Annotated in this window: 61 protein-coding genes and 2 tRNA genes (1 of these 63 only partly in view); 58 read left to right on the top strand and 5 right to left on the bottom strand. The window is 59.3% G+C overall.

Annotated elements, in window-relative coordinates; translation table 11 throughout:
* From tuf (HU737_RS20125) to bfr, 44 genes are all read left to right on the top strand, one after another.
* Positions 1-344 carry the end of an elongation factor Tu gene (tuf, locus tag HU737_RS20125; protein WP_105642145.1) on the top strand. Its footprint begins 850 nt before the window's first position, so the window shows 344 of its 1,194 coding nt (coding positions 851-1,194); its start codon lies off the left edge, out of view; the stop codon is at positions 342-344.
* A 55-nt stretch (positions 345-399) separates the two neighbouring features.
* Positions 400-475: transfer RNA gene (locus tag HU737_RS20120), tRNA-Trp, on the top strand.
* Positions 476-519: 44 nt separating this feature from the next.
* On the top strand, positions 520-888 hold the full coding sequence (gene secE, locus HU737_RS20115; RefSeq protein WP_186557305.1) for a preprotein translocase subunit SecE: 369 nt from the start codon (positions 520-522) through the stop codon (positions 886-888).
* A 9-nt stretch (positions 889-897) separates the two neighbouring features.
* Entirely contained in the window at positions 898-1,431 is a 534-nt protein-coding gene (gene nusG / locus HU737_RS20110) for a transcription termination/antitermination protein NusG (RefSeq protein ID WP_186557306.1), read from the top strand.
* A gap of 119 nt (positions 1,432-1,550) precedes the next feature.
* Complete coding sequence (rplK, locus tag HU737_RS20105) at positions 1,551-1,982, top strand: 50S ribosomal protein L11 (RefSeq protein WP_115085065.1); 432 nt, start codon at positions 1,551-1,553, stop codon at positions 1,980-1,982.
* On the top strand, positions 1,982-2,677 hold the full coding sequence (rplA, locus tag HU737_RS20100; RefSeq protein WP_186557307.1) for a 50S ribosomal protein L1: 696 nt from the start codon (positions 1,982-1,984) through the stop codon (positions 2,675-2,677). Before rplK ends, rplA begins: the two co-directional genes overlap by 1 nt.
* Positions 2,678-2,874: 197 nt before the next feature.
* Positions 2,875-3,375, top strand: a complete 501-nt coding sequence (gene rplJ, locus HU737_RS20095; protein ID WP_186557308.1) for a 50S ribosomal protein L10 — start codon at positions 2,875-2,877, stop codon at positions 3,373-3,375.
* 77 nt (positions 3,376-3,452) lie between these two features.
* Positions 3,453-3,818, top strand: a complete 366-nt coding sequence (gene rplL, locus HU737_RS20090) for a 50S ribosomal protein L7/L12 (protein WP_007957596.1) — start codon at positions 3,453-3,455, stop codon at positions 3,816-3,818.
* Between the two features lie 219 nt (positions 3,819-4,037).
* A complete protein-coding gene (rpoB, locus tag HU737_RS20085) occupies positions 4,038-8,111 on the top strand; it encodes a DNA-directed RNA polymerase subunit beta (protein WP_186557309.1) in 4,074 nt (1,357 codons plus the stop codon).
* Positions 8,112-8,175: 64 nt separating this feature from the next.
* Entirely contained in the window at positions 8,176-12,375 is a 4,200-nt protein-coding gene (gene rpoC / locus HU737_RS20080) for a DNA-directed RNA polymerase subunit beta' (RefSeq protein WP_186557310.1), read from the top strand.
* 210 nt (positions 12,376-12,585) lie between these two features.
* On the top strand, positions 12,586-12,957 hold the full coding sequence (gene rpsL, locus HU737_RS20075) for a 30S ribosomal protein S12 (protein WP_003257088.1): 372 nt from the start codon (positions 12,586-12,588) through the stop codon (positions 12,955-12,957).
* A 106-nt stretch (positions 12,958-13,063) separates the two neighbouring features.
* Positions 13,064-13,534, top strand: a complete 471-nt coding sequence (rpsG, locus tag HU737_RS20070; RefSeq protein ID WP_008089143.1) for a 30S ribosomal protein S7 — start codon at positions 13,064-13,066, stop codon at positions 13,532-13,534.
* A gap of 30 nt (positions 13,535-13,564) precedes the next feature.
* Positions 13,565-15,709: an elongation factor G gene (gene fusA / locus HU737_RS20065; RefSeq protein WP_186557311.1), complete on the top strand. Its 2,145-nt coding sequence runs from the start codon at positions 13,565-13,567 to the stop codon at positions 15,707-15,709.
* Between the two features lie 31 nt (positions 15,710-15,740).
* Positions 15,741-16,934: an elongation factor Tu gene (tuf, locus tag HU737_RS20060; protein WP_105642145.1), complete on the top strand. Its 1,194-nt coding sequence runs from the start codon at positions 15,741-15,743 to the stop codon at positions 16,932-16,934.
* 141 nt (positions 16,935-17,075) lie between these two features.
* Entirely contained in the window at positions 17,076-17,387 is a 312-nt protein-coding gene (rpsJ, locus tag HU737_RS20055; RefSeq protein ID WP_003186070.1) for a 30S ribosomal protein S10, read from the top strand.
* Between the two features lie 80 nt (positions 17,388-17,467).
* Positions 17,468-18,103 (top strand): 50S ribosomal protein L3, encoded by a 636-nt coding sequence (gene rplC, locus HU737_RS20050; RefSeq protein WP_054893562.1) that lies wholly within the window; start codon positions 17,468-17,470, stop codon positions 18,101-18,103.
* Between the two features lie 12 nt (positions 18,104-18,115).
* Positions 18,116-18,718: a 50S ribosomal protein L4 gene (rplD, locus tag HU737_RS20045; RefSeq protein ID WP_186557312.1), complete on the top strand. Its 603-nt coding sequence runs from the start codon at positions 18,116-18,118 to the stop codon at positions 18,716-18,718.
* Positions 18,715-19,014 (top strand): 50S ribosomal protein L23, encoded by a 300-nt coding sequence (gene rplW, locus HU737_RS20040; RefSeq protein WP_010220306.1) that lies wholly within the window; start codon positions 18,715-18,717, stop codon positions 19,012-19,014. The genes rplD and rplW overlap by 4 nt, the downstream gene beginning before the upstream one ends.
* A 14-nt stretch (positions 19,015-19,028) precedes the next feature.
* Complete coding sequence (gene rplB / locus HU737_RS20035) at positions 19,029-19,853, top strand: 50S ribosomal protein L2 (RefSeq protein WP_027915105.1); 825 nt, start codon at positions 19,029-19,031, stop codon at positions 19,851-19,853.
* A 16-nt stretch (positions 19,854-19,869) separates the two neighbouring features.
* Positions 19,870-20,145 carry a 30S ribosomal protein S19 gene (gene rpsS / locus HU737_RS20030; RefSeq protein ID WP_119138201.1) on the top strand — a complete coding sequence of 92 codons (276 nt, stop codon included), beginning with the start codon at positions 19,870-19,872 and terminating at the stop codon, positions 20,143-20,145.
* A gap of 11 nt (positions 20,146-20,156) precedes the next feature.
* On the top strand, positions 20,157-20,489 hold the full coding sequence (gene rplV, locus HU737_RS20025) for a 50S ribosomal protein L22 (protein ID WP_003103908.1): 333 nt from the start codon (positions 20,157-20,159) through the stop codon (positions 20,487-20,489).
* Between the two features lie 13 nt (positions 20,490-20,502).
* The gene (rpsC, locus tag HU737_RS20020; RefSeq protein WP_003255481.1) at positions 20,503-21,189 is read left to right on the top strand and encodes a 30S ribosomal protein S3; all 687 of its coding nucleotides are present in this window, start codon (positions 20,503-20,505) and stop codon (positions 21,187-21,189) included.
* 12 nt (positions 21,190-21,201) lie between these two features.
* Positions 21,202-21,615: a 50S ribosomal protein L16 gene (rplP, locus tag HU737_RS20015; protein ID WP_009397508.1), complete on the top strand. Its 414-nt coding sequence runs from the start codon at positions 21,202-21,204 to the stop codon at positions 21,613-21,615.
* Complete coding sequence (gene rpmC / locus HU737_RS20010; RefSeq protein ID WP_002555481.1) at positions 21,615-21,806, top strand: 50S ribosomal protein L29; 192 nt, start codon at positions 21,615-21,617, stop codon at positions 21,804-21,806. The genes rplP and rpmC overlap by 1 nt, the downstream gene beginning before the upstream one ends.
* Positions 21,807-21,808: 2 nt before the next feature.
* Complete coding sequence (rpsQ, locus tag HU737_RS20005; RefSeq protein ID WP_003255478.1) at positions 21,809-22,075, top strand: 30S ribosomal protein S17; 267 nt, start codon at positions 21,809-21,811, stop codon at positions 22,073-22,075.
* Positions 22,076-22,098: 23 nt separating this feature from the next.
* On the top strand, positions 22,099-22,467 hold the full coding sequence (gene rplN / locus HU737_RS20000) for a 50S ribosomal protein L14 (RefSeq protein ID WP_008089810.1): 369 nt from the start codon (positions 22,099-22,101) through the stop codon (positions 22,465-22,467).
* A gap of 11 nt (positions 22,468-22,478) precedes the next feature.
* Positions 22,479-22,793: a 50S ribosomal protein L24 gene (gene rplX, locus HU737_RS19995; RefSeq protein ID WP_003255476.1), complete on the top strand. Its 315-nt coding sequence runs from the start codon at positions 22,479-22,481 to the stop codon at positions 22,791-22,793.
* Positions 22,794-22,813: 20 nt separating this feature from the next.
* On the top strand, positions 22,814-23,353 hold the full coding sequence (rplE, locus tag HU737_RS19990; protein WP_186557313.1) for a 50S ribosomal protein L5: 540 nt from the start codon (positions 22,814-22,816) through the stop codon (positions 23,351-23,353).
* A gap of 13 nt (positions 23,354-23,366) precedes the next feature.
* The gene (gene rpsN / locus HU737_RS19985; protein ID WP_009397499.1) at positions 23,367-23,672 is read left to right on the top strand and encodes a 30S ribosomal protein S14; all 306 of its coding nucleotides are present in this window, start codon (positions 23,367-23,369) and stop codon (positions 23,670-23,672) included.
* Positions 23,673-23,881: 209 nt separating this feature from the next.
* Positions 23,882-24,274, top strand: a complete 393-nt coding sequence (gene rpsH / locus HU737_RS19980; protein WP_119138195.1) for a 30S ribosomal protein S8 — start codon at positions 23,882-23,884, stop codon at positions 24,272-24,274.
* A gap of 12 nt (positions 24,275-24,286) precedes the next feature.
* The gene (gene rplF / locus HU737_RS19975; RefSeq protein ID WP_003255469.1) at positions 24,287-24,820 is read left to right on the top strand and encodes a 50S ribosomal protein L6; all 534 of its coding nucleotides are present in this window, start codon (positions 24,287-24,289) and stop codon (positions 24,818-24,820) included.
* A gap of 10 nt (positions 24,821-24,830) precedes the next feature.
* Positions 24,831-25,181, top strand: coding sequence for a 50S ribosomal protein L18 (rplR, locus tag HU737_RS19970; RefSeq protein WP_011531893.1), 351 nt, complete (start codon positions 24,831-24,833; stop codon positions 25,179-25,181).
* Positions 25,182-25,184: 3 nt separating this feature from the next.
* Positions 25,185-25,685 (top strand): 30S ribosomal protein S5, encoded by a 501-nt coding sequence (gene rpsE / locus HU737_RS19965; RefSeq protein ID WP_003255465.1) that lies wholly within the window; start codon positions 25,185-25,187, stop codon positions 25,683-25,685.
* 2 nt (positions 25,686-25,687) lie between these two features.
* Entirely contained in the window at positions 25,688-25,864 is a 177-nt protein-coding gene (gene rpmD, locus HU737_RS19960; protein WP_009397493.1) for a 50S ribosomal protein L30, read from the top strand.
* A gap of 3 nt (positions 25,865-25,867) precedes the next feature.
* Positions 25,868-26,302 (top strand): 50S ribosomal protein L15, encoded by a 435-nt coding sequence (gene rplO, locus HU737_RS19955; RefSeq protein WP_010220318.1) that lies wholly within the window; start codon positions 25,868-25,870, stop codon positions 26,300-26,302.
* Positions 26,303-27,634, top strand: a complete 1,332-nt coding sequence (gene secY / locus HU737_RS19950; RefSeq protein WP_186557314.1) for a preprotein translocase subunit SecY — start codon at positions 26,303-26,305, stop codon at positions 27,632-27,634.
* A 28-nt stretch (positions 27,635-27,662) separates the two neighbouring features.
* On the top strand, positions 27,663-27,779 hold the full coding sequence (gene rpmJ / locus HU737_RS19945; protein WP_011531897.1) for a 50S ribosomal protein L36: 117 nt from the start codon (positions 27,663-27,665) through the stop codon (positions 27,777-27,779).
* Positions 27,780-27,910: 131 nt separating this feature from the next.
* A complete protein-coding gene (rpsM, locus tag HU737_RS19940; RefSeq protein WP_012316515.1) occupies positions 27,911-28,267 on the top strand; it encodes a 30S ribosomal protein S13 in 357 nt (118 codons plus the stop codon).
* Between the two features lie 18 nt (positions 28,268-28,285).
* Positions 28,286-28,675, top strand: coding sequence for a 30S ribosomal protein S11 (gene rpsK, locus HU737_RS19935; RefSeq protein ID WP_003255454.1), 390 nt, complete (start codon positions 28,286-28,288; stop codon positions 28,673-28,675).
* 15 nt (positions 28,676-28,690) lie between these two features.
* The gene (gene rpsD, locus HU737_RS19930; protein WP_101322335.1) at positions 28,691-29,311 is read left to right on the top strand and encodes a 30S ribosomal protein S4; all 621 of its coding nucleotides are present in this window, start codon (positions 28,691-28,693) and stop codon (positions 29,309-29,311) included.
* Positions 29,312-29,333: 22 nt separating this feature from the next.
* Complete coding sequence (locus tag HU737_RS19925) at positions 29,334-30,335, top strand: DNA-directed RNA polymerase subunit alpha (protein ID WP_003255452.1); 1,002 nt, start codon at positions 29,334-29,336, stop codon at positions 30,333-30,335.
* 42 nt (positions 30,336-30,377) lie between these two features.
* Entirely contained in the window at positions 30,378-30,764 is a 387-nt protein-coding gene (gene rplQ / locus HU737_RS19920; RefSeq protein WP_003255451.1) for a 50S ribosomal protein L17, read from the top strand.
* 172 nt (positions 30,765-30,936) lie between these two features.
* Complete coding sequence (locus HU737_RS19915) at positions 30,937-32,376, top strand: catalase (RefSeq protein ID WP_186557315.1); 1,440 nt, start codon at positions 30,937-30,939, stop codon at positions 32,374-32,376.
* Between the two features lie 162 nt (positions 32,377-32,538).
* Entirely contained in the window at positions 32,539-33,003 is a 465-nt protein-coding gene (gene bfr, locus HU737_RS19910; RefSeq protein WP_186557316.1) for a bacterioferritin, read from the top strand.
* Positions 33,004-33,063: 60 nt separating this feature from the next.
* Here the strand turns inward: bfr and uvrA are convergent, their stop codons facing one another.
* Positions 33,064-35,898, bottom strand: coding sequence for an excinuclease ABC subunit UvrA (uvrA, locus tag HU737_RS19905; RefSeq protein WP_186557317.1), 2,835 nt, complete (start codon positions 35,896-35,898; stop codon positions 33,064-33,066).
* A gap of 129 nt (positions 35,899-36,027) precedes the next feature.
* Between uvrA and HU737_RS19900 the strand changes: the two genes are divergently transcribed.
* The 11 genes from HU737_RS19900 (at position 36,028) to HU737_RS19850 (ending at position 49,261) form a co-directional block, all read left to right on the top strand.
* Positions 36,028-37,422, top strand: coding sequence for an MFS transporter (locus HU737_RS19900; RefSeq protein WP_186557318.1), 1,395 nt, complete (start codon positions 36,028-36,030; stop codon positions 37,420-37,422).
* 9 nt (positions 37,423-37,431) lie between these two features.
* Entirely contained in the window at positions 37,432-37,986 is a 555-nt protein-coding gene (locus tag HU737_RS19895) for a single-stranded DNA-binding protein (RefSeq protein WP_186557319.1), read from the top strand.
* A 406-nt stretch (positions 37,987-38,392) separates the two neighbouring features.
* Complete coding sequence (locus HU737_RS19890) at positions 38,393-39,262, top strand: DMT family transporter (protein ID WP_367616047.1); 870 nt, start codon at positions 38,393-38,395, stop codon at positions 39,260-39,262.
* Positions 39,263-39,542: 280 nt separating this feature from the next.
* Entirely contained in the window at positions 39,543-39,851 is a 309-nt protein-coding gene (locus tag HU737_RS26660; protein ID WP_437182242.1) for a rubredoxin, read from the top strand.
* Positions 39,852-40,015: 164 nt separating this feature from the next.
* The gene (fdnG, locus tag HU737_RS19880) at positions 40,016-43,084 is read left to right on the top strand and encodes a formate dehydrogenase-N subunit alpha (protein WP_186557320.1); all 3,069 of its coding nucleotides are present in this window, start codon (positions 40,016-40,018) and stop codon (positions 43,082-43,084) included.
* Complete coding sequence (gene fdxH, locus HU737_RS19875; protein WP_186557321.1) at positions 43,084-44,034, top strand: formate dehydrogenase subunit beta; 951 nt, start codon at positions 43,084-43,086, stop codon at positions 44,032-44,034. Before fdnG ends, fdxH begins: the two co-directional genes overlap by 1 nt.
* Complete coding sequence (locus HU737_RS19870) at positions 44,031-44,693, top strand: formate dehydrogenase subunit gamma (protein ID WP_186557322.1); 663 nt, start codon at positions 44,031-44,033, stop codon at positions 44,691-44,693. The genes fdxH and HU737_RS19870 overlap by 4 nt, the downstream gene beginning before the upstream one ends.
* Positions 44,694-44,697: 4 nt before the next feature.
* On the top strand, positions 44,698-45,618 hold the full coding sequence (fdhE, locus tag HU737_RS19865; protein WP_186557323.1) for a formate dehydrogenase accessory protein FdhE: 921 nt from the start codon (positions 44,698-44,700) through the stop codon (positions 45,616-45,618).
* Positions 45,619-45,812: 194 nt separating this feature from the next.
* Positions 45,813-47,240, top strand: a complete 1,428-nt coding sequence (selA, locus tag HU737_RS19860) for an L-seryl-tRNA(Sec) selenium transferase (protein WP_186557324.1) — start codon at positions 45,813-45,815, stop codon at positions 47,238-47,240.
* Positions 47,237-49,159, top strand: a complete 1,923-nt coding sequence (selB, locus tag HU737_RS19855) for a selenocysteine-specific translation elongation factor (protein WP_186557325.1) — start codon at positions 47,237-47,239, stop codon at positions 49,157-49,159. Before selA ends, selB begins: the two co-directional genes overlap by 4 nt.
* A 6-nt stretch (positions 49,160-49,165) precedes the next feature.
* Positions 49,166-49,261, top strand: a tRNA-Sec gene (locus HU737_RS19850).
* 195 nt (positions 49,262-49,456) lie between these two features.
* Here HU737_RS19850 and HU737_RS19845 read toward each other — a convergent pair.
* Both HU737_RS19845 and HU737_RS19840 read right to left on the bottom strand, forming a co-directional pair.
* A complete protein-coding gene (locus tag HU737_RS19845; protein WP_186557326.1) occupies positions 49,457-50,446 on the bottom strand; it encodes an asparaginase in 990 nt (329 codons plus the stop codon).
* Positions 50,447-50,517: 71 nt separating this feature from the next.
* Positions 50,518-51,960, bottom strand: coding sequence for an alanine/glycine:cation symporter family protein (locus HU737_RS19840; protein WP_186557327.1), 1,443 nt, complete (start codon positions 51,958-51,960; stop codon positions 50,518-50,520).
* A 179-nt stretch (positions 51,961-52,139) separates the two neighbouring features.
* On the opposite strand from HU737_RS19840, the gene HU737_RS19835 reads away from it, so the two are divergent.
* Positions 52,140-52,949, top strand: a complete 810-nt coding sequence (locus HU737_RS19835) for a helix-turn-helix domain-containing protein (RefSeq protein WP_186557328.1) — start codon at positions 52,140-52,142, stop codon at positions 52,947-52,949.
* A gap of 6 nt (positions 52,950-52,955) precedes the next feature.
* Here the strand turns inward: HU737_RS19835 and HU737_RS19830 are convergent, their stop codons facing one another.
* Both HU737_RS19830 and HU737_RS19825 read right to left on the bottom strand, forming a co-directional pair.
* Positions 52,956-53,795, bottom strand: coding sequence for an alpha/beta hydrolase (locus HU737_RS19830; RefSeq protein ID WP_186557329.1), 840 nt, complete (start codon positions 53,793-53,795; stop codon positions 52,956-52,958).
* Positions 53,796-53,813: 18 nt separating this feature from the next.
* A complete protein-coding gene (locus HU737_RS19825; RefSeq protein WP_186557330.1) occupies positions 53,814-54,860 on the bottom strand; it encodes a hypothetical protein in 1,047 nt (348 codons plus the stop codon).
* 298 nt (positions 54,861-55,158) lie between these two features.
* Between HU737_RS19825 and HU737_RS19820 the strand changes: the two genes are divergently transcribed.
* Positions 55,159-56,043 (top strand): sugar nucleotide-binding protein, encoded by an 885-nt coding sequence (locus tag HU737_RS19820; RefSeq protein WP_186557331.1) that lies wholly within the window; start codon positions 55,159-55,161, stop codon positions 56,041-56,043.
* A complete protein-coding gene (locus HU737_RS19815; RefSeq protein ID WP_186557332.1) occupies positions 56,036-56,968 on the top strand; it encodes an NAD-dependent epimerase/dehydratase family protein in 933 nt (310 codons plus the stop codon). Before HU737_RS19820 ends, HU737_RS19815 begins: the two co-directional genes overlap by 8 nt.
* Positions 56,969-56,979 lie beyond the last annotated feature (11 nt).

Here is a 56,979-nt window from a genome sequence, read left to right as displayed (position 1 = left end):
GTACCAAGCGTGACGACGTTGAGCGTGGCCAGGTTCTGGTCAAGCCAGGTTCGGTCAAGCCGCACACCAAGTTCACCGCAGAAGTCTACGTTCTGTCGAAAGAAGAAGGCGGTCGTCACACTCCGTTCTTCAAAGGCTACCGTCCTCAGTTCTACTTCCGTACCACTGACGTGACCGGTAACTGCGAACTGCCGGAAGGCGTTGAAATGGTAATGCCAGGTGACAACATTCAGATGACTGTTACCCTGATCAAGACCATCGCAATGGAAGACGGTCTGCGCTTCGCTATCCGTGAAGGCGGTCGTACCGTCGGCGCCGGCGTCGTAGCAAAAATTATTGAATAAGTAGTTGATTTCATAAGACCATGCCGGCATAATGGCCGGCCTGGTACAGTGTTAAAGGTCAGTAGCTCAATTGGCAGAGCGACGGTCTCCAAAACCGTAGGTTGGGGGTTCGATTCCCTCCTGACCTGCCATTCACCTCGGTGTGATTGGCTTTCTTCTCACAGGATCCTCCTCGATGACTCCCAAAACTGAAGCCCAAGATTCGCGTTTTGATCTTTTCAAGTGGCTCGCTGTTGTTGCTCTGGTAGTCGTTGGCGTCGTAGGTAATCAATACTACTCCGCTTCTCCGATTCTGTACCGCGTGCTCGCTCTCCTTGCTCTGGCTGCTGTTGCAGGCTTCGTTGCCCTGCAGACCGCGAAGGGTAAGTCGTTCTTTGCGCTGGCGAAGGAAGCTCGTACCGAGATCCGTAAAGTCGTGTGGCCGACCCGCCAAGAAACCATGCAAACCACGCTTATCGTTGTGGTTGTCGTGCTGGTTATGGCGTTGCTGCTGTGGGGTCTTGATTCCCTGCTCGGCTGGGCGGTCTCCTTGATTGTTGGCTAAGGGTGTCCCGTGGCTAAGCGTTGGTACGTTGTGCATGCTTACTCGGGTTACGAGAAGCATGTAATGCGCTCTTTGATCGAGCGTGTGAAGCTGGCTGGCATGGAAGATGAATTCGGCGAGATCCTGGTCCCGACCGAAGAAGTCGTAGAAATGCGCAATGGCCAGAAGCGCAAAAGCGAGCGTAAGTTCTTCCCTGGCTATGTATTGGTCCAGATGGATATGAACGAAGGGACTTGGCACCTTGTCAAGGATACCCCTCGCGTAATGGGCTTCATTGGTGGTACTGCAGACAAGCCTGCGCCTATCACCGATAAAGAAGCCGAGGCTATTCTGCGTCGCGTTGCCGATGGTAGCGACAAGCCGAAGCCAAAAACGCTCTTTGAGCCAGGTGAAGTGGTTCGTGTTGTTGACGGTCCCTTTGCTGATTTCAACGGTACCGTTGAAGAAGTTAACTACGAAAAGAGCCGGCTCCAAGTGGCGGTGCTCATTTTCGGTCGCTCTACTCCGGTAGAGCTCGAGTTCGGCCAGGTCGAGAAGGTCTAGGCGAACGACGCATCCCATACCCCGCAGCCCTATGTGCTGCGGGGTTTTGTCGTCACTGGGATAAAACGCAAGTAATCCGGGGAGCCATTTGGCGTTCGTACCCGATATTGGAGTAGCTCATGGCTAAGAAGATTCAGGCTTACATCAAGCTGCAAGTAAAGGCCGGCCAGGCCAACCCAAGCCCACCCGTTGGTCCAGCACTGGGTCAACACGGTGTGAACATCATGGAATTCTGCAAGGCCTTCAACGCCCGTACTCAGGGTCAAGAAGCCGGCCTGCCGACTCCTGTGATCATCACTGTCTACAGTGACCGTAGCTTCACCTTCGAAACCAAAAGCACCCCAGCTTCGGTTCTGCTGAAGAAAGCTGCTGGCCTGACCAGCGGTTCTGCACGTCCGAACACCGTTAAAGTCGGTACCGTGACCCGTGCTCAGCTGGAAGAGATCGCCAAGACCAAACAGGCTGATCTGACTGCCGCTGACATGGATGCAGCCGTGCGTACCATCGCCGGTTCTGCTCGCAGCATGGGCCTCAACGTGGAGGGTGTGTAATGGCTAAGCTGACCAAGCGCCAAAAGGCCATTGCTTCGAAACTCGAAGCTGGCAAAGTTTACAACTTCGAAGAAGCAGCCGCGCTGCTGGCCGAACTGTCCACCGTGAAGTTCAGCGAATCCTTCGACGTTGCCGTCAACCTCGGCGTTGACCCACGTAAATCCGACCAGGTCGTTCGTAGCGCTACTGTGCTGCCACACGGCACTGGCAAGACCGTACGTGTTGCTGTCTTCACCCAGGGTCCAGCTGCTGAGGCCGCTCTGGCTGCCGGCGCTGATCGCGTTGGTATGGACGACCTGGCTGCCGAGATGAAAGCTGGCGACCTGAACTACGACGTAGTCATCGCATCCCCGGATGCCATGCGCGTTGTTGGTCAGCTGGGTCAGGTTCTGGGTCCTCGCGGCCTGATGCCTAACCCGAAAGTCGGTACCGTGACTCCAGACGTAGCCACCGCGGTTAAAAACGCCAAGGCTGGTCAAGTTCGCTACCGTACCGACAAAAACGGTATCATCCACACCTCCGTTGGCAAGGTTGGCTTCGAAGCCGGCAAGCTGAAGGAAAACGTTGAAGCCCTGATCGCTGATCTGAAGCGTATCAAGCCGGCTTCCTCGAAAGGTATCTACGTCAAGCGCGTTACCCTGAGCACCACTATGGGCCCAGGTCTGGTCATCGACCAGAGCTCGCTGAGCGCGTAAGACCTTGCCGGCGCGTGAAAGCGCGCCGGCAACAAAATTGGGGTCCCTGCCTGGCGGGGGCTATCCAAGACCGTAGGCGGCGCAAGCCTTAAACAACCAGCCTACGCAGATGGTGCTCCCGGTTCCTTACCGAATCAGACACCAAAACGACATCCGGCTTCGGCCAGATGAAACGGTAACAAGCAGGAGTTTTACCCGTGGCAATTAAACTCGAAGACAAGAAGGCCATCGTCGCTGAAGTCAACGAGGCTGCCAAAGTCGCTCTGTCCGCTGTCGTGGCTGATGCCCGTGGTGTGACTGTAGGCGCAATGACCGGACTCCGTAAAGAGGCTCGTGAAGCTGGCGTATACGTACGTGTCGTACGTAACACCCTGCTCAAGCGCGCTGTTGCTGACACTGAATTCAGTGTCCTCAACGACGCCTTCACTGGCCCGACCCTGATCGCGTTCTCCAACGAACACCCGGGCGCTGCTGCTCGTCTGTTCAAGGAATTCGCCAAGGGTCAGGACAAGTTCGAGATCAAGGCAGCTGCGTTTGACGGCAAGTTCATTGCAGCGAACCAGATCGACGTGTTGGCTACCCTGCCGACCCGCGACGAAGCCATCGCAAGGCTGATGAGCGTCATCCAAGGCGCTACCAGCAAGCTGGCTCGTACCCTGGCAGCCATTCGCGACCAGAAAGAAGCTACCGCAGCCTAAGGCAGCGAAGCACTTTCAAAATCATACGTTTAATTTGATGGCTGCGTAGGCCTTCACCCCAATACAGGATTTAAGTCATGTCCCTGACTAACGAGCAAATCATCGAAGCAATCGGCCAGAAAACCGTTCTGGAAGTTGTTGAGCTGATCAAAGCAATGGAAGAAACCTTCGGCGTTACCGCTGCTGTTGCCGCTGCTGGCCCAGCTGCTGCTGCTGCCGTTGTTGAAGAGCAAACCGAGTTCAACGTTGTTCTGGTTGAAGCCGGCGAGAAGAAAGTCAACGTGATCAAGGCCGTTCGTGAACTGACCGGTCTGGGCCTGAAAGAAGCCAAAGAGAAAGTTGACGGCGCTCCTCAAGTCGTAGCTGAAGGCGTTTCGAAAGAAGCCGCTGAAGACGCTAAGAAGAAGCTGGAAGAAGCAGGCGCTAAAGTCGAGCTGAAGTAATTTCGACTTTGCGACTCCAGCCGGAGCGTTGAGCTTAGGCTGATGGCTGGTGGCTTATGCCACCGGCCTTTTTCCGTTATTGGTGGCCGATCAGGTCGGCCCCGATAACAAGCTGCAAGACACCCACGTGGGTGGCGCAAACCAAGGGGTTTGCACGATTTTCTGGCTGCTCCCGCCGGGAGAAGCCAAACAAGCAGGTGACCAAGCTGGGGAACGCTGATGGCTTACTCATACACTGAGAAAAAACGTATCCGCAAGGACTTTAGCAAGTTGCCGGACGTGATGGATGTGCCTTACCTCCTGGCCATCCAGCTGGATTCGTATCGCGAATTCCTGCAAGCGGGAGCATCCAAGGATCAGTTCCGCGACGTCGGCCTGCACGCGGCCTTCAAATCGGTCTTCCCGATCATCAGCTACTCCGGCAACGCTGCCCTGGAGTACGTTGGCTATCGTCTGGGCGAGCCGGCTTTCGACGTCAAGGAATGCGTCCTGCGCGGCGTGACCTTCGCCGTGCCGCTGCGGGTGAAAGTCCGTCTGATCATCTTCGACAAAGAGTCGTCGAACAAAGCGATCAAGGACATCAAAGAGCAAGAAGTCTACATGGGTGAAATCCCCCTGATGACTGAGAACGGTACCTTCGTTATCAACGGTACCGAGCGTGTGATCGTTTCCCAGCTGCACCGTTCGCCGGGTGTGTTCTTCGACCACGATCGTGGCAAGACCCACAGCTCCGGCAAGCTGCTGTATTCGGCTCGCATCATTCCTTACCGCGGTTCCTGGTTGGACTTCGAGTTCGATCCTAAGGACTGCGTATTCGTCCGTATCGACCGTCGCCGCAAACTGCCGGCCTCGGTACTGCTGCGCGCCCTGGGTTACAGCACTGAAGAAGTGCTGAACACCTTCTACACCACCAACGTGTTCCATGTTTCTGGTGAGAAGCTGAGCCTGGAGCTGGTGCCTCAGCGTCTGCGTGGCGAAGTTGCGGTCATGGACATCCATGACGAGACCGGCAAGGTCATCGTCGAGCAGGGTCGTCGTATCACCGCGCGCCACATCAATCAGCTCGAGAAGGCTGGCGTCAAGCAGCTGGACGTGCCGATGGAGTACGTGCTGGGCCGCACTACCGCCAAGGCGATCGTGCATCCGGCTACCGGCGAGATCCTGGCCGAGTGCAACACCGAGCTGACCACCGAGCTGCTGATCAAGGTCGCCAAGGCTCAGGTCGTTCGCATCGAAACCCTGTACACCAACGACATCGATTGCGGTCCGTTCATTTCGGATACCCTGAAGATCGACACCACCAGCAACCAACTGGAAGCGCTGGTCGAGATCTACCGCATGATGCGTCCAGGCGAGCCGCCAACCAAGGATGCCGCCGAAACCCTGTTCAACAACCTGTTCTTCAGTGCCGAGCGTTACGACCTGTCCGCCGTAGGCCGCATGAAGTTCAACCGTCGTATCGGTCGTACCGAGATCGAAGGTTCGGGCGTGCTGAGCAAGGAAGACATCGTTGACGTGCTGAAGACCCTGGTCGACATCCGTAACGGTAAAGGCATCGTCGATGACATCGACCACCTGGGTAACCGTCGCGTACGTTGCGTCGGCGAGATGGCCGAGAACCAGTTCCGCGTTGGCCTGGTGCGCGTTGAGCGTGCGGTCAAAGAGCGTCTGTCGATGGCTGAAAGCGAAGGCCTGATGCCGCAAGACCTGATCAACGCCAAGCCGGTAGCGGCGGCGGTGAAAGAGTTCTTCGGTTCCAGCCAGCTCTCGCAGTTCATGGACCAGAACAACCCGCTCTCCGAGATCACCCACAAGCGTCGTGTCTCCGCACTCGGCCCTGGCGGTCTGACCCGTGAGCGTGCTGGCTTTGAAGTCCGTGACGTACACCCGACCCATTACGGTCGTGTGTGCCCGATCGAGACCCCTGAAGGTCCGAACATCGGTCTGATCAACTCCCTGGCAGCCTATGCCCGCACCAACCAGTACGGCTTCCTGGAAAGCCCGTACCGCGTGGTGAAAGAGGGTGTGGTTTCCGACGACATCGTGTTCCTGTCGGCGATCGAAGAAGCTGATCACGTCATCGCTCAGGCTTCGGCCACGATGAACGAGAAGAAGCAACTGGTCGACGAGCTGGTAGCTGTTCGTCACTTGAACGAATTCACCGTCAAGGCGCCGGAAGACGTCACCCTGATGGACGTTTCGCCCAAGCAGGTTGTTTCCGTCGCTGCCTCGCTGATCCCGTTCCTCGAGCACGACGACGCCAACCGTGCATTGATGGGTTCGAACATGCAGCGTCAGGCTGTACCTACCCTGCGTGCCGACAAGCCGCTGGTTGGTACCGGCATGGAGCGCAACGTTGCCCGTGACTCCGGCGTCTGCGTCGTGGCGCGTCGTGGCGGCGTGATCGACTCCGTCGACGCCAGCCGTATCGTGGTACGTGTTGCCGATGACGAAGTAGAAACCGGTGAAGCCGGTGTCGACATCTACAACCTGACCAAATACACCCGTTCCAACCAGAACACTTGCATCAACCAGCGTCCGCTGGTCAGCAAAGGTGATGTGGTCAAGCGTAGCGACATCATGGCCGATGGCCCGTCCACCGACATGGGTGAACTGGCACTGGGTCAGAACATGCGCATCGCGTTCATGGCCTGGAACGGTTTCAACTTCGAAGACTCCATCTGTCTGTCGGAGCGCGTCGTTCAGGAAGACCGTTTCACCACGATCCACATCCAGGAACTGACCTGTGTGGCCCGTGACACCAAGCTTGGCCCAGAGGAAATCACCGCAGACATCCCGAACGTGGGTGAAGCTGCGCTGAACAAGCTGGACGAAGCCGGTATCGTCTACGTAGGTGCTGAAGTCGGCGCTGGCGACATTCTGGTGGGTAAGGTCACTCCGAAAGGCGAGACCCAGCTGACTCCAGAAGAGAAGCTGCTGCGCGCGATCTTCGGTGAGAAAGCCAGCGACGTTAAAGACACCTCCCTGCGCGTGCCAACCGGCACCAAAGGTACTGTCATTGACGTTCAGGTCTTCACCCGTGACGGCGTCGAGCGCGACAGCCGCGCCCTGGCCATCGAGAAGATGCAGCTGGACGAGATCCGCAAGGACCTCAACGAAGAGTTCCGCATTGTTGAAGGCGCGACCTTCGAGCGTCTGCGTTCCGCCCTGAACGGCCAAGTGGTCGACGGTGGTGCGGGCCTGAAGAAAGGCACCGTGATCAGCGACGAAGTACTGGACGGTCTGGAGCACGGCCAGTGGTTCAAACTGCGCATGGCCGAAGACGCGCTGAACGAACAGCTGGAAAAGGCTCAAGCCTACATCGTCGATCGCCGTCGTCTGCTGGACGACAAGTTCGAAGACAAGAAGCGCAAGCTGCAGCAGGGCGATGACCTGGCACCGGGCGTACTGAAGATCGTCAAGGTCTACCTGGCTATCCGCCGCCGCATTCAGCCGGGCGACAAGATGGCCGGCCGTCACGGTAACAAAGGTGTGGTCTCGGTGATCATGCCGGTCGAAGACATGCCGCACGACGCCAACGGTACTCCGGTCGACGTCGTACTGAACCCGCTGGGCGTACCTTCGCGTATGAACGTTGGTCAGATCCTTGAAACCCACCTGGGCCTCGCGGCCAAAGGTCTGGGCGAGAAGATCGACCGGATGATCGAAGAGCAGCGCAAAGCCGCTGAGCTGCGTGGCTTCCTGACCGAGATCTACAACGAGATCGGCGGTCGCCAGGAAAGCCTGGAAGAGTTCACCGACGCAGAGATCCTCGCTCTGGCGCACAACCTGAAGAAGGGCGTGCCGATGGCTACCCCGGTCTTCGACGGTGCCAAGGAAAGCGAGATCAAGGCCATGCTGAAACTGGCAGACATGCCAGAAAGCGGCCAGATGGTGCTGTTCGACGGCCGTACCGGCAACAAGTTCGAGCGTCCTGTGACCGTTGGTTACATGTACATGCTCAAGCTGAACCACTTGGTGGACGACAAGATGCACGCGCGTTCCACTGGTTCCTATAGCCTGGTTACCCAGCAGCCGCTGGGTGGTAAGGCGCAGTTCGGTGGTCAGCGTTTCGGGGAGATGGAGGTGTGGGCGCTGGAAGCATACGGCGCGGCATACACCCTGCAAGAAATGCTCACAGTGAAGTCGGACGACGTGAACGGCCGTACCAAGATGTACAAAAACATCGTGGATGGCGATCACCGTATGGAGCCGGGCATGCCCGAGTCCTTCAACGTGTTGATCAAAGAGATCCGTTCGCTCGGTATCGATATCGATCTGGAAACCGAATAACACGTGACGCGAAGGGGGGCGGGGCTGTAATAGCCCGCTCCCTGCTCCGCCAGGAGGAAAGGCCTTGAAAGACCTACTGAATTTGCTGAAAAACCAGGGTCAAGTCGAAGAGTTCGACGCCATCCGTATCGGTCTGGCGTCACCTGAGATGATCCGTTCGTGGTCGTTCGGTGAAGTTAAAAAGCCGGAAACCATCAACTACCGTACGTTCAAGCCTGAGCGTGACGGCCTGTTCTGCGCCAAGATCTTTGGCCCAGTCAAGGACTACGAGTGCCTGTGCGGTAAGTACAAGCGCCTGAAACACCGCGGTGTGATCTGCGAGAAGTGCGGCGTCGAAGTCGCGCTGGCCAAGGTTCGTCGTGAGCGCATGGCGCACATCGAACTGGCTTCGCCGGTCGCCCACATCTGGTTCCTGAAGTCGCTGCCGTCCCGTATCGGCTTGCTGATGGACATGACCCTGCGTGATATCGAGCGTGTTCTCTACTTCGAGAGCTACGTCGTTATCGATCCAGGCATGACCACCCTCGAGAAGGGTCAGCTGCTCAACGACGAGCAGTACTTCGAAGCGCTGGAAGAGTTCGGTGACGACTTCGACGCCCGCATGGGTGCCGAGGCTGTCCGTGAGCTGCTGCACGCTATCGACCTGGAGCACGAGATCGGTCGCCTGCGCGAAGAGATTCCGCAGACCAACTCGGAAACCAAGATCAAGAAGCTGTCCAAGCGCCTGAAGCTGATGGAAGCTTTCCAGGGCTCGGGCAACCTGCCTGAGTGGATGGTCCTGACCGTTCTGCCAGTACTGCCGCCGGACCTGCGTCCGCTGGTGCCGCTGGATGGCGGCCGCTTCGCGACCTCCGACCTGAACGACCTGTATCGTCGGGTGATCAACCGTAACAACCGTCTCAAGCGCCTGCTCGATCTGTCGGCGCCGGACATCATTGTGCGCAACGAAAAGCGCATGCTGCAGGAAGCGGTCGACGCCCTGCTCGACAACGGCCGTCGCGGTCGCGCCATCACTGGCTCGAACAAGCGTCCGCTGAAGTCCCTGGCTGACATGATCAAAGGTAAGCAAGGTCGTTTCCGTCAGAACTTGCTCGGTAAGCGCGTGGACTACTCCGGTCGTTCGGTAATTACCGTAGGCCCGACCCTGCGTCTGCACCAGTGCGGTCTGCCGAAGAAGATGGCCCTCGAGCTGTTCAAGCCGTTCATTTTCGGCAAGCTGGAAATGCGTGGTCTGGCGACCACCATCAAGGCTGCCAAGAAGATGGTCGAGCGCGAGCTGCCAGAGGTGTGGGACGTTCTCGCCGAAGTGATTCGCGAACACCCCGTACTGCTCAACCGTGCACCGACCCTTCACCGTTTGGGTATCCAGGCCTTTGAACCGGTACTGATCGAAGGTAAGGCTATCCAGCTGCACCCGCTGGTCTGTGCTGCGTACAACGCCGACTTCGACGGTGACCAAATGGCCGTTCACGTGCCGCTGACGCTGGAAGCCCAGCTCGAAGCGCGCGCGCTGATGATGTCGACCAACAACATCCTGTCGCCAGCCAACGGTGAGCCAATCATCGTTCCGTCGCAGGACGTTGTACTGGGTCTGTACTACATGACCCGTGAAGCCATCAACGCCAAGGGCGAAGGTCGCGTGTTCGCTGACCTGCAGGAAGTCGACCGGGTATTCCGCGCCGGCGAAGCTGCCCTGCACGCGAAGATCAAGGTTCGTATCAACGAAACCGTGAACGATCGTGATGGCGGCAGCGTCAAGAACACCCGTATCGTCGACACCACTGTCGGCCGTGCGCTGCTGTTCCAGGTTGTGCCACCAGGTCTGTCGTACGACGTGGTCAACCAGCCGATGAAGAAGAAGGCGATCTCCAAGCTGATCAACCAGTGCTACCGCGTGGTTGGTCTGAAAGAGACCGTGATCTTCGCTGACCAGCTGATGTACACCGGCTTTGCCTATTCGACCATTTCCGGCGTTTCGATCGGTGTTAACGACTTCGTTATCCCGGACGAGAAAGCCCGCATCATCGGTGCTGCCACCGACGAAGTGAAGGAAATCGAGAGCCAGTACGCCTCTGGCCTGGTAACCCAGGGCGAGAAGTACAACAAGGTCATCGACTTGTGGTCCAAGGCGAACGACGAAGTATCCAAGGCGATGATGGCCAACCTCTCGAAAGAGAAAGTCATCGACCGCAATGGCGACGAAGTCGACCAAGAGTCCTTCAACTCGATGTACATGATGGCTGACTCCGGTGCCCGGGGTTCGGCAGCTCAGATTCGTCAGTTGGCCGGTATGCGTGGCCTGATGGCCAAGCCGGACGGCTCGATCATCGAGACGCCGATCACCGCGAACTTCCGTGAAGGTTTGAGCGTACTTCAGTACTTCATCTCGACTCACGGTGCTCGTAAGGGTCTGGCGGATACCGCACTGAAGACCGCGAACTCGGGTTACCTGACTCGTCGTCTGGTCGACGTTGCGCAAGATCTGGTAGTGACCGAGATCGATTGCGGCACCGATCATGGCCTGCTGATGACTCCGCACATCGAAGGCGGCGACGTGGTCGAGCCGCTGGGTGAGCGCGTACTGGGTCGAGTGATCGCCCGTGACGTATTCAAGCCTGGCACCGAAGACGTCATCGTTCCGGCCGGTACCCTGGTCGACGAGAAGTGGGTTGAGTTCATCGAGCTGAACAGCATCGACGAAGTTATCGTGCGTTCGCCGATCAGCTGCGAAACTCGCTTCGGCATCTGCGCCAAGTGCTACGGTCGTGACCTGGCTCGCGGTCATCAGGTGAACATCGGTGAAGCGGTCGGCGTTATCGCTGCCCAGTCCATCGGTGAGCCGGGTACCCAGCTGACCATGCGTACGTTCCACATCGGTGGTGCTGCAAGCCGGACCTCGGCTGCCGACAGCGTCCAGGTGAAGAACGGCGGTATGGTGCGTCTGCATAACCTGAAGCAGGTTGAGCGTGCTGACGGCAACCTGGTTGCTGTATCGCGTTCCGGCGAGTTGGCCATTGCCGACGAATTCGGTCGTGAGCGTGAGCGCTACAAGCTGCCTTACGGTGCGGTGATTTCGGTCAAGGAAGGTGACAAGGTCGAAGCTGGCGCAATCGTCGCCAAGTGGGACCCGCACACCCACCCGATCGTTACCGAGCTGAAAGGTACCGTGACCTTCGTGGGCATGGAAGAAAACATCACCATCAAGCGTCAGACAGACGAGTTGACTGGTTTGACCAACATTGAAGTCCTGGACGTCAAGGATCGCCCTGCCGCTGGCAAGGAAATCCGTCCGGCAATCAAGATGGTCGACGCCAATGGCAAGGATCTGATGCTGCCAGGTACCGACGTACCTGCTCAGTACTTCCTGCCAGCCAACGCCTTGGTAGGTGTGGCCGACGGTGCACAGATCGGTGTTGGTGACGTTATCGCGCGTATTCCGCAAGAAACGTCGAAGACCCGTGACATCACCGGTGGTCTGCCGCGCGTTGCCGACCTGTTCGAAGCCCGTCGTCCGAAGGAAGCTTCGATTCTGGCGGAAGTCAGCGGCACCATCGCATTCGGTAAAGAGACCAAAGGCAAGCGCCGTCTGGTCATTACCCCGACCGATGGCAGCGATCCGTACGAAGAGCTGATTCCGAAGTGGCGCCACCTGAACGTCTTCGAAGGCGAACAGGTAAACCGCGGCGAAGTTATCTCCGACGGTCCTAGCGATCCGCACGACATCCTGCGTCTGCTGGGTGTCAGCGCGCTGGCCAAGTACATCGTCAACGAGATCCAGGACGTTTACCGCCTGCAAGGCGTTAAGATCAACGATAAGCACATCGAGACCATCCTGCGTCAGATGCTGCGTAAAGTTGAGATCGCCGAATCGGGTGACTCCAGCTTCATCAAGGGCGACCAGATGGAACTGACTCAGGTGCTGGTCGAGAACGAGCGTCTCGCTGCCGAAGACAAGTTCGTCTCGAAGTTCACCCGCGTGCTGCTGGGTATCACCAAGGCGTCGTTGTCGACCGAATCGTTCATCTCGGCGGCTTCCTTCCAGGAAACCACTCGAGTCCTGACCGAGGCGGCGGTAACCGGCAAGCGCGACTACCTGCGCGGCCTGAAAGAGAACGTGGTCGTGGGTCGTCTGATCCCGGCTGGTACTGGTCTGGCCTACCACAGCGAGCGTAAGCGTCGCCGTGATGCCGACAAGCCGCTGCGCGTAAGTGCCAGTGAGGTGGAAGCCGCACTGACCGAAGCGCTGAATTCCAGCGGTAACTAAGTACAGGGTGGGGCCCCGGCCCCTCTCCGTGGTGACCGGTGACATGCAATGTTACCGATTACCGGGCGGGGAGGGCCGGGGCCTCGTCTTGACTGGGTGCAAGAACCTCTTTAGACTTTTGTACCCTTAAATTTGGTGAGGCTCCGTCTCGCCAATTTTTGGCTTTCTTGCAAGACAATAGCGTCGCAAGACAATCAGTGGAGCTAGTAGATGGCAACTATCAACCAGCTGGTACGTCAGCCGCGTAAGCGTACCGTCGAGAAATCCGACGTACCTGCGCTGCAGAACTGCCCGCAACGTCGTGGCGTGTGCACCCGTGTGTACACCACCACGCCGAAAAAACCTAACTCGGCACTGCGTAAAGTATGCCGTGTGCGTCTGACCAACGGTTTCGAGGTTTCCTCGTACATCGGCGGTGAAGGCCACAACCTGCAAGAGCACAGCGTCGTCCTGATTCGCGGCGGCCGTGTAAAAGACTTGCCAGGTGTTCGTTACCACACCGTTCGCGGCTCTCTGGATACTTCCGGCGTTAAAGGCCGTAACCAGGGTCGTTCGAAGTACGGTACCAAGCGTCCGAAGTAATCGGCCGTTTGCAGACAATCAATTTTTTCAGTCGATAAGAGTAAGGTCGGGCAGGGGTCGAAGACCCACGTCCCGGGCTAACCTGAAGACCGTTTGAGGGCTTATCATGCCAAGACGTCGTGTAGCAGCAAAACGTGAGATTCTGGACGATCCAAAATACGGATCCCAGATCCTCGCCAAGTTCATGAACCACGTGATGGAAAGCGGCAAGAAGGCCGTTGCCGAGCGTATCGTTTACGGTGCGCTGGACAAGGTCAAAGAACGCAAGAACAGCGATCCCCTGGAAATCTTCGAGAAAGCTCTCGACGCCATCGCTCCGCTGGTCGAAGTAAAGTCCCGCCGTGTTGGCGGTGCCACTTACCAGGTCCCGGTCGAAGTTCGCCCATCCCGTCGTAACGCGCTGGCAATGCGCTGGCTTGTAGACTACGCCCGCAAGCGCGGCGAGAAGTCCATGGCCCTGCGTTTGGCTGGTGAGCTGCTGGATGCTGCTGAAGGCAAAGGTGCTGCAGTCAAGAAGCGTGAAGACGTGCACCGTATGGCTGAAGCCAACAAGGCATTCTCGCACTACCGCTTCTAATTCAAGCATCAATCTATTCGCGAGGGCTTTATGGCTCGTACTACAGCAATCAACCGCTACCGTAACATTGGTATTTGCGCGCACGTTGACGCGGGCAAAACTACCACTACCGAGCGGATCCTGTTCTACACAGGTCTGAGCCACAAAATGGGCGAGGTGCATGACGGCGCCGCGACCACCGACTGGATGGTGCAGGAGCAGGAGCGGGGTATCACCATTACCTCCGCTGCCGTTACCACCTTCTGGAAAGGTTCTGTTGGTCAGTATGACAACTACCGTGTAAACGTTATCGATACCCCCGGCCACGTTGACTTCACCATTGAAGTTGAGCGTTCGCTGCGCGTACTCGACGGCGCGGTCGTTGTGTTCTGCGGTACCTCCGGCGTTGAGCCTCAGTCTGAAACCGTATGGCGTCAGGCCAACAAGTACGGCGTTCCACGTGTTGTCTACGTGAACAAGATGGACCGTGCCGGTGCAAACTTCCTGCGCGTCGTAGGTCAGATCAAGAACCGTCTGGGTCACACCCCGGTTCCTGTTCAGCTGGCCATCGGTTCGGAAGATAACTTCCAGGGTCAGGTTGACCTGATCAAAATGAAGGCTATCTACTGGAACGACGACGACAAAGGCACCACTTATCGCGAGGAAGAAATTCCTGCCGATATGCTGGAGCTGGCTGAAGAGTGGCGCGCCAACATGGTTGAGGCTGCCGCCGAGTCCAGCGAAGAGCTGATGAACAAGTACCTGGAAGGCGAAGAGCTGACCGTCGAAGAGATCAAAGCCGGTCTGCGCGCGCGCACCCTGGCCAGCGAAATCGTACCGGCTGTCTGCGGTTCGTCGTTCAAGAACAAGGGTGTTCCCCTGGTTCTCGATGCCGTCATCGACTACCTGCCTGCTCCGACCGAGATCCCTGCAATCCAGGGTATCAACCCGGACGACAAGGAGCTGGACAAAGAAGATCCGGCTGTTCGTAAAGACGTGCGTCACGCCGACGACGACGAGCCGTTCTCGGCTCTGGCGTTCAAGATCGCGACTGACCCGTTCGTAGGTACTCTGACCTTCGTTCGCGTCTACTCGGGCGTTCTGACCTCCGGTGACTCCGTCATCAACTCGGTCAAAGGCAAGAAAGAGCGCGTTGGTCGTATGGTGCAGATGCACGCCAACCAGCGTGAAGAAATCAAGGAAGTGCGCGCTGGCGACATCGCTGCACTGATCGGTATGAAAGACGTGACCACAGGCGAAACCCTGTGCAACGCCGACAAGCCAATCATCCTTGAGCGTATGGACTTCCCTGAGCCGGTTATTTCGCTCTCCGTAGAGCCGAAAACCAAGGCTGACCAGGAGAAGATGGGTATCGCACTGGGCAAGCTGGCCCAGGAAGACCCGTCGTTCCGCGTCAAGACCGACGAAGAGACTGGCCAGACCATCATCTCGGGTATGGGTGAGCTGCACCTGGACATCCTCGTTGACCGCATGAAGCGCGAGTTCAACGTCGAGGCCAACATCGGCAAGCCGCAGGTTTCGTACCGCGAGAAGATCACCAAGTCCAACGTCGAGATCGAAGGCAAGTTCGTTCGTCAGTCGGGCGGTCGTGGTCAGTTCGGTCACTGCTGGATCCGTTTCTCGGAGCCGGACGTGGACGAGAAGGGCAACATCACCGAAGGTCTGGTGTTCTCCAACGAAGTCGTTGGTGGTGTGATTCCTAAGGAATTCATCGCCCCGATCCAGAAGGGTATCGAAGAGCAGATGAAGAACGGCGTTGTTGCCGGCTATCCTCTGATCGGCCTCAAGGCCGCGGTATTCGATGGTTCGTATCACGACGTCGACTCCAACGAAATGGCTTTCAAAATCGCCGCTTCGATGGCGACCAAGCAGCTGGCCACCAAGGGCGGCGGCGTGGTTCTCGAGCCGATCATGAAGGTTGAAGTTGTAACCCCGGAAGACTACCTGGGTGACGTGATGGGTGACCTGAACCGTCGTCGTGGTCTGGTCCAGGGTATGGATGAGTCGGTCTCTGGCCGTGTCGTCCGCGCTGAAGTACCGCTCGGGGAAATGTTCGGTTACGCGACCGACGTTCGTTCCATGTCTCAGGGTCGCGCGAGCTACTCCATGGAATTCTCCAAATACTCCGAAGCTCCGTCGAACATCGTCGAAGCTCTCGTTAAAAAACAAGGCTGATTCAGCCCCTTTAGGCTAGGAGTTCACTGTCGTGGCTAAAGAAAAATTTGATCGTTCCCTTCCGCACGTTAACGTTGGCACCATCGGCCACGTTGACCACGGTAAAACCACTCTGACCGCAGCTCTGACTCGCGTCTGCTCCGAAGTTTTCGGTTCGGCAGTCGTTGAGTTCGACAAGATCGACTCGGCTCCGGAAGAGAAAGCGCGCGGTATCACCATCAACACCGCTCACGTCGAGTACAACTCGAACATTCGTCACTACGCTCACGTCGACTGCCCAGGTCACGCTGACTACGTGAAGAACATGATCACCGGTGCTGCCCAGATGGACGGCGCGATCCTGGTTTGCTCGGCCGCTGATGGTCCGATGCCACAAACCCGTGAGCACATCCTGCTGTCCCGTCAGGTTGGCGTTCCGTACATCGTGGTCTTCCTGAACAAGGCTGACCTGGTAGACGACGCTGAGCTGCTGGAACTGGTCGAGATGGAAGTTCGCGACCTGCTGTCCACCTACGACTTCCCAGGCGACGACACCCCGATCATCATCGGTTCGGCTCGTATGGCGCTGGAAGGCAAAGACGACAACGAAATGGGCACCACCGCTGTCAAGCGTCTGGTTGAAACTCTGGACAGCTACATCCCAGAGCCAGAGCGTGCTATCGACAAGCCGTTCCTGATGCCAATCGAAGACGTATTCTCGATCTCGGGTCGTGGTACCGTTGTTACCGGTCGTATCGAGCGTGGTATCGTCCGCGTTCAAGACGCCCTGGAAATCGTTGGTCTGCGTGACACCACCACCACCACCTGCACCGGTGTTGAGATGTTCCGCAAGCTGCTGGACGAAGGCCGTGCTGGCGAGAACTGCGGCGTTCTGCTGCGTGGTACCAAGCGTGACGACGTTGAGCGTGGCCAGGTTCTGGTCAAGCCAGGTTCGGTCAAGCCGCACACCAAGTTCACCGCAGAAGTCTACGTTCTGTCGAAAGAAGAAGGCGGTCGTCACACTCCGTTCTTCAAAGGCTACCGTCCTCAGTTCTACTTCCGTACCACTGACGTGACCGGTAACTGCGAGCTGCCGGAAGGCGTTGAAATGGTAATGCCAGGTGACAACATTCAGATGACTGTTACCCTGATCAAGACCATCGCAATGGAAGACGGTCTGCGCTTCGCTATCCGTGAAGGCGGTCGTACCGTCGGCGCCGGCGTCGTAGCCAAAATCATCGAGTAATCACTCGATCGGTTGAAAAAACCCCCGCTCAGCGGGGGTTTTTTTTATTGGGTTGACACTAAATTAGGGCGTCTATAGAATCACGCCTCCTTTTAGCGGGCGTAGTGCGTCCGTTGGGAACAGCCTGGAGTCTGAAATCCAATGCAAAATCAGCAAATCCGAATCAGGTTGAAGGCTTTCGACCATCGCCTGATCGACCAATCCACCCAGGAAATCGTGGAAACCGCGAAACGTACTGGTGCACAAGTGCGTGGTCCAATTCCACTGCCTACCCGCAAAGAGCGGTTCACCGTTCTGGTCTCCCCGCACGTCAACAAAGACGCGCGTGACCAGTACGAGATCCGTACTCATAAGCGCGTTCTGGACATCGTCCAGCCAACGGATAAAACCGTTGATGCGCTGATGAAGCTCGATCTCGCGGCAGGCGTGGAAGTGCAGATCAGCCTCGGCTAAGACTTCGGTCTGGTCGTGTAACGCTCTGAAATGGGCGGCCATAGCGGGTGAAAGCCCCGTACACTCATGAGGTTTACAACATGACTATTGGTGTAGTCGGTCGTAAATGCGGTATGACCCGTATTTTCACCGAAGAAGGTGTCTCCATTCCGGTCACGGTCATTGAGATCGAGCCGAATCGCGTCACCCAGTTCAAAACCGAAGAAACCGATGGCTACCGTGCAGTGCAAGTCACTGTCGGCGAGCGTCGTGCTTCGCGTGTGACTGCTGCTCAAGCGGGTCACTTCGCTAAAGCGAACGTTGCCGCTGGTCGCGGTGTTTGGGAGTTCCGTCTTGAAGAAGGCGATTTCCAGGCTGGCGATCTGATCAAAGCTGAACTCTTCACTGCAGGCCAGCTGGTAGACGTAACCGGTCAGTCCAAAGGTAAAGGCTTCGCCGGTACCATCAAGCGCTGGAATTTCCGTGGTCAAGATAACACCCACGGTAACTCCGTATCGCACCGTGTTCCGGGTTCCATCGGCCAGTGCCAGACTCCTGGTCGTGTGTTCAAGGGCAAGAAAATGTCCGGTCACATGGGCGCCGAGCGCGTTACTGTGCAGTCCCTGGAAGTAGTTCGCGTAGACGCTGAACGCAACCTGCTGCTGATCAAGGGTGCCGTTCCTGGCGCTACTGGCGGCGACGTGGTTGTACGTCCAGCTGTCAAGGCTCGCGGTTAAGGGGAAACTGACATGCAACTTAATGTAAATGACGCTCAGGCGATCGAAGTTTCCGAACTGACTTTCGGTGGCGAATTCAACGAGACGCTGGTACACCAAGCAGTCGTGGCCTACATGGCCGGCGGCCGTCAGGGCACCAAGCAGCAGAAGACCCGTTCCGACGTGGCTGGTGGCGGTAAGCGCCCATGGCGTCAGAAGGGTACTGGCCGTGCTCGTGCTGGTACTACTCGTGGTCCAATCTGGCGTGGCGGTGGTGTTACCTTCGCAGCTCGTCCTCAGGATCACTCGCAGAAGCTCAACAAGAAGATGTACCGCGCAGCAATGCGTTCCATCCTCGCTGAGCTGGTGCGTAGCGACCGTCTGGTCGTGGTTCAGGACTTCGCTGTCGAAGCTCCAAAAACCAAAGACCTGCTGAACAAGCTGAACGGCATGGGTCTGAGCGATGTACTGATCGTTTCGGACGCTGTTGATCAGAACCTGTACCTGGCTGCACGTAACCTGCCGCACGTCGACGTACGTGACGTTCAAGGTTCCGATCCGGTCAGTCTGATCGCATACGAGAAAGTGTTGATCACTGTCTCGGCCGTGAAGAAATTCGAGGAGCTGCTGGGATGAACCAGGAACGCGTATTTAAAGTCCTCCTTGGCCCGCACGTTTCCGAGAAGGCTACCGTTCTGGCTGAGAAGAAAGGCCAGTTCGTATTCAAGGTTGCTACTGACGCAACCAAGCTGGAAATCAAGAAAGCTGTCGAAGGCCTGTTCGGCGTAAAAGTCGAAAACGTGTCGACTGTTAACGTTCTGGGTAAAACCAAGCGTACCGCACGTGGTCTGGGCAAGCGCAATGACTGGAAGAAGGCGATCGTCTCCCTTCAGCCAGGCCAAGATCTCGATTTCAGCAGCAGTGCTGAGTAAGGAAGGGGTGCATCATGGCAATCGTTAAATGCAAACCGACTTCCCCTGGCCGCCGTTTCGTGGTCAAGGTGGTCAACAAGGAGCTGCACAAAGGCGCTCCTCACGCACCGCTGCTCGAGAAGAAATCGAAGTCTGGTGGTCGTAACAACAATGGCCGCATTACCACTCGTCACGTTGGTGGTGGTCATAAGCAGCATTACCGTCTGGTCGACTTCCGTCGCAACGACAAAGATGGCATTCCAGCCACTGTCGAGCGTATCGAATACGATCCAAACCGTACTGCTCACATCGCCCTGCTGTGCTACGCAGACGGTGAGCGTCGCTACATCATCGCCCCTAAAGGCGTGAGCGCTGGCGACCAGCTGATCGCAGGTGCCCTGGCCCCAATCAAGGCCGGTAACTCCCTGCAGCTGCGCAACATCCCAGTAGGTAGCACCATTCACGGCATCGAACTGAAGCCGGGTAAAGGTGCACAGATCGCTCGTTCCGCTGGTGCTTCGGCTCAGCTGATCGCTCGCGAAGGTGTCTACGTGACCCTGCGTCTGCGCTCTGGTGAAATGCGTAAAGTCCTGGCTGAGTGCCGTGCGACCCTGGGCGAAGTCTCGAACTCCGAGCACAGCCTGCGTTCGCTGGGTAAAGCTGGTGCCAAACGCTGGCGTGGCGTTCGCCCAACCGTTCGTGGTGTTGCCATGAACCCGGTTGACCACCCGCATGGTGGTGGTGAAGGTCGTACCTCCGGTGGTCGTCATCCGGTATCGCCATGGGGCTTCCCAACCAAGGGTGCGAAGACTCGTGGTAATAAGCGTACCGACAACATGATCGTCCGTCGTCGCAAGTAAATAGAGGGATACGACAGTGCCACGTTCTCTGAAAAAAGGTCCTTTTATCGATCTTCACCTACTGAAGAAGATCGAAGTGGCGACGGAGAAGAACGATCGCAAGCCAGTTAAAACCTGGTCGCGCCGTTCGATGATCCTGCCACAAATGGTCGGTCTGACCATCGCGGTACACAACGGTCGTCAACATGTCCCAGTTCTCGTGAACGAAGACATGGTCGGCCACAAACTGGGCGAGTTCGCCGGTACCCGCACCTATCGCGGGCACGTGGCTGACAAGAAAGCCAAGCGTTAAGGGGTTAGGAAATGGAAGTAGCCGCTAAGTTGTCGGGCGCTCGAATCTCCGCCCAGAAAGCCCGCTTGGTCGCCGACCAGATCCGCGGGAAGAAGGTGGGCGAAGCGCTCAACCTGTTGGCCTTCAGCAGCAAAAAAGCCGCTGAAATCATGAAGAAAGTCCTCGAGTCGGCCGTTGCCAACGCCGAACACAACGAAGGCGCAGACGTTGATGACCTGAAGGTCTCCACCGTCTTCGTCAACGAAGGGCGTTCGCTGAAGCGCATCATGCCGCGTGCCAAAGGCCGCGCTGATCGCATCGTCAAGCGGTCTTGCCATATCACTGTCAAGGTTGCGGACAAGTAACGGAGTCGATCAGATGGGTCAGAAAGTACATCCCACTGGCATTCGCCTGGGAATCGTCAAGGAGCACACCTCCGTCTGGTACGCAGACGGTGCTACTTACGCAGATTACCTGTTGAAGGATCTGAAAACGCGTGAGTACCTCCAAGACAAACTAAAAAGCGCGTCCGTAAGCCGTATCGATATTCATCGTCCGGCTCAAACTGCACGCATCACCATCCACACCGCTCGTCCAGGTATCGTTATCGGGAAGAAAGGTGAGGACGTTGAGAAGCTGCGTCAGGACCTGACCAAGCAGATGGGTGTGCCTGTGCACATCAACATCGAAGAGATCCGCAAGCCGGAACTCGACGCTATGCTGGTTGCGCAAAGCGTAGCTCAGCAGCTGGAACGCCGCGTAATGTTCCGTCGCGCCATGAAGCGCGCCGTACAGAACGCCATGCGTATTGGTGCCAAGGGCATCAAGATCCAGGTGAGCGGTCGTCTCGGCGGCGCTGAGATTGCTCGTACCGAGTGGTATCGCGAAGGTCGTGTGCCTCTGCACACCCTGCGTGCCGATATCGACTACAACACCTACGAAGCTCACACCACTTACGGTGTGATCGGTGTGAAGGTTTGGATCTTCAAAGGCGAAGTAATTGGTGGTCGCCAAGAAGAGCTGAAGCCTCAAGCACCAGCGCCTCGTAAAAAAGCTGCTAAGTAAGGGGTACGCCAAATGTTGCAACCAAAGCGTACAAAATTCCGCAAGCAGATGACCGGCCACAACCGTGGTCTGGCACTGCGCGGTAGCAAGGTCAGCTTCGGCGAGTTCGCCCTGAAAGCTGTCGCCCGCGGTCGCCTCACCGCTCGCCAGATCGAGTCGGCACGTCGTGCCCTGACCCGTCACGTAAAACGTGGCGGTAAGATCTGGATCCGTGTGTTCCCGGACAAGCCGGTCACCAAGAAGCCTCTCGAAGTGCGGATGGGTAAAGGTAAGGGTTCCGTGGAATACTGGGTTGCCCAGATCCAGCCAGGCAAAGTCCTGTACGAGATCGAGGGTGTTTCTGAAGAGCTGGCGCGCGAAGCTTTCGCCCTGGCTGCTGCAAAGCTGCCTCTCGCCACCTCCTTTGTTAAGCGGACGGTGATGTGATGAAAGCGAATGAACTTCGTGAAAAATCGGCACAGCAGCTGAACGAGCAACTGCTCGGCCTGCTGCGCGACCAGTTCAATCTGCGTATGCAGAAAGCAACTGGCCAGTTGGGGCAGTCGCACCTGCTCTCGCAAGTTAAGCGTGACATCGCTCGCGTGAAAACTGTGCTCAACCAGCAGGCAGGTAAGTGATCATGGCTGAAGCTGAAAAAACCGTCCGTACGCTGACTGGCCGTGTCGTCAGCGACAAAATGGACAAGACCATCACCGTTCTGATCGAGCGTCGCGTAAAGCACCCGATCTACGGTAAATACGTTAAGCGTTCGACTAAGCTGCACGCGCACGACGAAGCCAACCAGTGCAAAATCGGCGACAAGGTTTCCATTCGCGAAACCCGTCCGCTGGCCAAGACTAAGTCCTGGGCACTGGTTGAAGTCCTCGAACGCGCTGTTGAAGTCTAAGGGCTAAGGGTCGGAGAAATTTTATGATTCAGACTCAATCCATGCTCGATGTGGCCGATAACAGCGGCGCTCGTCGCGTCATGTGCATCAAGGTGCTCGGCGGTTCCCACCGTCGTTACGCCGGTATCGGTGACATCATCAAAGTAACCGTCAAGGAAGCAATTCCGCGCGGTAAGGTCAAAAAAGGCCAGGTGATGACCGCTGTTGTCGTCCGTACCCGTCACGGTGTACGTCGCGCTGACGGTTCCATCATTCGTTTCGACGGCAACGCTGCTGTTCTGCTGAACACCAAGCAAGAGCCGATCGGCACTCGCATCTTCGGGCCAGTGACCCGTGAACTTCGTACTGAGAAGTTCATGAAGATCGTCTCGCTCGCCCCTGAAGTGCTCTAAGGAGATCCGACATGCAAAAGATTCGTCGTGACGACGAGATCATCGTGATCGCCGGCAAAGACAAAGGTAAGCGCGGTAAGGTGCTGAAGGTTCTCGCTGATGACCGTCTGGTCATCGGTGGCGTGAACCTGGTCAAGCGTCATACCAAGCCTAACCCGATGGCGGGCGTACAGGGCGGTATCGTCGAGAAAGAAGCGCCTCTGCACGCTTCCAACGTTGCCATTTTCAATGGTGAAACCAACAAGGCTGACCGCGTTGGCTTCAAGGTTGAAGACGGCAAGAAAATTCGTGTCTTCAAGTCGACCCAGAAAGCGGTTGATGCTTGAACACTGCTAGGTAGAAGACAATGGCACGACTCAAAGAGATTTACCGGAACGAAATCGCTCCCAAGCTTAAGGAAGAACTTAAGCTCGCGAACGTGATGGAAGTTCCTCGCGTAACCAAGATCACCCTGAACATGGGTCTGGGCGAAGCGGTCGGTGACAAGAAAGTCATCGAAAACGCCGTTGCCGACCTGGAAAAGATCACCGGCCAAAAAGCCGTTGTGACTTTCGCTCGCAAGTCGATTGCGGGTTTCAAGGTTCGTGAAGGTTGGCCGATCGGCGTTAAAGTTACTCTGCGCCGTGACCGTATGTACGAGTTCCTGGACCGCCTGCTGGCGATCTCCCTGCCTCGGGTTCGCGACTTCCGCGGCCTGAATGCCAAGTCCTTCGATGGTCGTGGCAACTACAGCATGGGCGTGAAAGAGCAGATCATTTTCCCGGAAATCGACTACGACAAGATCGATGCTCTGCGCGGTCTGGACATTACCCTGACCACCACTGCTCGTTCGGATGACGAAGGTCGCGCCCTGCTGCGTGCTTTCAAATTCCCGTTCCGCAACTGATTGGAGTAGGAAAATGGCCAAGAAGAGCATGAAAAACCGCGAGCTGAAGCGTCAGCTCACGGTAGCCAAGTACGCCAAAAAGCGTGCCGAGCTGAAAGCGACCATCGTCAACCTGAACGCTTCGCCTGAAGAGCGTTTCGCCGCCGTCGTTGCACTGCAGAAGCAGCCGCGCGACGCCAGCGCCGCTCGTCTGCGCAACCGTTGCCGCCTGACCGGCCGTCCTCACGGTGTATACCGTAAGTTCGGTCTGGGCCGTAACATGCTGCGCCAGGCTGCAATGCGCGGTGATGTTCCAGGTCTGGTCAAGGCCAGCTGGTAATCACGGTTGGTGTGATCCCGGCGCGAGGGGAGCAATCTTCCGACCGCCGGTGACATCGCAACGAAACAAGCCCCTATATGGGGCTTGTTTCGTTTCTGGCTTGTGTCTAGAATGACCGGCTCACCTGAGCCTGGGTTTTTTGACCTGTCCGCTCAGGTGGTTGTGATAGCCGCAAGGCTAATAATTCTTGTATCAGGAGCATCTAGCCCATGAGTATGCAGGACCCGTTAGCGGACATGCTAACTCGCATCCGTAATGCCCAGATGGCTGAAAAGTCCGTCGTAAGCATGCCTTCTTCGACTCTGAAGGTAGCGGTTGCCAAAGTTCTGAAGGACGAAGGTTACATCGCTGGCTATCAGGTAAGCAGCGAAGTCAAACCCTCCCTGTCGATCGAGCTGAAGTACTTCGAAGGCCGTCCGGTCATCGAAGAGCTGAAGCGCGCTAGCCGTCCTGGCCTGCGTCAGTACAAGGCCGTTACAGATCTGCCGAAAGTTCGTGGCGGTCTGGGCGTGTCTATCGTCTCCACCAACAAAGGTGTGATGACTGATCGTGCTGCACGTGCTGCCGGTGTTGGTGGCGAAGTTCTGTGCACAGTGTTCTAAGGGGGGATAAGCATGTCTCGCGTCGCTAAGAACCCCGTTAAGCTGCCATCTGGCGTCGAAGTCAAATTCGCCGGTCAGCAGCTTTCGGTGAAGGGTGCCAAGGGCACTCTCGAACTGAACGTTCACTCGTCTGTTGAAGTTACCGAAGAGTCTGGTGAGCTGCGTTTTGTCGCTCGCAACGGTGACCAGCAAGCTCGCGCCATGGCCGGTACTACCCGCGCTCTGGTGAACAACATGGTCCAAGGCGTAAGCCAAGGCTTCGAGCGCAAGCTCCAGCTGGTCGGTGTTGGTTACAAGGCACAGGCTAAAGGCACCGTCCTGAACCTGGCCCTGGGCTTCTCTCACCCAGTGGACTACGAACTGCCAGCCGGTATCACCGCTGAAACGCCTAGCCAGACCGACATCCTGATCAAGGGTATCGACAAGCAGCTGGTAGGTCAGGTGGCCGCTGAAATCCGCGACTTCCGTCCGCCAGAGCCTTACAAAGGTAAAGGTGTGCGTTACGCGGACGAAGTAGTCCGTCGTAAAGAAGCCAAGAAGAAGTAGGGCCTAGCAAATGACCGACAAAAAAGTTACTCGACTGCGTCGCGCTCGCAAAGCACGCCTGAAAATGCACGAGCTCGAAGCCGTGCGTCTGTGCGTGTTCCGCTCCTCGCAGCACATTTATGCCCAGGTCATCTCGGCCGACGGCAGCAAGGTTTTGGCAAGCGCCTCGACCTTGGACAAAGAACTGCGTGATGGCGCCACCGGCAACATCGACGCGGCCACTAAGGTTGGCAAGCTGGTAGCTGAGCGTGCGAAAGCCGCCGGTGTATCTCAAGTTGCCTTTGACCGTTCCGGCTTCAAGTACCATGGCCGCGTCAAAGCGCTGGCTGATGCTGCTCGTGAAGGCGGGCTGGAGTTCTAAGTTATGGCAAATAACGATCAAAAGCGCGACGAAGGCTACATCGAGAAGCTGGTTCAAGTTAACCGCGTAGCCAAAACCGTTAAAGGCGGCCGTATCTTCACCTTCACCGCGTTGACCGTGGTTGGTGATGGCAAGGGTCGCGTTGGTTTCGGCCGTGGCAAATCGCGCGAAGTACCTGCTGCGATTCAAAAAGCCATGGAAGCTGCTCGTCGCAACATGATTCAGGTTGACCTGAAGGGCACCACCCTGCAGTACGCCACCAAGGCCGCCCACGGCGCCTCGAAGGTTTACATGCAGCCTGCCTCGGAAGGTACCGGTATCATCGCTGGCGGCGCAATGCGTGCTGTCCTGGAAGTTGCTGGTGTTCAGAACGTTCTGGCCAAGTGCTACGGTTCGACCAACCCAGTGAACGTGGTTTACGCCACCTTCAAGGGTCTGAAAGCCATGCAATCTCCTGAATCCATTGCTGCCAAGCGCGGCAAGAGCGTCGAGGAGATCTTCTGATCATGGCTACCGTTAAAGTAACGCTGATCAAAAGCACCGCCGGCCGTCTCCCTAACCACAAACTGTGCGTTAAGGGTCTGGGTCTGCGCCGCATCGGTCACACTGTAGAAGTCCAAGATACTCCCGAGAATCGCGGGATGATCAACAAGGCTTACTACATGCTGCGCGTCGAGGGTTAATCGATGAAACTCAATGATCTGAGTCCAGCGCCGGGTTCCCGTCGCGAGAAGCATCGTCCGGGTCGTGGTATCGGTAGCGGTTTGGGTAAGACTGGTGGCCGTGGTCACAAAGGTCAGACCTCCCGTTCCGGTGGCACCATCGCTCCGGGCTTCGAAGGCGGTCAACAACCGCTGCACCGTCGTCTGCCGAAGTTCGGCTTCGTTTCCCTGAAAGCCATGGATCGCGCCGAAGTGCGTCTGTCCGAGCTGGCTAAAGTGGAAGGCGACGTTGTCACCGTGCAATCCTTGAAGGATGCCAACGTGATCAACCAGAACGTACAGCGTGTGAAAATCATGCTGTCTGGCGAAGTCACTCGCGCAGTCACCATCAAGGGTATCGCAGCCACCAAAGGTGCGCGTGCGGCTATCGAAGCAGCTGGCGGCAAGTTCGAGGAATAAATGGCTAAGCAAGGTGCTCTCTCTTCGCTCGGTAAGGGCGGGATGTCGGAACTCTGGGCTCGTCTGCGCTTTCTGTTCATGGCGATCATCGTCTATCGGATAGGTGCGCACATCCCGGTGCCCGGTATTAACCCGGACCGTTTGGCGGATCTGTTTCGACAGAATGAGGGGACCATTCTTAGCTTGTTCAACATGTTTTCCGGTGGTGCGCTGGAGCGCATGAGCATCTTTGCACTGGGGATCATGCCGTACATTTCGGCATCGATCATCATGCAGCTCATGACCGCTGTCAGCCCACAGCTGGAGCAGTTGAAGAAGGAAGGTGAAGCTGGCCGTCGCAAGATCAGCCAGTACACCCGCTACGGCACCGTTATCCTGGCGCTGGTTCAAGCCATTGGCATGTCCATTGGCCTGGCTAACCAGGGCGTGGCGTTTTCTGCGGGTCTGGGCTTCCATGTCGTTGCGGTCTCCACCTTCGTGGCGGGCGCGATGTTCATGATGTGGCTCGGCGAGCAGATCACCGAGCGCGGTGTGGGCAACGGTATCTCGATGTTGATCTTCGCAGGTATCGTTGCCGGTCTTCCGAGAGCAATCGGGCAGTCTTTCGAGTCTGCACGCACAGGCGATATCAACATTTTCGCCTTGGTCGCAATCGGGTTGCTGGCAGTAGCGATTATCGGTTTTGTGGTGTTCATTGAGCGTGGTCAGCGTCGTATCGCCGTTCACTACGCCAAGCGTCAGCAGGGCCGCAAGGTCTTCGCTGCGCAGACCAGCCACTTGCCGCTCAAGGTGAACATGGCGGGCGTAATTCCGGCCATTTTCGCCAGCAGCATTCTGCTGTTCCCGGCTTCGCTGGGTGCCTGGTTCGGTCAGTCCGAAGGTATGGGCTGGCTGCAGGACATCTCGCAGTCGATCGCTCCTGGTCAGCCGTTGAACATTCTGCTGTTTAGTGCAGGGATTATTTTCTTCTGCTTCTTCTACACAGCGCTGATGTTCAACCCGAAAGACGTAGCGGAAAACCTGAAGAAGTCCGGTGCCTTTATTCCGGGTATCCGTCCTGGTGAGCAGTCGGCGCGCTACATTGATGGCGTTCTGACCCGTCTGACCATGTTCGGTGCTCTTTACATGATGGCCGTCTGCCTTCTGCCCCAGTTCCTGGTGGTGGCAGCAAATGTGCCGTTCTACCTTGGCGGGACCTCGTTGCTGATTGTGGTAGTGGTTGTGATGGACTTCATGTCCCAAGTACAATCGCACCTCGTTTCGCACCAGTACGAATCCCTGATGAAGAAAGCCAACCTGAAAGGCTATGGCGGCAGCAGTCTGCTGCGCTGATAGACCCCTAAGGTTCGAGGAGTTGGTGATGAAAGTTCGTGCATCGGTGAAAAAGCTGTGCCGTAACTGCAAGATTATTCGCCGCGAAGGCATCGTGCGAGTAATTTGCAGCGCGGAACCGCGTCACAAACAGCGCCAAGGCTGAGTGTGATCCGCGCTACAAGCCCAGCAGCTAGTGCGCTGCTGGGTTGATTAATTGTTTCTACAGCGATATTATCTCGCGCCCTATTTCTTGGCTTCCGGGGCGTAGGTAGCTGTCAATTGGAGTCCCACTGAATGGCCCGTATTGCAGGCGTCAACATTCCAGATAACAAGCATACTGTTATCTCGCTGACCTACATCTATGGTGTCGGTCGCACAACTGCACAGAAGATCTGTGCAGACGCTGGTGTAAACCCAGCCGCTAAGATCAAGGATCTGAGCGACGAGCAAATCGAAACCCTGCGTGGCGAAGTTGCGAAGTTCACCACTGAAGGTGACCTGCGTCGTGACGTCAACATGAAGATCAAACGCTTGATGGACCTGGGCTGCTACCGCGGTCTGCGCCATCGTAAAGGTCTGCCGGTTCGCGGTCAGCGCACCAAGACCAACGCACGCACCCGTAAGGGCCCGCGTAAGCCGATCCGCAAGTAATCGCCCAGGAATATAGACATGGCAAAACCTGCTGCTCGTCCTCGTAAGAAAGTCAAAAAGACAGTGGTTGATGGCATCGCCCACATCCATGCGTCTTTCAACAACACCATCGTGACCATCACCGACCGTCAGGGCAATGCTTTGTCCTGGGCGACCTCCGGTGGTTCGGGTTTCCGTGGTTCGCGCAAATCCACCCCGTTCGCAGCTCAGATCGCTGCTGAGCGTGCTGGTCAAGCTGCGCTGGAATACGGTCTGAAGAACCTCGACGTTAACGTCAAGGGTCCAGGTCCAGGTCGTGAGTCCGCCGTTCGTGCTTTGAACAGCTGCGGCTACAAGATCGCCAGCATCACCGACGTGACGCCAATCCCGCATAACGGGTGCCGTCCGCCGAAGAAGCGTCGCGTGTAATCAGGAGACAGATAAATGGCACGTTACATTGGTCCAAAATGCAAACTGTCTCGCCGTGAAGGCACTGACCTGTTCCTGAAGAGCGGCGTTCGCGCTCTGGAATCGAAGTGCAACATCGAAGCAGCCCCAGGTATCCACGGCCAGCGCCGTGGCCGTCAGTCCGACTACGGTACCCAGCTGCGCGAGAAACAAAAAGTCCGTCGTATCTACGGTGTTCTGGAGCGTCAGTTCCGCGGTTACTACCAAGCTGCTGCCTCGAAAAAAGGCGCAACTGGTGAGAACCTGCTGCAACTGCTCGAGTGCCGTCTGGATAACGTCGTTTACCGTATGGGCTTCGGCTCGACTCGTTCCGAGTCCCGTCAGCTGGTTTCGCACAAAGCGATCAGCGTCAACGGTAAGACTGTAAACATTCCATCCTACCAAGTTCGTCCGGGTGACGTGGTCTCGGTTCGTGAGAAGTCGCTGAACCAGCTGCGCATTGTTCAAGCCCTTGAACTGTGCTCTCAGCGTGGCCGCGTTGAGTGGGTAGACGTGGATGCTGCTAAAAAGTCGGGCGTTTTCAAGAACGTTCCTGCTCGCAGCGATCTGTCCGCCGACATCAACGAAAACCTGATTGTCGAGCTCTACTCCAAGTAAGGGCTAGAAAATAGGTGCATCCATGCAGATTTCGGTAAATGAGTTCCTGACGCCCCGCCACATTGATGTGCAGGTCGTCAGTCCGACCCGCGCCAAGATTACGCTCGAGCCTCTCGAGCGTGGTTTCGGCCATACCCTGGGCAACGCGCTGCGCCGCATCCTGTTGTCCTCCATGCCTGGCTGTGCAGTAGTCGAGGCCGAGATCGACGGCGTACTCCATGAGTACTCCGCGATCGAAGGTGTACAGGAAGACGTAATTGAAATCCTGTTGAACCTGAAAGGCCTGGCTATCAAGCTGCACGGTCGTGACGAAGTTACGCTGACCTTGTCGAAAAAGGGTTCGGGGGTGGTTACCGCTGCCGATATTCAGCTGGATCACGATGTCGAGATCGTCAACCCCGATCACGTAATCGCGAACTTGGCGTCCAACGGCGCCTTGAACATGAAGCTCACTGTAGCTCGTGGTCGCGGTTACGAGCCGGCCGACTCTCGTCAGACTGACGAAGATGAAAGCCGCAGCATTGGCCGTCTTCAGCTGGACGCCTCTTTCAGCCCGGTGCGTCGTATCGCCTATGTGGTCGAAAACGCCCGTGTTGAGCAGCGTACCAACCTGGACAAGCTGGTCATTGATCTGGAAACCAACGGTACTCTGGATCCTGAAGAGGCTATCCGTCGTGCCGCGACCATCCTGCAACAGCAGCTGGCCGCGTTCGTCGACCTCAAAGGTGACAGTGAGCCGGTTGTGGTCGAGCAGGAAGACGAGATCGATCCGATCCTGCTGCGTCCGGTTGACGACCTGGAACTGACTGTACGTTCGGCCAACTGCCTGAAGGCGGAGAACATCTACTACATCGGCGACCTGATTCAGCGTACCGAAGTAGAGCTGTTGAAAACTCCTAACCTCGGCAAGAAGTCCCTGACTGAAATCAAGGACGTCCTGGCTTCCCGTGGTCTGTCCCTCGGCATGCGCCTCGACAACTGGCCGCCTGCAAGTCTTAAGAAGGACGACAAGGCGACTGCCTGATCGTCGTAATCACCGAACGTAGTGTTTGGTAAGGAATGAATCATGCGTCATCGTAAAAGTGGACGTCACCTGAGCCGTACCAGCTCTCACCGCAAGGCTATGTTCCAGAACATGGCAGTGTCGTTGATCGAGCACGAGCTGATCAAAACCACCCTGCCGAAAGCCAAGGAACTGCGCCGCGTTGCCGAGCCGCTGATCACCCTGGCCAAGGAAGATAGCGTCGCCAACCGTCGTCTGGCTTTCGATCGTACCCGTTCGAAATCCGCTGTTGGCAAGCTGTTCAACGATCTGGGCAAGCGCTATGCCACCCGTCAAGGCGGCTACCTGCGTATCCTGAAGTGCGGTTTCCGCGCTGGCGACAACGCGCCTATGGCGTACGTCGAGCTGGTTGATCGTCCAGTCGGTGGTGCTGTAGAAGCTGCCGAGTAAGACGTTCTGTCTGCTACAAAGAACCGGGCCTAGTGCCCGGTTTTTTGTGTCTGTCTCTATTGTTAATTTCTATCGATCTAACTGGATCAATGAATTAGTTCTTGCAACATATCTCCCCGATACTGCTTAGCAAGCCGATTAGCCGGCCATTGAAGATCGATAAGGAGAGCCCATGAGCAAGATTCTCACCACCGCCAGCGGTGCACCCGTAGCTGATAACCAGAATTCTCGTTCGGCAGGCCCGCGTGGCCCGCTGTTGCTCGACGACTTCCATCTGATCGAGAAACTCGCCCACTTCAACCGCGAGAACATTCCTGAGCGCCGCGTGCACGCCAAGGGCTCGGGCGCTTACGGTACCTTCACGGTCACCCGCGATATCACTCAATACACCAGTGCCAAGTTGTTCGACACAGTCGGTAAGAAGACTGAGACATTCCTGCGTTTCTCCACCGTGGGTGGCGAGCGCGGCTCAGCGGATACCGAGCGCGATCCGCGTGGCTTTGCCCTGAAGTTCTACACCGAGGAAGGCAACTGGGACATCGTCGGCAATAACACCCCGGTGTTCTTCATTCGCGATCCACTCAAGTTCCCCGATTTTATCCACACGCAGAAACGCCATCCGCAGAGCAACCTGAAGAACGCGCAGATGATGTGGGATTTCTGGTCGCACTCACCGGAGGCGCTGCACCAGGTCACCATCCTCTTCTCCGACCGTGGCATACCTGACGGTTACCGCCACATGCATGGCTTCGGCAGCCACACTTACAGCCTGATCAACGCGAAGGGCGAGCGCACCTGGGTCAAATGGCACTACAAGACCCAACAGGGCATCAAGAATCTCTCGCCGGCTGAGGCAGCGCGTCTGGCAGGCACTGATCCAGATTACGCCCAGCGCGATCTGTTCGAGGCGATCGAGCGCGGCGACTATCCGCGTTGGACTGTATGCATCCAGGTGATGAGCGAGCAAGAAGCGGCCAACCGTCAGGAGAACCCCTTCGACGTGACCAAGACCTGGTCGCAGAAGGACTATCCATTGATCGAAGTTGGCGTGCTGGAGCTCAACCGCAATCCGCTCAACTACTTCGCTGAGGTGGAGCAGGCGACCTTCGGGCCAAGCAACATGGTTCCAGGTGTAGGGCTGTCGCCGGATCGCATGCTGCAAGGCCGAGTGTTCGCATATGCCGACGCTCACCGCTACCGTGTCGGCACTAACCACCAGCACTTGCCGGTGAACGCCCCGCGTAGCCCGGTCAACACCTATCAGCGTGACGGCGCCATGGCCTACGGCGCTTACGGCAGTGCGCCGAACTACGAGCCCAACAGCTACGGCGACGCACCTAAGCAATCGCCTCAGCACGCTGAGCCAGCCCTGTCACTCAACGGCGCGGCCGATCGTTACGATCACCGCGAGGACGGCGATTACTACAGCCATGCAGGCGCGCTGTTCCGTTTGATGAACGCTGAGCAGAAGGCACTGTTGATCAGCAATATTGCCGGAACCATGGCGGGGGTCAGCGAAGATGTCGTGCAGCGTCAGCTACAGCATTTCTTCAAGGCCGATCCAGCATATGCAGAAGGCATCGCCAAGGCATTGGGCGTGAATCTCGCCTGAGTCGTAATGATAAGTAGAACCGCCCTCATTTGGGCGGTTTTTCAATGAATATCACTACTGTTTGCCGGTTTTTTTACATGTTATTGCGCGTTTTTCAGTGACCTCTCGACCTTCCTGGTTCACACTATGTCGTATTGATGTTTCACAGGGAGAAGCAGGGCGATGCAAGGTCACCCGGACGTAATCGATTACCTCAACACGTTGCTGACGGGCGAACTGGCGGCGCGTGACCAATATTTCATTCACTCGCGGATGTACGAAGATTGGGGCTTGAGCAAGCTCTATGAGCGTATCAACCACGAGATGGAAGAAGAGGCGCAGCACGCTGATGCCCTGATGCGTCGGATCCTCATGCTTGAAGGCACGCCACGCATGCGTCCAGACGATCTCGATGTAGGCGCTAACGTGCCGGAGATGATCGCCGCCGACCTGCGCCTGGAGTACAAGGTACGTGCCGCCCTGTGCAAAGGCATCGAGCTGTGCGAGCTGCACAAGGACTATATCAGCCGCGATATCCTGCGCGCGCAGCTGGCCGATACCGAAGAAGATCACACCTACTGGCTGGAGAAACAGCAGGGGCTGATCAAGTCCATCGGTCTGCAGAACTACCTGCAATCGCAGATGTGAGTGTGTTCAGCTAATAAAAAACCCTGTCACTCGCGTGGCAGGGTTTTTTATTGCCCGTCTTTAGGCCCGATCCCGCTCCAACAGCGGCTTGAGGTAATGCCCGGTATACGACTGCTTCATCTTCGACAGTTCTTCCGGTGTACCCGAGGCAATGATCTGCCCCCCCTTGGAGCCACCCTCAGGCCCCAAGTCCACCAGCCAGTCAGCCGTCTTGATCACGTCCAGGTTGTGCTCGATCACCACCACGGTGTTGCCGTGGTCACGCAGGCGGTGCAGGACGTCCAGCAACTGCTGGATATCGGCAAAGTGCAGGCCGGTGGTCGGCTCATCAAGGATGTACAAGGTCTTGCCGGTATCGCGCTTGGACAGCTCGCGTGACAGCTTGACCCGCTGTGCTTCGCCACCCGAAAGGGTCGTTGCCGACTGCCCCAGCTTGATGTAGGAAAGCCCCACATCGACCAGCGTTTGCAGCTTGCGCGCCAGTGCTGGCACCGCGTCGAAGAACGCGCGGGCATCCTCGATGGTCATTTCCAGCACCTCGTGGATGTTCTTGCCCTTGTACTTGATCTCAAGGGTCTCGCGGTTGTAGCGCTTGCTCTTGCACACATCGCACGGCACATAGATGTCCGGCAAAAAGTGCATCTCGACCTTGATCAGGCCATCGCCCTGGCACGCCTCGCAGCGGCCACCCTTGACGTTGAAGGAGAAACGCCCTGGGCCATAGCCCCGCGCACGCGACTCCGGCACGCCAGCGAACAGCTCGCGCACCGGGGTGAAGATACCGGTGTAGGTTGCAGGGTTCGAGCGTGGGGTGCGGCCAATCGGGCTCTGGTCGATATCGACCACCTTGTCCAGGTGCTGCAGGCCGTCCATGCTGCTGTGCGCCGCTGCTTCATGGCTGGTAGCACCGTTGAGCGCGCTAGCCGCGAGCGGGAACAGGGTATTGTTGATCAGCGTCGACTTGCCCGAGCCGGAAACACCGGTCACGCAGGTCAGCAGGCCAATGGGAATCTCCAAGTCGACGTTTTGCAGGTTGTTGCCACGCGCGCCCTTGAGCTTGAGCGAGAGCTTTTTGTTGCGCGGTGTGCGCTTGGCTGGGACTGCAATCTTCTTGCGGCCAGACAGATACTTGCCGGTCAGCGAGTCAGGATGGTCCATGACCTCTTGAGGCGTACCCTCGGCAACGATCTGCCCGCCATGCACGCCGGCACCCGGGCCGATGTCGACCACATAGTCGGCCAGGCGAATGGCGTCCTCGTCGTGCTCGACCACAATCACTGTGTTGCCCAGATCGCGCAGGTGATTAAGGGTGCCCAGTAGACGGTCGTTGTCGCGCTGGTGCAGGCCGATCGACGGCTCGTCGAGGATATACATCACCCCCACCAGGCCGGCGCCGATCTGGCTGGCCAGGCGGATGCGCTGGGCCTCACCGCCAGACAGGGTTTCGGCGCTGCGGTCCAGGGTCAGGTAATCCAGGCCGACGTTGACCAGGAACTGCAGGCGCTCGCAGATTTCCTTGAGGATCTTCGCCGCGATCTCCCCGCGTCGACCGGTCAGGGTCAGGTCGCTGAAATACTCACTGGCGTCCCCGATCGGCAGGTTGGTAACCGCCGGCAGGGTTTTCTCGCCCACCCACACGTGCCGCGCTTCACGGCGCAGACGAGTGCCGCGGCAGTCAGGGCAAGGCTGGGTACCGAGAAACTTCGCCAGCTCCTCGCGCACAGTCGCCGACTCGGTCTCGCGGTAGCGCCGCTCAAGGTTCGGCACGATGCCTTCAAACGGGTGCGAACGCTTGACGATATCACCACGGTCGTTGAGGTACTTGAAGTCGACGTTCTGCTTGCCGCTGCCGTGCAGGATGACTTTCTGGTCGTCGGCGGACAGCTCGGCAAACGGTACTTCCAGGCTGAAGCCGTACTGCGCGGCCAGTGAGCCGAGCATCTGGAAGTAGTACACGTTACGCCGGTCCCAGCCGCGGATGGCGCCCTCGGCCAGGGTCAACTCGGTGTTGACCAGGCGCTTGGTGTCGAAGTACTGCTTGACCCCCAGGCCATCGCACGTCGGGCAGGCGCCGGCCGGGTTGTTGAAGGAGAACAGCTTGGGTTCCAGCTCACTGATGGCATGACCACAGATCGGGCAGGCGAAGCGTGCGGAGAAGATCATCTCTTCACCCGGCTCGTCGTCCATCGGCGCCACAAGGGCGATACCGTCGGCCAGCTTCAGTGCCGTCTCGAACGATTCGGCCAGGCGCTGCTGCAGGTCGCTGCGCACCTTGAAGCGGTCTACCACTACATCGATGCTGTGCTTTTTTTGCTTGTCGAGCTTGGGCAGCTCATCGAGCTCATACAGCTTGCCGTTGACCCGGGCACGGACGAAACCCTGCGCACGCAGCTCGTCGAACACCGCCAAGTGCTCACCCTTGCGCTCGCGAATCACCGGCGCCAGCAGCATCAGCTTGCTGCCCTCTGGTTGATCGAGCACCAGGTCGACCATCTGGCTGACCGTTTGCGCCTCCAGCGGAATATCGTGATCCGGGCAGCGCGGCGTACCCACGCGGGCGTACAGCAAGCGCAGGTAGTCGTAGATTTCGGTGATGGTGCCCACCGTCGAACGCGGGTTGTGCGAGGTCGATTTCTGCTCGATGGAGATGGCCGGGGAGAGGCCCTCGATGGTGTCGACGTCAGGCTTTTCCATCATCGACAGGAATTGCCGGGCGTAAGCCGACAGCGATTCCACGTAGCGGCGCTGGCCCTCGGCGTAGAGTGTGTCGAACGCCAGGGACGACTTGCCGGAACCGGACAGGCCGGTGATCACGATCAGCTTGTCCCGAGGTAGGGTCAGGTCGATGTTCTTCAGGTTGTGGGTACGTGCCCCACGAATCAGGATCTTGTCCACTACGGCCTCGCTCGGCGGGCATAAACAAGGAAGTATACGGCGCGCTGCCATTACGCGGCAAAGCGTCGCGTATATGCCGTCAAGGCGTCGGACTGATAGAATCGCCGCCGGTTCACACGAGGTTAATCCATGCACGACACCCACAACGAGCGCATGAGTGGTAGCGAGACCCGCGCCGCCAGCGGCCTGGCCCTGGTGTTTGCCTTTCGTATGCTGGGCATGTTCATGGTCCTGCCGGTGCTTGCCACCTACGGCATGGACCTGGCCGGTGCCACGCCTGCGCTGATCGGCCTGGCCATTGGTGCCTATGGCCTGACCCAGGCGCTGCTGCAAATTCCGTTCGGGGTGATTTCCGACCGCATCGGGCGTCTTCCGGTGATCTACCTGGGGCTGGTGATCTTCGCCCTGGGCAGCGTGCTGGCCGCGCAGGCCGACTCGATCTGGGGCGTGATCGCCGGGCGGGTTCTACAAGGCGCCGGAGCGATTTCCGCGGCGGTCATGGCGCTGCTGTCCGATCTGACCCGTGAACAGCACCGGACCAAGGCCATGGCCATGATCGGCATGAGCATCGGCTTGTCGTTCGCGGTGGCCATGGTGGTCGGGCCGTTGCTGACTCGGGCATTTGGCCTGTCAGGATTGTTCCTCGCCACTGCAGGACTTGCCGTCATCGGCATCGCCCTGGTGGCCTTCGTCGTGCCTAGCGCACACAGCGCTTTGCAGCACCGCGAATCGGGCGTGGCGCGTCAGGCCCTCGGCCCGACCCTGCGCCATCCGGACCTTCTGCGCCTGGACGTGGGTATCTTCGTGCTGCATGCGATCCTCATGGCTAGCTTCGTCGCCTTGCCGCTTGCGTTCGTCGAGCGCGGCGGCTTGCCCAAGGAAGAACACTGGTGGGTGTACCTGACCGCCTTGCTGGTTTCATTTTTTGCAATGGTGCCGTTCATCATCTACGGCGAAAAAAAGCGCAAGATGAAACGCGTGTTGCTTGGCGCGGTCAGTGTCCTGCTGGTGATCGAGGTGTTCTTCTGGCAGTGGGCTGACAGTTTGCGCGGACTGGTGATCGGCACCGTGATATTCTTTACTGCCTTCAACCTGCTGGAGGCATCGTTGCCTTCGCTGGTCAGCAAGGTGTCGCCCGCCGGCGGCAAGGGAACGGCAATGGGGGTTTACTCCACCAGCCAGTTCCTCGGTGCCGCCTTGGGAGGAATCATCGGTGGCTGGTTGTTCCAGCACGGTGGCCTGGGCATGGTGTTCTTGGGCTGTGCAGTGCTGTGTGCCGTATGGCTGGTCGTTGCGTTCAGTATGAACGAGCCGCCTTATGTGACCAGCCTGCGTATGCCGCTGACGCCTGAGGCAGTCCGGGAAGCCGGGCTGACCGAGCGCCTGATGGCAGTGCCGGGTGTGACCGACGCCGTGGTGGTGGCAGAAGAAGCCGCCATCTATATCAAACTGGATACGAAAATTTTGGACCGTACGACCCTCGAGCGCCTGGTGAACCCAGCCTCTTCGGCGTGCGAAGCCTAGGAGAACGTTATGGCCCGTGGGGTTAACAAAGTCATTCTGGTCGGCACCTGCGGCCAGGATCCCGAAGTCCGCTACCTGCCCAACGGTAACGCCGTGACCAACCTGAGCCTGGCTACCAGCGAGCAGTGGACCGACAAGCAGTCCGGTCAGAAGGTCGAGCGTACCGAATGGCACCGTGTGTCGATGTTCGGCAAGGTCGCCGAGATCGCCGGCGAATACCTGCGCAAGGGTTCCCAGGTCTACATCGAGGGCAAGCTGCAGACCCGCGAGTGGGAAAAAGACGGCATCAAGCGCTACACCACTGAAATCATCGTCGACATGCAGGGCACCATGCAACTGCTCGGCGGCCGCCCGCAGAACCAGCAGCAGGGCGGTGGTGACCAGTACAACCAAGGTGGTGGTAACAACTACAACCAAGGTGGCCAGCAGCAACAGTACAACCAGCAGGCGCCGCGTCAGCAGGCTCCTCGCCCACAGCAGGCCCCGCAGCGCCCAGCGCCCCAGCAGCCCGCTCCGCAGCCGGCGGCTGACTTCGACAGCTTTGATGACGATATTCCGTTCTGAGAATCGTTGCCGTCACCGAACCCCCGCAATGCGGGGGTTTTTTGTGGGCGGCGTTCTTGGCTCGAAGAGCCCCTGACGAAATTCATGAGGGAAATGCCAGTGTTCGATGAGTTGAGCTATGGACGGTGCAATATTTCAAGAGGGAATTACATAGGTTGAGGAAGTAGTGTTGCGTGGTGTAGGACTTCAGGTGGGAGTATTGTCTGAAAGTTCCTACAGTGTTCTTTTGGTACTTGCTCTTATTTCAACGGCACTAACTAATCCGTTAATTACCTTTTTGGGTGGGCGCTCGCGCAAGAGTAAGGCTGGCTATAGGGCCTCCCCCCATGCAGATGTTTGATTTTTGACATAATCCCTATTACTGTCTAGGGCGATACAGGGACCAGTCATAATAAGGAACATTACTGTGGACGTATTGATGGGGTTGCTGGCGGCGGTGTTCTGGGGGGCGACGGACTTCCTGGTCGGCGTCAACGCACGAGCGGTTGGCGTTAAGCGGGCGGTTTTTTTCGGGCAATTGCTGGGGGTTTTGTTAATGACAATAATTATTGTCATTTCAGCCAGCCAGTGGGAAAAGTTCATATCTGCGCCCTGGGTCGCGGTTGGGCTAGGGATAATAGCTTCCCTGTGTACCGTGGTTGGGGCATTGGCGCTTTCGAAGGCTTTTGCTGTCGGAAAAACTGCAGTTGTGGCGCCCTTGGTCACCTCGTATGGCGTATTTACCACGCTGTTGGCGTGGCTGGGCGGTGATGTCCTGTCAGCGTGGCAGGTAAGTGGCATTCTCGTTTGCTTCTTTGGCGTTCTACTGGCCAGCCGCAGTGATCATGGAGGTGACTTCGATCGCAAGGCCACCAACACGGTATCTGTAGGGTTTGCGTTGCTGGCGGCCATGCTGTACGGCATCAGCTTCTGGATCCAGGGCAAGTTCGCCTTGCCGGCGCTGGGGCCGGTAAACATGTTGGCGCTGGGTTATGCTGTGGGGGTCATGTTCCTCATTCCTGAGGCCTTCAGGTTGCTGCGGGACCACGCGACGATCAGCTTGAAGACCTTTGGCTCCCTATGCAGCGCCAGTCTTTTCAACCTGGGCGGATTCTCCGCTTTTTCCTGGGGCGCGCTCAATGGTTCGGTGTCCGTCGTTACCGTCATCAGCACCCTGTCGGGCGGCATTGCCGCGATCCTGGGGTACTTCTTTTATCGCGAGCGGCTGTCGGTCATTCAGATTGGTGGGGTCAGTCTGGTGTTGTTAGGGGCTGTGCTTCTGCATCTTTACGGGTGACGTTTTCTCGGTAATACAAACGTACAAGTATCCAAGCTTGAAAGTGCATTAGCGATTCGATTGCTGGAGCGCAGTACTCGGCAGTTGAAAGTCAAAGCCGAGGGGGCTCAGGCCTATTCGCACTGCAAAGAGTTGCTTGAGTCTTCGGTCAATGTATTCAGGTTCAAAGAGCGCCTTCTCCAAAACCCGCAAGCACTTATTCGCATCGCGGTGCCCTGTTATTTGTATGGAGCGTAGCATCAACTAACTCCCGAGTTTTTCGAGTGCTACCGGGATGTCAATGTGCAACTCACTTCGAATGAGGGAGGTTTGGACTTCATCGCGGAGCATCGATATCGGTATCAGAATTACCGATGCCCCGCCCTTGGGGCTGGTAGCGCGTAAGTTGTTCTTTGTGGACTTTGTGGACTTTGTGGACTTTGTGGACTTTGTGGACTTTGTGGTCTGTGCTGCAGACAGCTACGATCCGGCACGGGGTGATCCGGAACATGGCATCGAGCCGGGTACGGCATTCAAAGACATTCCGCAGCAGTGGCGCTGTCCTGATTGCGGCCTGGGCAAGGAGGTTTTCATTCCCCAGGAGCGGTGAACGCTCGGCAGTCAAACACGGGTTACCCATTCCCTGACCTGGGGCATCGCACTTTCAGGATTCTTCGCTAGTCTTGATGATTGGCGGTCTCTGTTTGCCGCTACCGTGAAGTCTAGAGGCGCCGACTCCACAACAGGCGCCCGAACCCTGATCAGGAGTGCACGATGGATCTCAACCGTCGGCAGTTCTTCAAGGTCGCCGCCGTCGGCCTTGGAGGCTCGAGCCTCGCGGCGTTGGGCATGGCCCCGACACCGGCGTTCGCCGAGCAGGTGCGTCACTTCAAGCTGGCGCACACCAAAGAGACGCGCAATACCTGCCCCTACTGCTCGGTCGGCTGCGGCCTGATCCTGTACAGCCAGGGTGATGCAGGCAAGAACGTCAAACAGAACATCATCCACATCGAGGGCGACGCCGATCACCCGGTCAACCGCGGCACCCTGTGCCCGAAAGGCGCTGGGTTGCTGGACTTTATCCACAGCCCCAACCGCCTGAAGTATCCCGAGGTGCGCAAGCCGGGCAGTAATGAATGGACGCGGGTCAGCTGGGACGAAGCGCTCGATCGGGTGGCGGGGCTGATGAAGGCCGACCGCGACGCCAATTTCATCGAGAAGAACGCCCAGGGCCAGACCGTCAACCGCTGGCTCACCACGGGTTTTCTCGCCGCTTCCGCTGCCTCCAGCGAAGCCGGCTACCTGACCCACAAGGTCGTTCGCTCACTTGGCATGCTGGGGTTCGATAACCAAGCGCGTGTCTGACATGGCCCGACGGTGGCAAGTCTTGCCCCGACGTACGGCCGTGGCGCCATGACCAACCATTGGTCGGATATCGCCAACGCGAATCTGATCCTGGTAATGGGCGGCAACGCAGCAGAAGCCCACCCTTGTGGCTTCAAATGGGTGACCGAAGCCAAGGCGCACAACCAGGCGCGGCTGATCGTGGTCGACCCACGGTTTACCCGTACCGCCTCGGTAGCCGATTACTACGCGCCGATCCGCACCGGTAGCGATATCGCCTTCATGGGCGGGCTGATCAACTACCTGCTGAGTAACGACAAGATCCAGCACGAGTACGTGCGCAACTACACCGATGTGTCGTTCATCGTCAAAGCCAACTATGGCTTCGAAGATGGCCTGTTCAGCGGTTACGACGCCGAAAAACGGGTGTACGCCGACAAGTCCGGCTGGGGCTACGAGCTCGGCGCGGATGGCTTTGCCGTGGTCGATCCGACCCTGCAGCACCCACGTTGCGTGTACCAGCTGATGAAGCAGCACTACAGCCGCTATACCCCGGAGCTGGCCAGCATGACCTGCGGCATGCCGCAGGAGGCGATGATGAAGATCTGGGAAGAGATCGCCACCTGCTCGGTGCCGGGCAAGACCATGACCATCCTCTACGCGCTCGGCTGGACTCAGCATTCGATCGGCGCGCAGATCATCCGCAGTGCGGCCATGGTGCAGTTGCTGCTGGGCAACGTCGGCATGCCCGGTGGTGGGGTCAATGCCTTGCGCGGCCACTCCAATATCCAGGGCCTGACCGACCTGGGGCTGTTGTCCAACTCGCTGCCGGGCTACCTGACACTGGCCGGCGATGCCGAGCAGGACTACGCCGCCTTCATTGACAAACGAGCGATGAAACCGCTGCGTCCGGGGCAGTTGTCGTACTGGCAGAACTACGGCAAGTTCCACGTCAGCCTGATGAAAGCCTGGTATGGCGCCAACGCCACGCTGGAAAACAACTGGGGCTACGACTGGCTGCCCAAGCTCGACGTGGGCTCCTACGACGTGCTGCGCATGTTCGAGATGATGAGCCAGGGTAAGGTCAACGGCTACCTGTGCCAGGGCTTCAACCCGATCGCCGCGCTGCCGGACAAGAACCGCGTTACAGCCGCTTTGGCCAAGCTCAAGTGGCTGGTGATCATGGACCCGTTGGCCACCGAGACCTCGGAGTTCTGGCGCAACGCCGGGCCGTTCAACGATGTCGACACGGCCAACATCCACACTGAAGTGATCCGCCTGCCGACCACCTGCTTTGCCGAGGAAGATGGCTCGCTGGTCAACAGCAGTCGCTGGCTGCAGTGGCACTGGAAGGGCGCCGATGGCCCTGGCGAGACGCGCACGGACGTGCAGATCATGAGCGAGCTGTTCCTGCGTCTGCGTCAGCGTTACCAGAGCGAGGGCGGCGCCTATCCTGATCCACTGCTGAACATCAGTTGGCCGTACAAGATCGCCGACGAGCCTTCGCCTGAGGAGCTGGCCAAGGAGATGAACGGCTGGGCAATCACCGATCAGACCGACGCGACCGGTACCCTGGTCAAGGCAGGCCAGCAGTTGGCCGGGTTTGGCCTGCTCAAGGATGATGGCAGCACCGCTTCTGGTTGCTGGATCTTCAGCGGTAGCTGGACCGAGCAGGGCAACCAGATGGCTCGGCGCGACAACAGTGATCCGTTCGGCATGCACCAGGCGCAAGGCTGGGCCTGGGCTTGGCCGGCCAACCGGCGGATTCTCTACAACCGCGCCTCCAGCGACCCGCAAGGCAAACCGTGGGATCCAGAGAAAAAACGCCTGGTGTGGTGGAACGGTAGTGCTTGGACTGGCACCGATGTGCCGGACTTCGCAGTCGCCTCGCCTCCAGAGGCCGGGATGAACCCGTTCATCATGAACCCTGAAGGGGTGGCGCGTTTCTTTGCCATCGACAAGATGGCCGAGGGGCCATTCCCCGAGCACTACGAACCGTTCGAGACGCCAATTGGCATCAATCCGCTGCACCCGCAAAACAAGAAGGCCACCAGCAACCCGGCCGGGCGCATCTTCGATTCGGTGTGGGACACCCTGGGTACTCATCAGGAGTTCCCGTATGCGGCGACCACCTACCGGCTGACCGAGCACTTCCACTTCTGGAGCAAGCACTGCCGGCTCAATGCCATTGCCCAGCCCGAGCAATTCGTCGAGATCGGCGAGGTGCTGGCCAATGAGAAGGGCATCAAGGCTGGCGATCGGGTGCGGGTGTCGAGCAAGCGTGGGCATATCGAGGCGGTGGCGGTGGTGACCAAGCGGATTCGTCCGCTCAAGGTCAACAACCAGACCGTGCACCAGATCGGCATCCCGTTGCACTGGGGCTTCACCGGCATCACCCGCCACGGCTACCTGACCAACACCCTGGTGCCGTTCCTCGGTGATGGCAACACCCAGACGCCGGAGTCCAAGTCGTTCCTCGTCAACGTGGAGAAAGTCTGATGGCCAGCCAAGACATCATCGCCCGCTCGGCCACCACCACCGCGCCGTCTTCGATTCGCCAGCTGGAAGAAGTCGCCAAGCTGATCGACACCACCAAGTGCATCGGCTGCAAGGCTTGCCAGGTGGCGTGTTCGGAGTGGAACGAACTGCGTGACGAGGTCGGCCACAACCACGGCACCTACGACAACCCACAAGACCTGAGCGCTGAAACCTGGACCCTGATGCGCTTCACCGAGCACGAGCGTGACGACGGCAACCTGGAGTGGCTGATCCGCAAGGATGGCTGCATGCACTGCGCCGATCCCGGCTGCCTGAAGGCCTGCCCCAGCCCGGGGGCGATCATCAAGCACGCCAATGGCATCGTCGACTTCAACCAGGACCACTGCATCGGCTGCGGCTATTGCATCACCGGCTGCCCGTTCAACATCCCGCGCATTTCGCAGAAAGACCACAAGGCCTATAAGTGCACCTTGTGCTCGGACCGCGTCAGCGTGGGCCTGGAGCCGGCCTGCGTGAAAACCTGTCCGACCGGAGCGATCGTGTTTGGCAGCAAGGATGAGATGAAGGTGCATGCCGCCGAGCGCATCGTCGACCTCAAGTCACGTGGCTTCGACAATGCTGGGTTGTACGACCCCGATGGCGTCGGTGGCACCCATGTGATGTACGTGCTGCACCACGCCGACACGCCACGGTTGTATGCCGGCTTGCCGGATCAGCCAGTGATCAGCCCGCTGGTCGGGCTGTGGAAGGGCATCAGCAAGCCGATGGCGCTGCTGGCCATGGGCGCGGCAGTGCTGGCGGGCTTCTTCCACTACGTGCGGGTCGGCCCGCAGCGGGTCGAGGAGGATGAACATCCTGCGCCTGTGGATAACAGCGTCCACCAGGTAGACCCGGCGGTACACGTGTATGACCCGACCAAGCCCGGCGGAACAGGGGAGCAGCGGCCATGAACCAGCGTGAGCACAAACCAATCCTGCGCTACAACGCCAACGAACGGACCAACCACTGGATCGTCGCGATCCTGTTCTTCATGGCTGGGCTGTCGGGGCTGGCGCTGTTTCATCCGGCGCTGTTCTGGCTCAGTCATCTGTTCGGTGGCGGGCCGTGGACACGCATCCTGCACCCGTTCCTGGGCGTGGCGATGTTCGTGTTCTTCCTCGGCCTGGTGGTGCGCTTCTGGCGCGCTAACTTCATCACCGCCAATGACCGCCTGTGGCTGCGGCGTATCGACCGGGTGATGCTCAACAAAGAAGAAGGGGTGCCACCGATTGGCAAATACAACGCCGGGCAGAAGCTGCTGTTCTGGACCTTGCTGCTGTGCATGCTGGTATTGCTGCTCAGTGGCGTGGTGATCTGGCGTGCGTACTTCAGCCATTTCTTCGACATTGGTGCGATTCGCCTGGCGAGCCTGGCCCATGCCTTTGCCGGTTTTGTGCTGATACTCAGCATCATCGTGCACATCTACGCCGGCATCTGGATCAAGGGCTCGGTCGGCGCCATGCTGCATGGCTGGGTCAGCCGCGCCTGGGCACGCAAGCATCATGAACTGTGGTACCGGGAGGTGACCGGCGACAAGCCGCCACCAGTGCCCGGCAGAAAAGAAGGGTGAGCGCTTGAGCACGATACTTGAACCTGGGCAGATCGAGGCGGCAGCGACCACCCCGCCGTTCATCCATCTGCCCTCTGCCGATGTCTTCAGCGTACGCGCGGCGCGCCTGGAGCAGTTGGCTGAAGGGCATGCATTGGGCGCTTACCTGCGCTTGATCGCTCGGCTGTGTCGGATTCAGCAACAGCTGCTGCTGGCTCCGCCAAGCGGCCTGCCGCTGGCCGAGGAGCGCCAGCGCCTGTGCATAAGTCATGGCCTGGCGCCGCTGGCGGCGGACAGCCTGGTGCGCGAAGGGCCTTGGCTAGTGTGGCTGCCGGCCTTGCTTGAGCGCTTCGACGAGCAGGGCAGTGGCCCGCTGGCAGATGCGTTGAAGGCGCTACGCTTGAGCGATCAGCCCCAGCTCAAAAGCTGGGGCATTGCCTTGTTGGGTGGTCAGTACGACCTGGTGCCGGCAGCGCTGGTGCCGTTCATAGGCGCGGCGCTGCAGGCGGCATGGACGTATTGGTTGCTGAACCTGCCTAGCCACGAACTCAAGCCCGCAGACAGCCTCGGCCAATGCCCGGCCTGTGGCTCGCTCGCGATGGCGGGAGTTGTGCGCAACCGCGGCCGGCATAACGGCCTGCGCTATCTGGCCTGCTCGCTGTGTGCTTGCGAGTGGCATGTGGTGCGGGTCAAGTGTGTGTACTGCGACTCAAGCAAGGATTTGCGCTACAGCAGCCTGGAAGATGACCGCCATGCCCCCGGCAAGGCGCCGCTGCGGGCGGAGTGCTGTCCGGGCTGTAATGTCTATTTGAAACAGTGCTACTTGGAAAATGACGCTGTTGCTGAGCCCTTGGCCGATGATCTGGCCAGCCTGGCGCTGGACATGCGTCTGGATCAGGAAGGCTTCCAGCGGCTGGCGCCGAACCTGCTGCTGGCGCCGGGTTGAGGGTGAGTGTCTACACTGCAGGATCGGGTCGCCCCATTCGCGGGCAAGCCCGCTCCCACAGGGATCTGTACTGACTTTGAATACATCAGGGTGCCCCAGGGCTTCTGCTGATTTTGAATACAGCACAGGGCCTGTAGGAGCGGGCTTGCCCCGCGATAGGGCCAGAACAGACACCGCTCAAGCAAGGTCCCCGCATGCCTGCCAGTTTCGCCGCAAACACCCTGCGCTTACCCTCCGTTGATACGCTGTTGCGCCATCCAGCCTGTCACCCGCTGCTCGACCGCCACGGCCGCGACGCTACCCTGGCCACCTTGCGCCAACTGCTCGACGACCTGCGCGAGCCCGCCCAGCTAAGCCAACTCAGCCCCGCCGAGCTGTCCGCTGAAGTGCTCCTCGGCCGCGCAGGCGAGCGTCTGACCATCCAGCAACAAAGCCGGGTTCGCCGCGTGTTCAACCTCACCGGCACGGTCCTGCACACCAACCTCGGCCGCGCGCTGCTACCCGAGGAGGCCATCGAGGCCATGCAAGCCGCCGCCCGCTACCCGCTCAACCTCGAATTCGACCTGGCCAGCGGCAAGCGCGGCGACCGCGACGACTTGATCGAAGGCTTGATCCGCGAGCTCACCGGCGCCGAAGCGGTCACCGTGGTCAACAACAATGCCGCCGCCGTGCTGCTGGCGCTCAACAGCCTCGGCGCGCGCAAAGAAGGGATCATTTCCCGTGGCGAGTTGATCGAAATTGGCGGCGCCTTCCGCATCCCCGACATCATGGCCCGCGCCAACGTGCGCCTGCACGAAGTCGGTACCACCAACCGCACCCACGCCCGCGACTACGAGGCGGCGATCAACCCACGCACCGGCCTGTTGATGCGCGTGCATTGCAGCAACTACAGCATCCAGGGCTTCACCACTCAGGTGCCCACCGCACAGCTGGCGCAGATTGCCCAGCAACACGGCCTGCCGCTGCTCGAAGACCTGGGCAGCGGCAGCGTGCTCGACCTGACCCGCTGGGGCCTGCCCGCCGAGCCGACCGTGCGCCAGGCCCTGGCCGATGGCGCCGATATCGTCACCTTCAGTGGCGACAAGCTGCTCGGCGGCCCGCAGGCCGGCATCATCGTCGGCCGCCAGGCGTTGATCGCCAAGATCAAGAAGAACCCGCTCAAGCGCGCCCTGCGTGTCGACAAGATCACCCTGGCAGCGCTGGAAGCGGTGCTGGCGCTGTACCGCAACCCTGATCGCCTGGCCGAACGCCTGCCCAGCCTGCGCCTGCTGACCCGTCCGCAGGCTGAAATCCATGCCCAAGCCGAGCGCCTGGCACCGGCACTGGCAGCTCAGTTAGGCGCGCAATGGATGGTAACTGTGCAAGCGTCCCTGGGCATGATCGGCAGTGGTAGCCAGCCTGTGGCGCGGCTGCCCAGCGCGGCGTTATGCCTGCGCCCACAAACCTCGAAGAAGCTCCGCGGACGCAGCCTGCATGCTCTTGAACGAGCCTTGCGGAGCTTGCCGGTGCCGGTGCTTGGACGCATCGACGACGACGCGCTGTGGCTCGACCTGCGCCAGCTGGACGACGAACAGCAATGGTTGGCGCAACTGCCTGCATTGCAAGGAGGGCCGCTGCAGTGATCGTCGGCACCGCCGGGCATATCGACCACGGCAAGACCGCGCTGCTTCAAGCCCTGACCGGCCAGGCGGGCGATCAGCGCCAGGAAGAGCGCGCCCGGGGCATGACCATCGACCTGGGCTACCGCTATGCGGCGTTGGCCGACGGTGCGCCACTGACCGGCTTCATCGATGTGCCGGGACATGAGCGATTTATCCACAACATGCTTGCCGGCGCCCAGGGCATCGACCTGGTGTTGCTGGTGGTCGCTGCCGACGATGGGGTCATGCCACAGACCCGCGAGCACCTGGCGATCATCGAACTGCTCGGCATTCCCCTGGCGCTGGTGGCAATTACCAAGTGCGACCGAGTCGAGCCACAGCGGGTGCATGAGGTACAGGCACAGGTGGCAGCGCTGCTGGCGCCGGGGCCTTATGCCCAAGCGCAGCAATTTCTCGTCTCCAGCATCAGCGGCGCAGGCATTGCTGAATTGCGCCAGGCCCTGCAAGCGGCGCAGGTAAGGGTCAGCCAACGCAGTATCCAGGGCGGTTTTCGCCTGGCGGTGGACCGGGCGTTCTCCATTGCCGGGGCCGGGATCGTGGTGACCGGCACGGCGCTGGCCGGGCGGGTCAGCGCGGGCGATACCCTGTTGCTCGGCAAGTCGGCCAAAGCGGTGCGAGTGCGTGGCCTGCATGCGCAGAATCAGCCCGCGTTGGTTGCCGAGGCTGGCCAGCGGGTGGCGTTGAACATCGCCGGCGAGCGTCTGGCCCTGGAGCAGATCCATCGCGGCGACTGGCTGGTGGCCGACTGGCTGCATGCACCGAGCGTACGGGTGGATATCGAACTTTTCCTGCTGCCGGGTGAGACGCGGCCGTTCGAGCATTTCAGCCCGGTGCATGTGCACCTCGGCACCCAGGACGTCACTGCGCGGGTGGCCTTGCTGGAGGGCGAGCAGCTACGGCCTGGGCAGCGCATGTTCGCCCAGTTACAGCTCAATGCGCCGTTGCAGGCGGTGCAGGGTGATCGTCTGGTACTGCGCGACCAGCGTGCGCAGCGGACTCTTGGCGGGGGCCGCGTGCTCGATCCTTTCGCGCCGAGCCGGCAGCGGCGCAGTGAGCTGCGCCTGCGTCAGCTGGCCGTATTGCGCGATGCCGAGGACGTGGAGCAAGCCTTGCCGGCACTGCTCGATGCAGCGCCCGCAGGCCTCGATCCGCAGCGGCTGGAACGCCAGTTCAATCGTCGACGTGACAGCTGGTGCTTGCCTGAGGCGGTGCAGGTGATCGCTACCCGGCAAGGGCCACTGCTGTTCGCCAAGGCCCAGTGGCAAGCATTGAAACAGCACGTGCGGGAGCAGTTGGCGCGGTTTCATGAGCAAGAGCCCGACCAATTGGGCCCCGACCGGGATCGCCTGCGCCGTTTCGTCGCCTTGCCGTTGGAGCGAGCGGCCTTCGTCAGTCTGCTCGAAGAGTTGTTGAGCGAGGGTGCCATCGCCAGCAGTGGGCCGTGGCTGCACTTGCCGGATCACCAAGTGCAACTGAGCGCGGCGGATGCGGCGTTGTGGGCGCAGCTGGAGCCGCTGTTGCTCAACGGTGAGTTCGATCCGCCCTGGGTCAGGACGCTCGCGCAAGCCGAGCAGCGCGAAGAGGCCGAGGTGCGCTTGCTATTGCGCAAGCTGGCGAGGTTGGGCCTGGTACATCAGGTGGTGCGCGATCTGTTCTATCCTCAGGCGACGCTGCGGCGCATGGCCGACCTGCTGTTGCAGCATTCGGCGGGGAATCCTATTGTGCAGGTGGCAGCGTTTCGCGACAGGTTGGGTATTGGTCGCAAGCGCAGTGTGCAGATACTGGAATATTTCGATCGGATTGGCCTGACCCGCCGGGTTGGCGATCAGCGTCAGATTCGTCTCGATAGCGGCTTGGCCCAGCAGCAGAACGGGCACTGAGTTCAAGGAAGGCAATCGCGCCCGGTGGCGCGGCCGGGCTTCAAACCCGGTTGGGGACGGCAGCCGTTCCCGGGCAGGTTCGACTCCCGCTGCCTTCCGCCATTTCAATTGTCCGCAGAGATTGGTGCGGGCTTGCCTGGGCCCACAGTGGCGTTGGCAAAGGCGCTATCGCGGGGCAAGCCCGCTCCCACGATAGGTTAGTATTACTTCACGGGCTTAAGCCAGCTCCCACGATGGTTCATACCGCTTCAGGTGCTCAAGCCCGCCGCCGCGATAGGTGCACGCGACTTCAGGTGCTCAAGCCCGCTCGCCGCACAGGTCCAGGGCAAACCAATGCTCCGCCGCCTGCACATCCAAGCCGGCCCCGAGCAGCCCGAACAACTTGCCCAGCGCTGCCTCTCGGGTCATGCCGCCACCGCTGACCAAGCCGGTATCACGCAGCCGGCTACCAGCCGCATAGGTATCGAACACCACCGAGCCGATCGGACACTGGCTGATTGCAACGATCATCACCCCGCCCTGACGTGCGTCATGCAGCGCATCGAGCAATGCCTGATCATCCGAAGGCCCAGTGCCGCTGCCATAGCACTCCAACACCAGCCCCTGCACGCCGCTGTCGAGCAGCCCACGCAGATGCTCGGCCTGCAACCCCGGAAACACCGGCAGCACGGCCAGCTTCACCGGCTGGCGCGGCTGGCGATAATCCAGCACCGCCGGAGTCGCCTCGGCCCGCTCGCCATCACGATGACGGGGCAGGGCGGCAAACGCATCGAACGCCTCGCTGCGCAGCTTGGAGGCGCGGCAGCCATGGAGCAGCTGACCGTGGAAGTACAGCTGCACACCCTCTTCCAGACCGCTTTCAAACAGGCGCAGCGCGCCGATCAGGTTGTCCCAGGCATCGCTGTCGGGGGCGCCTGCGGGCAACATCGAGCCGGTCAGTAGCACCGGCGTGGGCAGGCCAAGCAACAAAAACGACAGCGCCGCCGCGCTATAGGCCAGGGTGTCGGTGCCATGCAGCACCAGCACGCCGTCATGGCCATTGCGCTCCACCGCTTCGACGATGGCGTCGCGCATCGCCAGCCAGTTGGCTTGCTGCATGTTGGCGCTGTCGAGCAGCGGGTTCATTTCACGCAGGGTCCACTGCAACTGCGGCGCATCGCTGCGCTGGGCCAGGTGCTCACGCATCCGCGCCTCGAAACCACCAGCCGGGGCCAGGCCCTCGGCGGTCTCGAGCATGCCGATGGTGCCACCGGTGTAGAGGACCAGAAGATTCTTGACTGCACGCATGGGAGCATTCCGTAGCGGTGAGCTGGGCAGGGGCAGCCGCCCGCGAACGGGGCGGCTGGCAGGGGAGGATATCAGTGCTGAGTCTGCGCTTGGCCGACTGCGTTGTCAGCGGTTGTTTCAGCCTGGGCGGGTACAGGCCAGGCGGCGCGATCCAGGTCCAGATCGGGGAACTTGCTGGAGTCGAACACCGGCTGCTTGATCCCGGCCTTGCGCTGGGCGTCGTAGTCGCGCATCACTCGCAGGCCGATCTTGAACAGCAGGGCCAGGGCGATCAGGTTGACGAAGGCCAGGCAGGTCATGGTGATATCGGCGAAGGCGAATACGGTCGACAAGTCCTGCATCGAACCCCACACCACCAACGCCAGAACCAGGCCACGGAAGCCCAGAAGCACAAAGCGATTGCGGCTGAGGAACTGCAGGCTGTTCTCACCCAGGTAGTAGTTGTAGAGGATGCAGGTGAAGACGAACAGCGACAGCGCGACGCTGACGAACAGGCGGCCCCAGTCACCGACCACGGCGGCCAGCGAGTTCTGGGTCAGGACGATGCCGTCACCTTCGAAACCCGGGGTGTAGAAGCCCGACAGCAGGATCAGCAGTGCGGTGCAGGTGCAGATCACGAAGGTGTCGAGGAACACGCTGAAGGCCTGGACCACGCCTTGCGCGCCAGGGTGCTTCACGGCAGCGACGGCCGCCACGTTAGGTGCGCTGCCCAAGCCCGCTTCGTTGGCGAATACGCCACGCTTCACGCCCATGACGATTGCGCTGCCGAGCAGGCCGGCAAACGCAGGATCAAGGCCGAACGCGCTCTTGAAGATGGTTTCCAGCATGGCCGGCACGTGTTCGATCTGAGTGCCGATCACGTACAGGGTTACGCCGATGTAGGCCAGGGTCTTGATCGGTACCAGCAAGTCCGACACCGCGGCGATGCGCTTGATGCCGCCGATGAAGGTCAGGGCCAGCAGCACGGCGAGGACGATACCGGTGTGTTTCGGATCGAAGGCAAAGGCGTTCTGCAGCGAATGGGTCACGGTGTACGACTGCAGGCCGATGAAGGCGAAGCCGTAGGTGACCAGCAGCAGGATCGAGAACACGATGGCCATGTTCTTGCGCTTCAGGCCATGCAGGATGTAGTACGCCGGGCCGCCGCGATACAGGCCATCGCCATCGGCGCGCTTGTAGACCTGGGCCAGGGTGCACTCGAAGAAGCTGCTGGACATGCCCACCAGCGCGGTCACCCACATCCAGAACACCGCACCGGGTCCGCCGAGGGTCACCGCGATGCCGACACCGGCGATGTTACCGGCGCCAACGCGACCGGCGAGGCTAAGCATCAGCGCCTGGAACGAGCTCAGTTGCCCAGCCTGGCCGCGCAGGGATTCCTTGAACACACCGAACATGTGGCCGAAGTGGCGGAATTGGACGAACCGCGAACGGATGGTGAAGTAGCTACCGAGCCCGACGATCAGGACGATGAGCAGTTTCCCGGACAGGAAATCGTTAAGTGCTTCGAGCATTGGCAAATGACCTCGATTCTTATTCTTCGCGTGGAAAGACACGGGCGGCAACGACGCACCGCTTTTCGTTGGGGCGCATGGTTGGCCATGACAAGAGTGGTTACAATTTCGCGGGTTGCTCTGACTTGATGCGACTTGATGCTAGACTTGCATCACTCGCATCAGCTGGGACTCGATTCATGAGCGATCATTTCGCTAACAACCTCAAATTGGCCTGCAGCCACTACCGCTCTATTTCGGAGGTTTGCCGGCAGCTGTCGATCAACCGCGCGCAGTTCAACAAGTACCTGAGTGGGCAGAGCCGTCCGACGGCTTACAACCTCAAGCGCATTGGCGATTTCTTCGGGGTTGAGGATTACGAGCTGAATTTGCCCCCCGAGCAGTTCGCCCGGCTGATCGGCGCGCGCATTCCGTCGGAGCACAGCGGCCAGCACGACCCGATCAGCGAGCTGTTCAAACCGCTGCATGAGCATGCCGGCAACCTGTCGCGGTACTGCGGCTATTACTTCGAATACTCCAACTGCATGTCGGTGCCGGGCTCGATCCTGGTTTCGCTGGTGCACCTGCGTGAAGAGCGCGGCAGCTTCTTGTTCGAGCGCCAGGAGCGCCAAGAGCGCAGCAGTGCCACTGACGTGCACGCCGAAGTACGCTGCCGCTACCTGGGGGCGGCGTTTCAACTACAGGACCGGGTATTTCTCATCGACTACGAGTCGCTGACCCTCAACGAGATGAGCCAGACCATCCTCATCCCCAGCTTCAAGAGCCGCATCACCCGCCTCAATGGGCTCAAGACCGGGGTTTCCAGTGGCGACCGACGTAACCCCGCCTGTACCCGGGTGGTGTGGGAGTTCCTCGGCGAGGAGATCAACCGCATCAACGCCTATCGCCAGGTCAAACTGTATCGCCCGGATGACCCACGGATCGATGACGACGTACGCGAGCGGCTTAGCGTCGGGCCGTTGAGCAATGGCTTATTCGAGATCGAGTGAGCGTGCTCAATCGCGGATGAACGCCGCCACCACTTCGGCGACTTGATCGGCCACCTGCGGCGCATCGCGCAGATGCGCGGCGATGCCATGGTCGCAGTCGGTCAGTAGTAGACACTCCACGTGTGGCGCCGGCACCGAGCGCACCAGCGCGTGGGTGACTTCTTCCGGGATCGGGCTGTAGCGCTGCACCCCAGACAACCAGCGGGTGCCTGCCGACGTGCCTGGGCCTTGGCCGAAGGCCTTGGAGTTGAGCCCATCGTACTCACCGATCACCAGCAGTACCCGGCCCTGGAACTGGCGCAGGAACCCATAGCTGTCGCAATCGAGGAAGGCGTAGGGCTGGCGGATCGCGGCGCTGAACGCCGGGCCGAAGGGCGCCTGGTGTGCGGCGTCCGGATACACCGCAGGACAGATCAGCACCAGTTTGCGCACCGCGGGTAGCTGCGCCGCCATCTTCAGGGCAATCGCCCCGCCCAGGCTGTGGCCAATCAAGGTGTCGCACTGCTCGGCGATATGCCGATGAAAGCGCAACGCCTCGGCCAGGTTGATGGCCAGCGAAGGTGCCAGGGCGCCTGGTTCGCTGGCCCGGCTATGGCCGGACAGATTGCCGGTCAGCGAGCCGATACCCTGCTGCTGCAAGCGGTACAGCAGCGGGTTGAGCCGGGTGAAGTCCGAGCGGGCACCCCCGACCACAAAAACTGACGGTGCCTGTTCGGCATCCGCGAGCAGCATTCGCGCCTGCTGGCGGTAGCTGTCGAATGCCTCTTCGATGAACCGTTCCGCACCGGGGGCAGGCTCGTCGTATTGCCAGCAAGCGCGTTGTTCAGCGGTGGCTGTGAGATCCATCCCTCTCTCCTACAGGTTTCAGCCGCGTACCAGCAGCGGATCTTCGTTGATTACCAGCGGTTTGGCGAACGCAGAATAGCCGAACAGCCGTACTAACAGACGGCGGCCGTCTTGTAGCGTGTTGCGCCCGTGCAGTGCGCGGCTGTTATTGACCAACAGAGCAGTATCGGCATGCAGCACGAAGGGAATTGGCAAGGCTTCGCTGACCAGCGTTTGAAGCGCCTCGAAAGCCTGCGCCGCCGCCTTGCTGGCGTACTTACTGAGGCTAAAGCGGCTAGCGTTGTAGCGCATGGCGAAGCCACCATCTGGGTCGAACTGCAGCAATGAGGTGGCAGCCCTGGCTTCAACGTCCTGCTGCGTCTGCCCGTGGTGGCGGGTTTTTAGCTCGAAAGATGCCGATGTCAGCGCCAGGCTGTGCACGCTGCTTAGCTGTTCGATGATGCCGCGTAGCGGAATGATGTGGGTGGGTTCATCGGCGGGGTTCCAGCGCGCGGTAATAATCAGCGCGGAGGGCGCCGGGGAACTTCCCTGGCAGGCGACTACCGAACACTGATAGGGCGCGTCGGTATGCGGGTCGAGGGATACGCCTGTGTGGGCAGCCGCGCGGGGTGCTGGGCCGGTGCCCTGATGGCGCGAAGGGACGTTGGCCTGGCCAGTGAAGTTGCCGATCAGCCTGACCTGCTTGCCGTCATTGTCGCTGTCGAAGGCAAACGCCCGATAGCGCACCATCTCCAGCAACAGTTGGTTGCGTGAAGCCAGGTACAGGCAGCGGGTGCTGCGTTCCAGGGTGGATAACTCAGGGAGCCTGGACGGCAGCGGATCGCTAAAAGGGCAGGGCATCTGCGAGTACATCAACGCTGCCAGCCTGCCTTGGGCAAAGCGCTTGAGTAAGTTGCGCTGGCTGGGATGAAGCTGGCGTTCCAGGCGCTGTGCCCATGTGCGGGCGAGCTGGGCCACGCCGGGGGTTTGCGGTCCGCCCAGATTAGCGAGGGCTTGGCAGGCTGCGACCAAGGCCTGGGCTTGCTTGGGCTCAAAGCTTAGGTAGGCGAATTCCGAATCCTGCATGTGCAAACATTCCTTGTTACTACTGTTTTTCGGTAATCCCGCCTGTCGAGCATCAGGCAGGCTGCCTAAATACCGTCAAGGGAGAGAACTAACTATTGGGCGCTGGAAATGCTTGGCGCGGTAGTCAGCTCATTCCGCTGGGTCTATAGGGCGTTTCCTACGGTGCAAAGTGGCAAGTCCAGGGGCTTGAGTCGGCAGGGGCGATTGCGCAGTTACCGCGCTCAAGTTGGACTTCCCCTGCTGGAAACCGCAAAATGCTTTCTTTCCTTTTATCGACCTGAGCGGACCTTTAGACCCTATGCGTATGCGCCTGATGCTGTTGGGTGGTGGCAATGCCCTCGGGCAAGCGCTGATTCGTCTCGGGGCCGAGGAGGACATCGGATTCCTGGCGCCGCGCCCGCCGGAAAAAGGCTGGGATCCGGCCAGCCTGACCCTGCTGCTGGATGAGCATCGCCCCGATGTGGTGATCAACCTCGCCTATTACTTCGACTGGTTCCAGGCCGAGTCGGTCAGCGAACAGCGGCTTGCCCAGCAAGAACGCGCGGTGGAGCGCCTGGCCGAGCTGTGCCAGCACCACGAGATGATCCTCGTCCAGCCTTCCAGCTATCGCGTGTTCGATGGCTCGCGGGCCACCGCCTACAGCGAAAAAGACGAGCCGGTGCCGCTGGGCACCCGTGGCCAGGCGCTGTGGCGCATCGAGCAGAGCGTGCGGGCGACCTGTCCGCAGCATGTGCTGCTGCGCTTCGGTTGGGTGCTGGACGAGAGCATCGACGGGGCCTTGGGCCGCTTCCTGACCCGCGCCGAGCAACCGCAGGAGTTGCTCCTGGCGGACGATCGCCGTGGCAATCCTACCCCGGTGGACGATGCTGCGCGGGTCATCCTCTCGGTGATCAAGCAGCTCGACTGCGATGCACCGCTGTGGGGCACCTACCACTACGCTGGCAACGAGGCGACCACGCCGCTGGCGCTGGGGCAGGCTATCCTCAGTGAGGCGCAGCAGTGGCACAAGCTGGCCGTGCAGGCGCCGACCGCGCAGGCCCACGCGGCCCGCCCGGATGCCAGCGAAGAGCCGCAGAATGCGGTGCTGGCCTGCAAGAAAATCCTCCATACCTTTGGTATCAAGCCACGCGCCTGGCGCGCCGGCTTGCCGCCCCTACTGGACCGTTTCTACCGACATGGCTGATGCTCCCATCCTGATCACCGGCGGTGCCGGCTTCATCGGCTCGCACTTGTGCGATGCGTTGCTGGATAAAGGCTACGCCGTGCGCATTGTCGACGATCTCTCCACTGGCAAACGCGCCAACCTACGCCTGGATCATCCCAAGCTTGAACTGATCGAAGGTGATGTGGCCGACGCTGAACTGGTTGCCCGCGCGGCCAGCGGTTGCCGTGCAGTGGTGCACCTGGCCGCCGTGGCTTCGGTGCAGGCCTCGGTCGACGACCCGGTGAAAACCCACCAGAGCAACTTCATCGGCACGCTGAACGTCTGCGAAGCGATGCGTCTGAATGGCGTGCGCCGGGTGCTGTTCGCCTCCAGCGCGGCGGTGTATGGCAACAATGGCGAAGGGCAGTCGATTGTCGAGGATACGCCCAAGGCACCGTTGACGCCCTACGCTGTGGATAAGTTGGCCAGCGAGCAATACCTGGACTTCTACCGTCGCCAGCATGGCCTGGAGCCGGTGGTGTTTCGCTTCTTCAATATCTTCGGGCCACGCCAGGATCCATCCTCGCCTTACTCGGGGGTGATCAGCATCTTCAGTGAGCGTGCCACGCAGGGTAAGCCGATTACCGTGTTCGGCGATGGCGAGCAGACTCGCGATTTCCTCTATGTCGGCGATCTGGTCCAGGTGATGGTCCAGGCGCTGGAGCAGGAGCAGGTCGAGGAGGGCGCGGTGAACATCGGACTGAACCAGGCGACTTCGCTGAACCAGTTGTTGGCGGCGTTGAAGCAGGTGGTGGGCAGCTTGCCTGAGGTCAGTTACGGCGCGGCGCGTTCGGGTGATATCCGTCATTCGCGGGCGGATAACCAGCGGTTGTTGGCGCGATTTGCGTTTCCTGAGCCGACGCCGATCGTTGTCGGGTTGGCGCAGTTATTGGGTAAAGGCTGAGATTTCAGGGC

Origin of the sequence: Pseudomonas urmiensis (assembly GCF_014268815.2) — a bacterium.
In the GTDB taxonomy this organism is placed as follows: Bacteria; Pseudomonadota; Gammaproteobacteria; order Pseudomonadales; family Pseudomonadaceae; genus Aquipseudomonas; species Aquipseudomonas urmiensis.
This window is presented reverse-complemented; position numbering and strand designations above follow the sequence as displayed.

Coding starts and splice junctions, on each gene's coding strand:
- HU737_RS19835 (WP_186557328.1), top strand. CDS start 52,140: ATGAGCGATCATTTCGCTAACAACCTCAAATTGGCCTGCAGCCACTAC.
- HU737_RS26660 (WP_437182242.1), top strand. CDS start 39,543: ATGTGCAACTCACTTCGAATGAGGGAGGTTTGGACTTCATCGCGGAGC.
- HU737_RS19925 (WP_003255452.1), top strand. CDS start 29,334: ATGCAGATTTCGGTAAATGAGTTCCTGACGCCCCGCCACATTGATGTG.
- selA (WP_186557324.1), top strand. CDS start 45,813: ATGCCTGCCAGTTTCGCCGCAAACACCCTGCGCTTACCCTCCGTTGAT.
- rpsD (WP_101322335.1), top strand. CDS start 28,691: ATGGCACGTTACATTGGTCCAAAATGCAAACTGTCTCGCCGTGAAGGC.
- rpsN (WP_009397499.1), top strand. CDS start 23,367: ATGGCCAAGAAGAGCATGAAAAACCGCGAGCTGAAGCGTCAGCTCACG.
- rpsC (WP_003255481.1), top strand. CDS start 20,503: ATGGGTCAGAAAGTACATCCCACTGGCATTCGCCTGGGAATCGTCAAG.
- HU737_RS19845 (WP_186557326.1), bottom strand. CDS start 50,446: ATGCGTGCAGTCAAGAATCTTCTGGTCCTCTACACCGGTGGCACCATC.
- rpsM (WP_012316515.1), top strand. CDS start 27,911: ATGGCCCGTATTGCAGGCGTCAACATTCCAGATAACAAGCATACTGTT.
- secY (WP_186557314.1), top strand. CDS start 26,303: ATGGCTAAGCAAGGTGCTCTCTCTTCGCTCGGTAAGGGCGGGATGTCG.
- rplX (WP_003255476.1), top strand. CDS start 22,479: ATGCAAAAGATTCGTCGTGACGACGAGATCATCGTGATCGCCGGCAAA.
- rplN (WP_008089810.1), top strand. CDS start 22,099: ATGATTCAGACTCAATCCATGCTCGATGTGGCCGATAACAGCGGCGCT.
- HU737_RS19870 (WP_186557322.1), top strand. CDS start 44,031: ATGAACCAGCGTGAGCACAAACCAATCCTGCGCTACAACGCCAACGAA.
- HU737_RS19825 (WP_186557330.1), bottom strand. CDS start 54,860: ATGCAGGATTCGGAATTCGCCTACCTAAGCTTTGAGCCCAAGCAAGCC.
- secE (WP_186557305.1), top strand. CDS start 520: ATGACTCCCAAAACTGAAGCCCAAGATTCGCGTTTTGATCTTTTCAAG.
- rplD (WP_186557312.1), top strand. CDS start 18,116: ATGCAACTTAATGTAAATGACGCTCAGGCGATCGAAGTTTCCGAACTG.
- fusA (WP_186557311.1), top strand. CDS start 13,565: ATGGCTCGTACTACAGCAATCAACCGCTACCGTAACATTGGTATTTGC.
- HU737_RS19815 (WP_186557332.1), top strand. CDS start 56,036: ATGGCTGATGCTCCCATCCTGATCACCGGCGGTGCCGGCTTCATCGGC.
- rpmJ (WP_011531897.1), top strand. CDS start 27,663: ATGAAAGTTCGTGCATCGGTGAAAAAGCTGTGCCGTAACTGCAAGATT.
- HU737_RS19900 (WP_186557318.1), top strand. CDS start 36,028: ATGCACGACACCCACAACGAGCGCATGAGTGGTAGCGAGACCCGCGCC.
- rpsJ (WP_003186070.1), top strand. CDS start 17,076: ATGCAAAATCAGCAAATCCGAATCAGGTTGAAGGCTTTCGACCATCGC.
- rpoB (WP_186557309.1), top strand. CDS start 4,038: ATGGCTTACTCATACACTGAGAAAAAACGTATCCGCAAGGACTTTAGC.
- bfr (WP_186557316.1), top strand. CDS start 32,539: ATGCAAGGTCACCCGGACGTAATCGATTACCTCAACACGTTGCTGACG.
- HU737_RS19895 (WP_186557319.1), top strand. CDS start 37,432: ATGGCCCGTGGGGTTAACAAAGTCATTCTGGTCGGCACCTGCGGCCAG.
- rplK (WP_115085065.1), top strand. CDS start 1,551: ATGGCTAAGAAGATTCAGGCTTACATCAAGCTGCAAGTAAAGGCCGGC.
- HU737_RS19820 (WP_186557331.1), top strand. CDS start 55,159: ATGCGTATGCGCCTGATGCTGTTGGGTGGTGGCAATGCCCTCGGGCAA.
- rplR (WP_011531893.1), top strand. CDS start 24,831: ATGACCGACAAAAAAGTTACTCGACTGCGTCGCGCTCGCAAAGCACGC.
- HU737_RS19830 (WP_186557329.1), bottom strand. CDS start 53,795: ATGGATCTCACAGCCACCGCTGAACAACGCGCTTGCTGGCAATACGAC.
- rplF (WP_003255469.1), top strand. CDS start 24,287: ATGTCTCGCGTCGCTAAGAACCCCGTTAAGCTGCCATCTGGCGTCGAA.
- rplC (WP_054893562.1), top strand. CDS start 17,468: ATGACTATTGGTGTAGTCGGTCGTAAATGCGGTATGACCCGTATTTTC.
- HU737_RS19840 (WP_186557327.1), bottom strand. CDS start 51,960: ATGCTCGAAGCACTTAACGATTTCCTGTCCGGGAAACTGCTCATCGTC.
- rpsE (WP_003255465.1), top strand. CDS start 25,185: ATGGCAAATAACGATCAAAAGCGCGACGAAGGCTACATCGAGAAGCTG.
- rpsG (WP_008089143.1), top strand. CDS start 13,064: ATGCCAAGACGTCGTGTAGCAGCAAAACGTGAGATTCTGGACGATCCA.
- rpmC (WP_002555481.1), top strand. CDS start 21,615: ATGAAAGCGAATGAACTTCGTGAAAAATCGGCACAGCAGCTGAACGAG.
- HU737_RS19915 (WP_186557315.1), top strand. CDS start 30,937: ATGAGCAAGATTCTCACCACCGCCAGCGGTGCACCCGTAGCTGATAAC.
- rpmD (WP_009397493.1), top strand. CDS start 25,688: ATGGCTACCGTTAAAGTAACGCTGATCAAAAGCACCGCCGGCCGTCTC.
- rplA (WP_186557307.1), top strand. CDS start 1,982: ATGGCTAAGCTGACCAAGCGCCAAAAGGCCATTGCTTCGAAACTCGAA.
- rplB (WP_027915105.1), top strand. CDS start 19,029: ATGGCAATCGTTAAATGCAAACCGACTTCCCCTGGCCGCCGTTTCGTG.
- rpsK (WP_003255454.1), top strand. CDS start 28,286: ATGGCAAAACCTGCTGCTCGTCCTCGTAAGAAAGTCAAAAAGACAGTG.
- rplL (WP_007957596.1), top strand. CDS start 3,453: ATGTCCCTGACTAACGAGCAAATCATCGAAGCAATCGGCCAGAAAACC.
- fdxH (WP_186557321.1), top strand. CDS start 43,084: ATGGCCAGCCAAGACATCATCGCCCGCTCGGCCACCACCACCGCGCCG.
- rplP (WP_009397508.1), top strand. CDS start 21,202: ATGTTGCAACCAAAGCGTACAAAATTCCGCAAGCAGATGACCGGCCAC.
- rplQ (WP_003255451.1), top strand. CDS start 30,378: ATGCGTCATCGTAAAAGTGGACGTCACCTGAGCCGTACCAGCTCTCAC.
- rplO (WP_010220318.1), top strand. CDS start 25,868: ATGAAACTCAATGATCTGAGTCCAGCGCCGGGTTCCCGTCGCGAGAAG.
- rplE (WP_186557313.1), top strand. CDS start 22,814: ATGGCACGACTCAAAGAGATTTACCGGAACGAAATCGCTCCCAAGCTT.
- rpsH (WP_119138195.1), top strand. CDS start 23,882: ATGAGTATGCAGGACCCGTTAGCGGACATGCTAACTCGCATCCGTAAT.
- rplW (WP_010220306.1), top strand. CDS start 18,715: ATGAACCAGGAACGCGTATTTAAAGTCCTCCTTGGCCCGCACGTTTCC.
- rplV (WP_003103908.1), top strand. CDS start 20,157: ATGGAAGTAGCCGCTAAGTTGTCGGGCGCTCGAATCTCCGCCCAGAAA.
- rpsQ (WP_003255478.1), top strand. CDS start 21,809: ATGGCTGAAGCTGAAAAAACCGTCCGTACGCTGACTGGCCGTGTCGTC.
- rpsL (WP_003257088.1), top strand. CDS start 12,586: ATGGCAACTATCAACCAGCTGGTACGTCAGCCGCGTAAGCGTACCGTC.